The organism is Actinoallomurus sp. NPDC052308 (assembly GCF_040679195.1).
Classification (GTDB): domain Bacteria; phylum Actinomycetota; class Actinomycetes; order Streptosporangiales; family Streptosporangiaceae; genus Actinoallomurus; species Actinoallomurus liliacearum.
In genome coordinates, this window is record NZ_JBFAUM010000018.1 from 112,952 (window position 1) to 168,989 (window position 56,038).

General features: G+C 72.4%; 52 protein-coding genes (1 of these 52 only partly in view). 37 read left to right on the forward strand and 15 right to left on the reverse strand.

The genetic code is table 11. From position 1 onward, the window contains the following. A partial coding sequence (locus AB0L00_RS32030) for a WD40 repeat domain-containing protein (protein WP_364440799.1) occupies nucleotides 1-3,386 on the reverse strand: 3,386 nt, incomplete at its 3' end. A 334-nt stretch (nucleotides 3,387-3,720) separates the two neighbouring features. Between AB0L00_RS32030 and tgmA the strand changes: the two genes are divergently transcribed. Both tgmA and AB0L00_RS32040 read left to right on the forward strand, forming a co-directional pair. Further along, nucleotides 3,721-3,960 carry a putative ATP-grasp-modified RiPP gene (tgmA, locus tag AB0L00_RS32035; RefSeq protein WP_364440800.1) on the forward strand — a complete coding sequence of 80 codons (240 nt, stop codon included), beginning with the start codon at nucleotides 3,721-3,723 and terminating at the stop codon, nucleotides 3,958-3,960. Nucleotides 3,961-4,010: 50 nt separating this feature from the next. Next, nucleotides 4,011-5,021 (forward strand): MvdC/MvdD family ATP grasp protein, encoded by a 1,011-nt coding sequence (locus AB0L00_RS32040; RefSeq protein WP_364440801.1) that lies wholly within the window; start codon nucleotides 4,011-4,013, stop codon nucleotides 5,019-5,021. 123 nt (nucleotides 5,022-5,144) lie between these two features. On the opposite strand, the gene AB0L00_RS32045 is transcribed toward AB0L00_RS32040, so the two are convergent. Beyond that, on the reverse strand, nucleotides 5,145-5,843 hold the full coding sequence (locus AB0L00_RS32045) for a WHG domain-containing protein (RefSeq protein ID WP_364440802.1): 699 nt from the start codon (nucleotides 5,841-5,843) through the stop codon (nucleotides 5,145-5,147). Between the two features lie 76 nt (nucleotides 5,844-5,919). Here AB0L00_RS32045 and AB0L00_RS32050 point away from each other — a divergent pair, with 76 nt between their 5' ends. From AB0L00_RS32050 to AB0L00_RS32065, 4 genes are all read left to right on the forward strand, one after another. Then, nucleotides 5,920-7,365 (forward strand): carotenoid oxygenase family protein, encoded by a 1,446-nt coding sequence (locus AB0L00_RS32050; protein ID WP_364440803.1) that lies wholly within the window; start codon nucleotides 5,920-5,922, stop codon nucleotides 7,363-7,365. A gap of 143 nt (nucleotides 7,366-7,508) precedes the next feature. Next, nucleotides 7,509-7,766: a hypothetical protein gene (locus tag AB0L00_RS32055; RefSeq protein WP_364440804.1), complete on the forward strand. Its 258-nt coding sequence runs from the start codon at nucleotides 7,509-7,511 to the stop codon at nucleotides 7,764-7,766. A 140-nt stretch (nucleotides 7,767-7,906) separates the two neighbouring features. Next, the gene (locus AB0L00_RS32060; RefSeq protein ID WP_364440805.1) at nucleotides 7,907-8,428 is read left to right on the forward strand and encodes a PH domain-containing protein; all 522 of its coding nucleotides are present in this window, start codon (nucleotides 7,907-7,909) and stop codon (nucleotides 8,426-8,428) included. Between the two features lie 327 nt (nucleotides 8,429-8,755). Continuing rightward, nucleotides 8,756-10,501, forward strand: coding sequence for a glycosyl hydrolase family 18 protein (locus AB0L00_RS32065; protein ID WP_364440806.1), 1,746 nt, complete (start codon nucleotides 8,756-8,758; stop codon nucleotides 10,499-10,501). A gap of 144 nt (nucleotides 10,502-10,645) precedes the next feature. Here the strand turns inward: AB0L00_RS32065 and AB0L00_RS32070 are convergent, their stop codons facing one another. Next, the gene (locus tag AB0L00_RS32070) at nucleotides 10,646-11,089 is read right to left on the reverse strand and encodes a pyridoxamine 5'-phosphate oxidase family protein (RefSeq protein WP_364440807.1); all 444 of its coding nucleotides are present in this window, start codon (nucleotides 11,087-11,089) and stop codon (nucleotides 10,646-10,648) included. A gap of 92 nt (nucleotides 11,090-11,181) precedes the next feature. Beyond that, the gene (locus AB0L00_RS32075) at nucleotides 11,182-12,102 is read right to left on the reverse strand and encodes a ferritin family protein (protein ID WP_364440808.1); all 921 of its coding nucleotides are present in this window, start codon (nucleotides 12,100-12,102) and stop codon (nucleotides 11,182-11,184) included. A 463-nt stretch (nucleotides 12,103-12,565) separates the two neighbouring features. Here AB0L00_RS32075 and AB0L00_RS32080 point away from each other — a divergent pair, with 463 nt between their 5' ends. The 11 genes from AB0L00_RS32080 to AB0L00_RS32130 all read left to right on the forward strand — a co-directional run bounded on the left by AB0L00_RS32080 (nucleotide 12,566) and on the right by AB0L00_RS32130 (nucleotide 25,029). Next, a complete protein-coding gene (locus AB0L00_RS32080) occupies nucleotides 12,566-13,582 on the forward strand; it encodes an AsnC family transcriptional regulator (RefSeq protein ID WP_364440809.1) in 1,017 nt (338 codons plus the stop codon). After that, nucleotides 13,579-14,505, forward strand: coding sequence for a polysaccharide deacetylase (locus AB0L00_RS32085; protein ID WP_364440810.1), 927 nt, complete (start codon nucleotides 13,579-13,581; stop codon nucleotides 14,503-14,505). The genes AB0L00_RS32080 and AB0L00_RS32085 overlap by 4 nt, the downstream gene beginning before the upstream one ends. Then, nucleotides 14,502-15,830: an MFS transporter gene (locus AB0L00_RS32090; protein ID WP_364440811.1), complete on the forward strand. Its 1,329-nt coding sequence runs from the start codon at nucleotides 14,502-14,504 to the stop codon at nucleotides 15,828-15,830. Before AB0L00_RS32085 ends, AB0L00_RS32090 begins: the two co-directional genes overlap by 4 nt. Further along, complete coding sequence (locus AB0L00_RS32095; protein WP_364440812.1) at nucleotides 15,827-16,636, forward strand: SDR family oxidoreductase; 810 nt, start codon at nucleotides 15,827-15,829, stop codon at nucleotides 16,634-16,636. The genes AB0L00_RS32090 and AB0L00_RS32095 overlap by 4 nt, the downstream gene beginning before the upstream one ends. Further along, nucleotides 16,633-17,661, forward strand: coding sequence for a 2-dehydropantoate 2-reductase (locus AB0L00_RS32100; RefSeq protein ID WP_364440813.1), 1,029 nt, complete (start codon nucleotides 16,633-16,635; stop codon nucleotides 17,659-17,661). Before AB0L00_RS32095 ends, AB0L00_RS32100 begins: the two co-directional genes overlap by 4 nt. Continuing rightward, a complete protein-coding gene (locus tag AB0L00_RS32105) occupies nucleotides 17,658-18,854 on the forward strand; it encodes a M20 family metallopeptidase (RefSeq protein WP_364440814.1) in 1,197 nt (398 codons plus the stop codon). Before AB0L00_RS32100 ends, AB0L00_RS32105 begins: the two co-directional genes overlap by 4 nt. A 155-nt stretch (nucleotides 18,855-19,009) precedes the next feature. Beyond that, nucleotides 19,010-19,954, forward strand: a complete 945-nt coding sequence (locus AB0L00_RS32110; protein WP_364440815.1) for an alpha/beta hydrolase — start codon at nucleotides 19,010-19,012, stop codon at nucleotides 19,952-19,954. A gap of 238 nt (nucleotides 19,955-20,192) precedes the next feature. Further along, on the forward strand, nucleotides 20,193-22,499 hold the full coding sequence (bglX, locus tag AB0L00_RS32115; RefSeq protein WP_364440816.1) for a beta-glucosidase BglX: 2,307 nt from the start codon (nucleotides 20,193-20,195) through the stop codon (nucleotides 22,497-22,499). A gap of 197 nt (nucleotides 22,500-22,696) precedes the next feature. After that, nucleotides 22,697-23,740 (forward strand): class I mannose-6-phosphate isomerase, encoded by a 1,044-nt coding sequence (locus tag AB0L00_RS32120; RefSeq protein ID WP_364440817.1) that lies wholly within the window; start codon nucleotides 22,697-22,699, stop codon nucleotides 23,738-23,740. Nucleotides 23,741-23,773: 33 nt separating this feature from the next. Next, the gene (locus AB0L00_RS32125; RefSeq protein ID WP_364440818.1) at nucleotides 23,774-24,484 is read left to right on the forward strand and encodes a polysaccharide deacetylase family protein; all 711 of its coding nucleotides are present in this window, start codon (nucleotides 23,774-23,776) and stop codon (nucleotides 24,482-24,484) included. A gap of 41 nt (nucleotides 24,485-24,525) precedes the next feature. Continuing rightward, nucleotides 24,526-25,029 (forward strand): MarR family transcriptional regulator, encoded by a 504-nt coding sequence (locus AB0L00_RS32130; protein WP_364440819.1) that lies wholly within the window; start codon nucleotides 24,526-24,528, stop codon nucleotides 25,027-25,029. A 71-nt stretch (nucleotides 25,030-25,100) separates the two neighbouring features. Here the strand turns inward: AB0L00_RS32130 and AB0L00_RS32135 are convergent, their stop codons facing one another. Then, nucleotides 25,101-26,849 carry a glycoside hydrolase family 15 protein gene (locus AB0L00_RS32135; RefSeq protein ID WP_364440820.1) on the reverse strand — a complete coding sequence of 583 codons (1,749 nt, stop codon included), beginning with the start codon at nucleotides 26,847-26,849 and terminating at the stop codon, nucleotides 25,101-25,103. Nucleotides 26,850-27,137: 288 nt separating this feature from the next. On the opposite strand from AB0L00_RS32135, the gene AB0L00_RS32140 reads away from it, so the two are divergent. Together AB0L00_RS32140 and AB0L00_RS32145 are read left to right on the forward strand one after the other, a co-directional pair. Next, complete coding sequence (locus tag AB0L00_RS32140) at nucleotides 27,138-29,000, forward strand: 5'-nucleotidase C-terminal domain-containing protein (protein WP_364440821.1); 1,863 nt, start codon at nucleotides 27,138-27,140, stop codon at nucleotides 28,998-29,000. A gap of 79 nt (nucleotides 29,001-29,079) precedes the next feature. Further along, nucleotides 29,080-30,558, forward strand: a complete 1,479-nt coding sequence (locus AB0L00_RS32145) for an FGGY-family carbohydrate kinase (protein ID WP_364440822.1) — start codon at nucleotides 29,080-29,082, stop codon at nucleotides 30,556-30,558. A 39-nt stretch (nucleotides 30,559-30,597) separates the two neighbouring features. Here AB0L00_RS32145 and AB0L00_RS32150 read toward each other — a convergent pair whose 3' ends face one another. Further along, nucleotides 30,598-30,942: a helix-turn-helix domain-containing protein gene (locus AB0L00_RS32150; RefSeq protein WP_364440823.1), complete on the reverse strand. Its 345-nt coding sequence runs from the start codon at nucleotides 30,940-30,942 to the stop codon at nucleotides 30,598-30,600. 68 nt (nucleotides 30,943-31,010) lie between these two features. Between AB0L00_RS32150 and AB0L00_RS32155 the strand changes: the two genes are divergently transcribed. Together AB0L00_RS32155 and AB0L00_RS32160 are read left to right on the forward strand one after the other, a co-directional pair. Continuing rightward, nucleotides 31,011-31,619: an NAD(P)H-binding protein gene (locus tag AB0L00_RS32155; RefSeq protein ID WP_364440824.1), complete on the forward strand. Its 609-nt coding sequence runs from the start codon at nucleotides 31,011-31,013 to the stop codon at nucleotides 31,617-31,619. 336 nt (nucleotides 31,620-31,955) lie between these two features. Then, nucleotides 31,956-32,159: a hypothetical protein gene (locus AB0L00_RS32160; protein WP_364440825.1), complete on the forward strand. Its 204-nt coding sequence runs from the start codon at nucleotides 31,956-31,958 to the stop codon at nucleotides 32,157-32,159. 6 nt (nucleotides 32,160-32,165) lie between these two features. On the opposite strand, the gene AB0L00_RS32165 is transcribed toward AB0L00_RS32160, so the two are convergent. Continuing rightward, a complete protein-coding gene (locus AB0L00_RS32165) occupies nucleotides 32,166-33,392 on the reverse strand; it encodes a saccharopine dehydrogenase C-terminal domain-containing protein (protein ID WP_364440826.1) in 1,227 nt (408 codons plus the stop codon). Between the two features lie 110 nt (nucleotides 33,393-33,502). On the opposite strand from AB0L00_RS32165, the gene AB0L00_RS32170 reads away from it, so the two are divergent. Both AB0L00_RS32170 and AB0L00_RS32175 read left to right on the forward strand, forming a co-directional pair. Then, the gene (locus AB0L00_RS32170; RefSeq protein ID WP_364440827.1) at nucleotides 33,503-34,267 is read left to right on the forward strand and encodes a TetR/AcrR family transcriptional regulator; all 765 of its coding nucleotides are present in this window, start codon (nucleotides 33,503-33,505) and stop codon (nucleotides 34,265-34,267) included. Between the two features lie 54 nt (nucleotides 34,268-34,321). Beyond that, nucleotides 34,322-35,830, forward strand: coding sequence for a serine/threonine-protein kinase (locus AB0L00_RS32175; RefSeq protein ID WP_364440828.1), 1,509 nt, complete (start codon nucleotides 34,322-34,324; stop codon nucleotides 35,828-35,830). 7 nt (nucleotides 35,831-35,837) lie between these two features. Here the strand turns inward: AB0L00_RS32175 and AB0L00_RS32180 are convergent, their stop codons facing one another. Next, nucleotides 35,838-36,668 carry a hypothetical protein gene (locus AB0L00_RS32180; RefSeq protein WP_364440829.1) on the reverse strand — a complete coding sequence of 277 codons (831 nt, stop codon included), beginning with the start codon at nucleotides 36,666-36,668 and terminating at the stop codon, nucleotides 35,838-35,840. Nucleotides 36,669-37,009: 341 nt separating this feature from the next. On the opposite strand from AB0L00_RS32180, the gene AB0L00_RS32185 reads away from it, so the two are divergent. The 3 genes from AB0L00_RS32185 (at nucleotide 37,010) to AB0L00_RS32195 (ending at nucleotide 39,393) form a co-directional block, all read left to right on the forward strand. Then, a complete protein-coding gene (locus AB0L00_RS32185; protein ID WP_364440830.1) occupies nucleotides 37,010-37,762 on the forward strand; it encodes a glucosamine-6-phosphate deaminase in 753 nt (250 codons plus the stop codon). After that, complete coding sequence (locus AB0L00_RS32190) at nucleotides 37,759-38,880, forward strand: amidohydrolase family protein (RefSeq protein ID WP_364440831.1); 1,122 nt, start codon at nucleotides 37,759-37,761, stop codon at nucleotides 38,878-38,880. Before AB0L00_RS32185 ends, AB0L00_RS32190 begins: the two co-directional genes overlap by 4 nt. Nucleotides 38,881-38,967: 87 nt before the next feature. Continuing rightward, nucleotides 38,968-39,393: a CBS domain-containing protein gene (locus AB0L00_RS32195; protein ID WP_364440832.1), complete on the forward strand. Its 426-nt coding sequence runs from the start codon at nucleotides 38,968-38,970 to the stop codon at nucleotides 39,391-39,393. A 34-nt stretch (nucleotides 39,394-39,427) separates the two neighbouring features. On the opposite strand, the gene AB0L00_RS32200 is transcribed toward AB0L00_RS32195, so the two are convergent. Further along, the gene (locus tag AB0L00_RS32200) at nucleotides 39,428-39,823 is read right to left on the reverse strand and encodes a helix-turn-helix domain-containing protein (protein WP_364440833.1); all 396 of its coding nucleotides are present in this window, start codon (nucleotides 39,821-39,823) and stop codon (nucleotides 39,428-39,430) included. Between the two features lie 136 nt (nucleotides 39,824-39,959). On the opposite strand from AB0L00_RS32200, the gene AB0L00_RS32205 reads away from it, so the two are divergent. Then, on the forward strand, nucleotides 39,960-40,496 hold the full coding sequence (locus AB0L00_RS32205) for an SRPBCC domain-containing protein (RefSeq protein ID WP_364440835.1): 537 nt from the start codon (nucleotides 39,960-39,962) through the stop codon (nucleotides 40,494-40,496). Nucleotides 40,497-40,504: 8 nt separating this feature from the next. On the opposite strand, the gene AB0L00_RS32210 is transcribed toward AB0L00_RS32205, so the two are convergent. The 4 genes from AB0L00_RS32210 to AB0L00_RS32225 all read right to left on the reverse strand — a co-directional run bounded on the left by AB0L00_RS32210 (nucleotide 40,505) and on the right by AB0L00_RS32225 (nucleotide 43,871). Continuing rightward, nucleotides 40,505-41,431: an RNA polymerase sigma-70 factor gene (locus AB0L00_RS32210; RefSeq protein WP_364440836.1), complete on the reverse strand. Its 927-nt coding sequence runs from the start codon at nucleotides 41,429-41,431 to the stop codon at nucleotides 40,505-40,507. Nucleotides 41,432-41,437: 6 nt separating this feature from the next. Then, a complete protein-coding gene (locus tag AB0L00_RS32215) occupies nucleotides 41,438-42,382 on the reverse strand; it encodes an NAD(P)-dependent oxidoreductase (RefSeq protein WP_364440837.1) in 945 nt (314 codons plus the stop codon). 114 nt (nucleotides 42,383-42,496) lie between these two features. Further along, nucleotides 42,497-43,000, reverse strand: a complete 504-nt coding sequence (locus tag AB0L00_RS32220) for a VOC family protein (protein WP_364440838.1) — start codon at nucleotides 42,998-43,000, stop codon at nucleotides 42,497-42,499. A 103-nt stretch (nucleotides 43,001-43,103) separates the two neighbouring features. Then, nucleotides 43,104-43,871, reverse strand: coding sequence for a pirin family protein (locus AB0L00_RS32225; RefSeq protein WP_345359198.1), 768 nt, complete (start codon nucleotides 43,869-43,871; stop codon nucleotides 43,104-43,106). 124 nt (nucleotides 43,872-43,995) lie between these two features. Between AB0L00_RS32225 and AB0L00_RS32230 the strand changes: the two genes are divergently transcribed. Beyond that, nucleotides 43,996-44,460 carry a MarR family transcriptional regulator gene (locus AB0L00_RS32230; RefSeq protein ID WP_364440839.1) on the forward strand — a complete coding sequence of 155 codons (465 nt, stop codon included), beginning with the start codon at nucleotides 43,996-43,998 and terminating at the stop codon, nucleotides 44,458-44,460. Nucleotides 44,461-44,553: 93 nt separating this feature from the next. Further along, a complete protein-coding gene (locus AB0L00_RS32235) occupies nucleotides 44,554-44,787 on the forward strand; it encodes an EF-hand domain-containing protein (RefSeq protein WP_345359204.1) in 234 nt (77 codons plus the stop codon). Between the two features lie 123 nt (nucleotides 44,788-44,910). Here the strand turns inward: AB0L00_RS32235 and AB0L00_RS32240 are convergent, their stop codons facing one another. Together AB0L00_RS32240 and AB0L00_RS32245 are read right to left on the reverse strand one after the other, a co-directional pair. Continuing rightward, nucleotides 44,911-45,708, reverse strand: a complete 798-nt coding sequence (locus tag AB0L00_RS32240; protein ID WP_364440840.1) for an RDD family protein — start codon at nucleotides 45,706-45,708, stop codon at nucleotides 44,911-44,913. A 157-nt stretch (nucleotides 45,709-45,865) separates the two neighbouring features. Next, entirely contained in the window at nucleotides 45,866-46,594 is a 729-nt protein-coding gene (locus AB0L00_RS32245) for a chitinase (protein WP_364440841.1), read from the reverse strand. A 356-nt stretch (nucleotides 46,595-46,950) separates the two neighbouring features. On the opposite strand from AB0L00_RS32245, the gene AB0L00_RS32250 reads away from it, so the two are divergent. The 8 genes from AB0L00_RS32250 to AB0L00_RS32285 form a co-directional block, all read left to right on the forward strand. Further along, a complete protein-coding gene (locus AB0L00_RS32250) occupies nucleotides 46,951-48,303 on the forward strand; it encodes an NtaA/DmoA family FMN-dependent monooxygenase (RefSeq protein WP_364440842.1) in 1,353 nt (450 codons plus the stop codon). Beyond that, on the forward strand, nucleotides 48,300-49,496 hold the full coding sequence (locus tag AB0L00_RS32255) for an LLM class flavin-dependent oxidoreductase (RefSeq protein ID WP_364440843.1): 1,197 nt from the start codon (nucleotides 48,300-48,302) through the stop codon (nucleotides 49,494-49,496). Before AB0L00_RS32250 ends, AB0L00_RS32255 begins: the two co-directional genes overlap by 4 nt. A gap of 64 nt (nucleotides 49,497-49,560) precedes the next feature. Then, entirely contained in the window at nucleotides 49,561-50,679 is a 1,119-nt protein-coding gene (locus AB0L00_RS32260) for an LLM class flavin-dependent oxidoreductase (protein ID WP_364440844.1), read from the forward strand. 34 nt (nucleotides 50,680-50,713) lie between these two features. After that, nucleotides 50,714-51,193 carry a flavin reductase family protein gene (locus AB0L00_RS32265; RefSeq protein WP_364440845.1) on the forward strand — a complete coding sequence of 160 codons (480 nt, stop codon included), beginning with the start codon at nucleotides 50,714-50,716 and terminating at the stop codon, nucleotides 51,191-51,193. Nucleotides 51,194-51,207: 14 nt separating this feature from the next. Further along, nucleotides 51,208-52,809, forward strand: coding sequence for an ABC transporter substrate-binding protein (locus AB0L00_RS32270; RefSeq protein ID WP_364440846.1), 1,602 nt, complete (start codon nucleotides 51,208-51,210; stop codon nucleotides 52,807-52,809). A 15-nt stretch (nucleotides 52,810-52,824) separates the two neighbouring features. After that, complete coding sequence (locus AB0L00_RS32275) at nucleotides 52,825-53,772, forward strand: ABC transporter permease (RefSeq protein WP_364440848.1); 948 nt, start codon at nucleotides 52,825-52,827, stop codon at nucleotides 53,770-53,772. Beyond that, complete coding sequence (locus AB0L00_RS32280) at nucleotides 53,769-54,692, forward strand: ABC transporter permease (protein ID WP_364440850.1); 924 nt, start codon at nucleotides 53,769-53,771, stop codon at nucleotides 54,690-54,692. The genes AB0L00_RS32275 and AB0L00_RS32280 overlap by 4 nt, the downstream gene beginning before the upstream one ends. Beyond that, a protein-coding gene (locus AB0L00_RS32285; protein WP_364440852.1) for an ABC transporter ATP-binding protein crosses the window boundary here: on the forward strand, nucleotides 54,689-56,038 show its 5' portion. Its footprint extends 387 nt past the window's final position; the window shows 1,350 of its 1,737 coding nt (coding positions 1-1,350); it begins with the start codon at nucleotides 54,689-54,691; its stop codon lies off the right edge, out of view. Before AB0L00_RS32280 ends, AB0L00_RS32285 begins: the two co-directional genes overlap by 4 nt.

The following is a 56,038-nucleotide window of genomic DNA, read 5'->3' on the forward strand; positions in this document are numbered from 1 at the left end:
CGGGTGTCGGTGACGTTCCACAGTCGCGCGGTGCCGTCGCTGCCGCCGGTGGCGAGCGTATGGCCGTCCGGGCCGAACGCGACGGCGTTCACTCCGGCGGTGTGCCCGGTGATCACGGTGCGCGCGATCGGGTGGAGCCGGTCGGTCACGTCCCAGAGTCGCGCGGTGCGGTCGCTGCTGCCGGTGGCGAGGGTGTGTCCGTCGGGGCTGAAGGCGACGGTGGTGATGCTGTCCCCGTGCCCCGTGAGGGTGGCCAGCGCGGCCGGACGGCCTGGGGCGGAGAGGTCCCACAGCCGCGCGTCGGTGCTCTCCCCGGCCAGGGCGAGGGTGCGGCCGTCCGGGCTGATGGTGCCGGCGAGGATGTTCCCGGCTCCCACGGCCCGGGTGGCGAGCAGGGCGGGACCGCCGGGGGCGGCCAGGTTCCAGAGCCGCAGGGTGCCGTCGAGGCCGGAGGTGACGAGCGTGCGCCGGTCTGGGGTGAACGCCGTGACGAGAACGCCGTCGGTGTGGCCGTCCAGCACGGCGAGGGACACGGGCCGGTCCGGGGTGGTGACGTCGTCCAGTTCGGCGGCCCGGTAGCTGCCGGTGGCGAGCGTGCGGCCATCCGGGCTGAAGGCCAGGGTGTCCACCGCCCCGGGATGGTCGGCCAGGATCGGTGAGCGCAGGTCCCAGACCCGGGACGTCTCATCGCCGCCGCCGCTCGCCAGATAAGAGCCGTCGGGGCTGAACGCCACGGCGTAGACGGTCGCGGCGTGGCCGCGAAGCACCGCGGGGTTGTCCCCGTCGGCCGGGTCGGCCACGTTCCACAGGCGGATGGTCCGGTCATAGCTGCCGCTGGCGAGTTGCCGGCCGTCCGGGGAGAACGCCAGCGCGACGACGCCGTTGCCGTGGCCGGCGAGGACGTGGGTGGTGCGGACGTGCCGGGGGTCGGTGACGTCCCAGAGCCGGATCGTGCTGTCGAAGCTCCCGGTGGCGAGCGTACGGCCGTCGGGGCTGAACGCGGCCGACAGGACGCGGTCGGTGTGCCCGCTCAGCTGGGCGAGGGCGGCGGGATGGTGCGGACGGGACACGTCCCACAGCCGTACGGTGTTCTCGTACGCCGTGGTGGCGAGCGTCCGCCCGTCCGGCCCGAACGCCACCGCCGCCAGCCCCTGCCGATGACCTGTGAGGGTCGCCGCGGCGACCGGATGGTGCGGGTCGGTCACGTCCCACAGCCGTGCGGTGCGGTCGTAGGAGGCGGTCGCGACGGTCCGCCCGTCCGGGCTGAACGCCACCGACCGGATGCCGTCGGTGTGTCCGGTCAGGACGGCCAGCGCGGCGGGGCGGTGGGGGTCGGCGACGTCCCACAGCCTGGCGGTATGGTCCCCGCCGCCGGTGACGAGCAGGCGGCCGTCCGGGCTGAACGCCACGGACGTCACGCCGTCGGTGTGCCCGGTGAGGACGGCCAGCGCGGCGGGGCGGTGGGGGTCGGCGACGTCCCACAGCCGCGCGGTGTGGTCCAGCCCGGCTGTGGCCAGCGTGCGGCCGTCGGGGCTGAAGACCGCGGCGTAGACGGCCGCGGTGTGGGCGGTCAGGCGCGTGGCGTATGGCGAGGCGGTGGTGCTGAGCAGGCTGCCGCGTGCCTCCGGCGTGGGGGCGAGGCGGTAGGCGGCCAGCGCGAGTTGCGCGGCGAGCGCGGGGTTCGCCGCGCCGAGGGCGGTCGCCTCGTTCGCCACCTTGCCCGACAGAGCGGAGTTGCGTTCGTCGCGGATGACCTGTCCGTTGTGCACGGCCACCCCGAGCGCCGCGCTCGCCAGCACCAGCAGGGCCGCCAGCGCGGCGGCGAGCAGCCGCAGCCGTTTGCTCCGGCGTCGGGCTGCGAACTGTTCGCGGTACTCGCGGGCCGCCGAGGCTTCGAGGAACTCCCGGACGAGCGGGGTGAGAACGGCACGCGGCCCGGCTCCGGCCACCCACTCGCGGGCGGCCGCCAGCCGGGTGCCCGAGTACAGCGCTGCGGGGTCGTCGCCCTCGCGGCGCCACGCGGAGGCCGCTTCGGCGAGGCGCCGTCCGACCAGCAGCCCCGCCCGATCGGCGTTCAGCCAGTCGTGCAGCCGCGGCCACGCCGATAACACGGCGTCGTGAGCGATCGACACGGTGTCCGTGTCCGCAGTGATCAGGCGCTGCTGGACGAACAGCGCCAGGACCTCGTCGACGGCGGACGCCGGGTCGGCGGGAGAGGGGTCCTCGGGCGCGTGACCCTCGGGGGGAGGACCGTCCGGGCCGAGGCCGGCCAGGGGTGGGCACGCGTTGGCGCGGACCTCGGTCATGGTCAGGCGACGGCGGGTGTCGGCGGTGTCCTCGGCGACGTGCACCAGGCTGAGGAACAGCCGCCGGGCCGTCTCCCGCTCTGCGGCGGTCAGCGATCCGTAGACGGCCTCGGCGGTGGCCGCGACCGCGCCGTCGATGCCGCCGACCGCCCGGTAGTCGGCGATCGTCAGTCGCCGGTTCCGGCTGTGGTCCCACGTGCTGTAGAGGGCGTGCGAGAGCAGGGGGAGGGCGCCGGCCTCGTTCGCGGCCGAATCGGCGCGTCGGCGTGGGGCGACCTCCCGCAGCAGAAGCTCGACCAGGCCGTCCTCGATGTCCAGGCGCGCCTGCCGGGCCGGCGCGGTGATCACCTCCCGAAGTTCGGCCTCGCTCATCGGGCCCACGGTGAACTGTCCGCCTCGTACCGCGGCCTCCAGCAGCGGCCGGCGCAGCGCGTACCCGTAGAAGTCGGCCCGCAGCCCGACCACGACGACGGCGCCGGGCCGTTCGCGGGCGGCGGCGTCCAGCGCGGAGATGAACCGCTCCTGCTCCTCCTCGTCGGACCCGGCGGTGAACAGCTCCTCGAACTGGTCGACCACGATCAGGCGCCGGGTGCCCGGCCGGTCCGCCGCGGCCAGTGCGGCGACCGGCGCGGACCCCGGAGTCAGCAGGACCACGGGCCACTCCGCGGACTCCGGCAGCGCGCCGCCGCGCACCGCCGCGACCAAGCCGGCATGCAGCAGGGACGACTTTCCCGCCCCGGACGGCCCGACCACGACCCGGACGCCGTCGCCGTCCACCCCGCCTACGAATTCGAGCAGCCGGGCGAGAGCGGCGTCGCGGCCGAAGAACCATGCGGCGTCCTCGGCCGTGAAACCCTTCAGCCCCCGGTACGGCTCGGGGCCGCCCGGCCGTCTCCCGGGCTCCCGCCGGACCCTGACCCACGCCTCCAGCCACGCCTCGACCTGAACCGCGTCGTCCACCCCGCAGGTGCCCAGGACCTTGATCAACAGTTCCCGCGACGAGATGGAGGGCAGCCCCCGGCCGGCGAACCAGTCGCCGATCGTGCTGTGCGCGCGCCGTTCGCCGGTCCGCTGCGCCACCTGACGTACCGTCAGCCCGGCCGACTCCCGCAACCGAGTCAGCTCCCGGGCGAAATCCTCACGCGCGATGATCGCATTCGGATCAGCGTGTTCTCCCGATACCCCCACCCCGGAACCGCCCCTCAGAGTCTCCGAACGCGGCCGCAGGAGCCTCCTCTTGAAGGGACGGGGCTGTACGGCCCTGTACGGATAGTGCCAGACACCTTCGTCCCCGACGTCCGCACTCCGCAGAATCGGGTCACACCCCGGTGAGTCCACCGATTCCGGTAAACGCCGCAGCGGCGTCCGGGAACCGGTGGCGGTCGGTCCGGGGACCTCGGAGAAGGGACGACCCATGGACGGCAAGACGGCTGGAACCCTGGCGGCGCGACCGTTCGGAATGCGCTTCCTGCGCGCCTACGACGACGCGGCCGTGATCGACCTCACCGGCGCGGCGCCGGAGTACGACCCGCTGACCCAGATCAACTGGATCGGTACCGGGCAGGGGCGCGTCCCCGCACACCGCGACGTCCACATGGCCACGAGCACCCACACCCACGGGACCATGTCGGACTCCGACACGGACCACGACTAGCCGGACACGGTGCCACAGTCCGGTAGTCCGTGACCGACCAAGGAGGCGTCATGCGGCCGTTGGTCCTCGTCATCACCGAGCGCTGCGACCTGACCGCCGACCGGGTCATCGACCGGCTCCGGGCTCGTGGCATCGCCACGGCGCGCGTCGACTACGGCGACTTCCCCGCGCAGGCGGTGATGAGCGCTCGGCTCCATGAGGAGAGGTGGTGCGGAGAGCTCGTCGCCGACGGGCTCTCCCTCCGCATCGATGAGGTGACCGCCGCCTACTACCGGAAGCCGTCACGAGTCCGGCCGGCGGCCCCGCCCGGCAGAGCCGCGCGGGGCGAGGCCGTGCCGGGCGGGGGCGCGGCGGAGTACGCCGAGGAGTTCGCGGCGATCGAGACGCGGCATGGATTCGTCGGTGTCATCGAGGCCCTCGACTGTCGCTGGCTCAACCACCCCGCGGCCATCCGAGCCGCGGAATGGAAGCCGTCCCAGCTCCGCACGGCCGACCGTGCGGGTCTGGCGGTGCCCAGGACCCTGATAACCAACGATCCCGAAGAGGGGCGGCGGTTCGTCCGCTCGATCGGCGGCTTCGCCGTCTACAAGACCATGGCGGCGCACACCTACCAGGGGTCGGCCGACGGCCCGCAGACGGTGTACGCCACGGTCGTCTCCGCCGAGGACATCGACGACTCGGTCTCCGGGGCCGCTCACCTGTTCCAGGAGCCGGTGGTGAAGAGGTCCGAGGCGCGGATCACGGTCGTCGGGCACCAGGTGTTCGGCACGGAGATCATCGCCCGGTCGGAGGCCGCGAGGGCCGACTGGCGCAGCGACTACGGCCGGTTGGACTACCGGCCGATCGAGGTACCCTCGTCCGTCCGGAGCGGCCTGCTGAGGACGACGGCGTCCTACGGTCTGTCGTTCTGCTCGGCGGACTTCGCCCTGACCGAAGCGGGCGAGTGGGTCTTCCTGGATCTCAATCCCAATGGTCAGTGGGCATGGCTGGAAGCGGTCTCGCCGGACGACGGCTGCGGGCCGGTCACGGCGGCCATCGCGGACCTCCTGGCCGGATGCTGAACGGCGTGCGCAATGCTCGGTAACCGCGCCGCCGAAGAGAACAGATGCGTACAGACCGGCGTCGTGGATGCGGCTTTACCGAGTGATGAGTACGGTCCCGCCGGCAACAGGCGGACCTCGATTTCAGGCCTCGGTGCCCGATTCCGCCCGGGGCCGGGCGGCGGCGATCAGGCGGACGCAACGGGCCGTGTGCTCGGGGGTCGCGCCGATTCCGACGACCAGCTTGGTCCCGAGAGGCACCAGGTACCGCTCGACGGGATCGCCGTCGCCGTCGAAGAATCCGGCGATCTCCAGCAGCACGTAGCCGTGGATCGCGCTCCAGAACTGGGCCGCCGCCGAGTGCGGCTCCTCCTCACGAGTGTCGGCCGCCTCCATGACGCGTGTCACGGCGGTGACCAGCCGGGCGAACGCGGCCTGCCCCTCGGGAAGGTCGTTGCCGACGCCGGCCACGGTGAGGTCCTTGCCGCCCTGGCGGCCGCCCGGTGAGACCACCCCGAACATCAGCCGGTAGAGCTGGGGGTTGTCCAGCGCGTGGTCGCGGTACGCCAGGCCCAGCGCGAGCAGATCGACGACCGGATCGTCGCCGGGCGGGATCTCCTCCATGCGCCGGCCCAGCCGGATGAAGCCCTCCCGCACGATCTCCGTGATCAGCCCGCCCATTCCGCCGAAGTGCGTGTAGACCGCCATCGTCGACATGCCGACCTCGGTGGCCAGGCGGCGGGCCTGGAGGGCTTCGGGGCCGTCGGCGGCGAGGATCCGGATCGCCGCCTCCAGCAGGCGGCTGCGCGGATGCGCCTTGGCGGTGGATTCTCGTGGACTCACTCTTGCCATCCTCTCATAACGATGTTATGCCGGAAATAACGTTGTTATGTGCCAGCGGCAAGGAGAGACACGGATCATGGACAACCCCTTCCTCCAGGGCGGTTTCGCGCCGATCAGGCAAGAGGTCACGGTCACCGACCTGCCCGTCACCGGGACGATCCCCGGCCATCTCGACGGCAGGTACCTCCGTAACGGGCCGAACCCCGTCGGCGAGGTGGACCCCGACACCTACAACTGGTTCACCGGCGACGGGATGGTGCACGGCGTCCGGATCCGCGACGGACGGGCCGAGTGGTACCGCAACCGCTGGGTCCGTACGCCCCGGGTCGCCGCCGCGCTCGGCGAGGCGTTCTCCGCGCGCCCGAGCAGCGCCCCGCTGCACGGGATGGGCGCCAACACGAACGTGATCGGTCACGCCGGCCGTACGCTCGCGCTGGTCGAGGCGGGGCTTGCCATCCAGGAGCTCACCGACGAACTCGACACCGTCGGCGGCTGCGACTTCGACGGCACCATGCCCGGCGGCTACACCGCTCACCCGAAGCGCGACCCCGAGACCGGGGAACTGCACGCGGTCTCGTACTTCTTCGGCCGCGGCAACGAGGTGCGGTACTCGGTGATCGACGCTGCCGGGCACGCGCACCGTACCGTGGACGTCCGCGTCACCGGCAGCCCGATGATGCACGACTTCTCGCTCACCGAGTCCCACGTCGTGTTCTACGACCTGCCCGTGACCTTCGACGCGCGGCAGGCCGTGGAGGTCGGGGTACCGCGGTTCCTGCGCGCCCCCACCAGGCTGGTGATGTCCGCGCTCGTCGGGCGCGTACGGATCCCCGACCCGATCATCGCGGCGGCGGGACGGCGCGGCGGCTCGAGCGACCGGATGCCCTACCGCTGGAACCCGAGATATCCGGCGCGGATCGGCGTCATGCCGCGCTCCGGGGGCGCCGCCGACGTCCGGTGGTTCGAGGTGGAGCCGTGCTACGTCTTCCATCCGCTGAACGCCTACGACGACGGCGACACGATCGTGCTCGAGGTCGTCCGCCACACCAGGGTCTTCGACCGGGACCTGCGGGGACCGAGCGAAGGCGTGCCCACCCTGGCCCGCTGGACGGTCGACCTCGGCGCCGGCAAGGTCCGGGAGGAGCAGGTGGACGACCGGGCACAGGAGTTCCCCCGGGTGGACGAACGGCTCGTCGGCCGGCGGCACCGCTACGGCTACGCGCTCGCGCTGGACCGGGGCATCACGGCGTCGGACACGATCCTCAAGCACGACCTCGTGCGCGGTACGACCATGCGGCGTTCCTTCGGCGCGGGTCGCGAGGCGGGGGAGTTCGTCTTCGAACCGAACTCCCCCGACGCCGCGGAGGACGACGGCGTGCTGATGGGCTTCGTCTACGACCCGGCCACCGACCGTACGGACCTCATGGTGCTCGACGCGGGCAGCCTGGAGACCGTCGCCGCCGTCCATCTCCCCACGCGAGTGCCGGCCGGCTTCCACGGGAACTGGGTGCCGACCCGGTGATCCGGCTAGTCCGGCGGCGGAACGGGCTCAGCCGGTGTGGTCGACCGGGATCCAGACGCGCATCGGGCCCGGGTCCCGGTTGCCCCACAGGAGGTAAACGCGGCATCCCGAACGCCTGGCTGGCCGCGGGGCAGAGCGTCGCGGTGCGCAACCTGACCTCGTCGTACGACGCGGGCACCGGGGCGCGCAGCACGTACGGGGTGTCGATCGCGGTCACGAACCCGGGCGCCCGGGTGATCACCGTGACCGTCACCGGGACCCCGCCTGCCGGGCCCGCCTACATCTCGCTGCCGGTCTTCTACAGCTCCTCGGTCACCTCGGTGACCGGCGGGAGCTACAACGCCGGCACCCACACGGTGACGGCCACCGGCAGGACGGTCACCATCAACCTCGGCAACTGAAGGCACGTGCCCGACGGCCGGCCGCTGCGACGGCCGGCTGGACGGCCGATCGCCGGGCCGCCTGCGGCGGTACGGAGATCGCGGTGGTGTGAGTGTGACATGGGCGACATCCCGGGTCCCTGACAAGTAGAGTCCCGCTCGTGCGACTCCCCAGTTTCCTGATGGTGCGCAACGTGGACCCGCACCATCTGCAGCGGTACCTGCTGCCCCAAGAGGAGGATGCGGTCGTCATCCGACGTCACCCTGCCATGCTGCTCCGGCACATCGCGGAGGCGGTCCTCGGGCTGATCCTCGCCGGGGTGCTGAGCGGCCTCATCGCGCAGAGCACCGTGCTCACGGTGATCTGGGCCGTGTGGTTCCTGCTGCTCGGACGGCTGGCCTTCAAGGTGTACGAGTGGTCCGACGAGTTCTTCGCGGTGACCGGTGTCCGGGTGATGCTCGTGCACGGGCTGGTCACCCGCAGGGTCGACATGATGCCGTTGTCCAAGATCACCGACCTCACGGTCGACCGGTCGGTCTTCGGCCGGATGCTGGGATACGGCACCGTCGTCCTGGAGTCCGCCGGCCAGGACCAGGCGCTGTCCAAGGTGCGGTTCGTCCCCGAGCCCGAGGGGATCTACCTGCAGATCTCCGCCGTGGCCTTCGGGCACGGGGACGACTGAGCGGCCGCGTCACGCGATTAGGCCCGGGGGCCCGCGGAGCGATCATGTGTCCGAAAACCGGTTCCGGGAAACGCGTGCCGCTGCTGGTCTAGGCCGGTTACTGCGGCGATCCGTACGGTCGGCGGCGGGCGCCGGGCACGGCGTGCCCGGTGACGGAGAGACCGTCGATGACCCAATTGTTAAGAATATTGACAGATAACTGGGCCGGTCAGACCATGGTGCGCACGCGGATCCGTGCTGTACCCCGTCACCCGACGCATTCCATGTCCGTCCGCTCCGCCCGTCCCAGAGGCGGAGCGGCGGCTCCTCCCGCCATCTGGAGCCTTCATGCGACCATGCACGCCCCCGCGCGCGGTCCTCACCGCCCTCGCCATGATCCTCGCCGCGTTCGGCCTCGTCGCCGCCGGACCGACCCCGGCCCACGCCGCCACCCTCCCCGCCCACGTGTTCGCGCTCTACTTCGAGGCCTGGACCGGTGACGACCCGGCGACCCTCGCCCAGCAGTCGGGGAACAAGTACCTGACCATGGCATTCATCCAGGCCGCCACCAAGGGCTCGTGCACGGCGTACTGGAACGGCGACACGAGCATGCCGATCGCCGCGTCGACCTTCGGCTCCTCGATCTCCTCGATCCAGTCCGGCGGCGGCGACGTCATCCCCTCGTTCGGCGGCTACACCGCCGACGACACCGGCACCGAGATCGCCGACAGCTGCACGAGCGTCGACCAGATCGCGGCCGTGTACGAGAAGGTGGTCACCACCTACAACGTCACCCGCATCGACCTGGACATCGAGGACAACTCGCTGACCAACAGCGCCGGGATCGACCGGCGGAACAAGGCGATCAAACAGGTCGAGGACTGGGCCGCGAGCACCGGGCGCACGGTGCAGTTCTCCTACACGCTGCCCACCACCACGAGCGGCCTGGCCGACAGCGGCCTGGCCGTGCTCCGCAACGCCGTCTCCGACGGCGCCCGCGTCGACGTGGTCAACATCATGACGTTCGACTACTACGACGGCGCGACCCACGAGATGGCCAACGACACCAAGAGCGCGGCCACCGGACTGCACGGCCAGCTCGCCGGCCTGTATTCGGGCAAGAGCTCGGCCGAGCTGTGGAACATGATCGGCGTCACCGAGATGATCGGCATCGACGACTACGGGCCCGCGGAGACGTTCACCACGGGCGACGCCGCCACGGTGGAGAGCTGGGCGCAGAGCACGGGCATCAACACGCTGTCGTTCTGGGCGCTCCAGCGCGACAACGGCGGCTGCCCGGGCACGCAGGGGTCGGACAGCTGCTCCGGCGTCTCCCAGAGCACCTGGTTCTTCAGCCACGCGTTCGAACCGTTCAGCGGTGGCGGCGGGGGAACGCCCGCCAACGACTTCTCCCTGTCGCTGTCGCCCGCGTCGGCCGCCGTCAATCCGGGCGCTTCGACGTCGGCGACGGTGAAGACGGCCGTGACCTCCGGCTCCGCCGAGACCGTCGCGCTGAGCGTCACCGGCGCGCCCTCGGGGGTGACCGCGTCCGTCAGCCCGACCTCGGTGACCGCGGGCGGGTCCGCGACGCTGAACATCAGCACCACCTCGGCCGCCGCGGCCGGCAGTTACACCCTCACCGTCGCCGGGACCGCCGCGTCGGCGAGCCACAGCACCTCCTTCACCCTCACCGTCAACGGGTCGGGCGGCGGAACCGGCCTGGTCAACCCCGGCTTCGAGACCGGCTCCCTAACTCCGTGGAGCTGCCGGTCCGGCGGCGCGGTGGTCGCCTCACCGGCGCACTCCGGCGGGCACGCCCTCCAGGTGACGCCCACTTCCGACCAGACCGGGCAGTGCGAGCAGGCGGTGACGCTCCAGCCGAACCACTCCTACACCCTGACGGCCTGGGTACAGGGCTCCTACGCCTACGTCGGGGTCTCCGGCGGCGCCACCGCGAGCACCTGGACGACGTCCAGCGGCTGGACCAAGCTGACCGTCCCGTTCACCACCGGCTCGACCGGGAACGTGACGGTCTACGTCCACGGCTGGTACGCCCAGGGCAACGTCTACGCGGACGACTTCGCCCTGTCCTGACGGCCCCTGCCCAGCGGTTCCGGCCCCAACGGGCAAATCCCGATGGGGCCGGGCGCGCTCCGGGCTCGCATACCCCATGGGGTAGTACCGAAATGGATGACACGCCCTGCACATCTACCTGCTGCACGCCCCCGACTTCCTCGCCTATCCGGACGCCGGCCGGTCGGCGCGCCGGATGCGGCGGCCGGTGATGCGGCTCGGGACGACGCGGAGGAACAGCTCCCGCTCTCCGCCGGGCCACGGCTCGACGCCCGCGCGGCTCAGCGACGCGCGCTCCGCCTCGTCGTCCACGTGATGCGCGGACCCCTGGATGAGGACGCTCCAGCCCTCCCGGGCCGCCATATCGATCTCGTCGATCTCGAAGGCCACCTGATACTCGGCGTCGGAGATGCCCGTACGCAGGTCCTCGTCCATCGGACTGCCCGGCGCCGTGCGGAAGACGATCGATCCCTCGAAGAGCTTGTAGTTGACCGGAAGCACCGCCGGCCCGTACCTGCCGCTGTAGGCGATCCGGCCGACGCCGCCTGCTGAGATCAGCCGCAGACACTCGGCCTCGTCGAGCTGCTCGGTCACCCTCTGCTCAGCCATGGGCGACCCCGTGCGCGGTCGTCGCGGGCGAGGTACGGATCACGATCGGATCCTCCCCGTGACCGCGCGGAGGTAACCGTCGGCCGGACGGGTCAGGAACCCGACAGCCGCTCGCGGGCCTGCTCGAAGGAACGAGCGTGCCCGGCCTCGTCGTCGGCGTTGTGCGAGAAGGCCCGGGCCGCCTCGGCGTCGCCCGCCGCCTTGGCGCGCTCGGCGAAGGTCGGGTACATCGTCTCGGACTCGTAGCGCTCACCGGTGATCGCCTTGGTCAGGTTCTCGTGCGTCGTGCCGACGAGCCCGGCCAGGTTCGCGGACTCGGAGAGGTGCTCGTGCAACTCGACCTCGCCAGTGCCCCGGAACAGCCGTCCCACGGCCGGGTCCTGGGCGTGCTCCCCGTACAGGCGGTACTTGGCGTACGCCAGCGCCTCGCCGTGGATCGCTTTGTCGAGGTTCTCCTTCGTCCGCTGTGCCTGGACGTTGGGCGCACCGGCCGTGACCGTCACCGGGTGGACCTCCGGCGCCGTGGGGACGCTCCCGCGCCCGCTCTCGGCGACACCGAGGGCCGTGCCGAAGGCGCGGGCGTGTTTCGCCTCGTCGCCGGCGATCTCCGTGAAGCGATCCGCCGCGGCGGTGTCGCCGGCGCTCTCGGCCTCCCGGGCGAAGCCGGGGTACATCTGACGAGACTCGTGGTGCTCGCCGGCGATCGCGTCGCGCAGGTTGGCCGCGTCGTCCTTCACCTGGCCGCTCAGCGCGGCCCCCGACGCGAAGTGCTCGTTCAGTTCGACGTCGGCGGTGCGATCGAAGAGACGCGCCACGGCCGGCAGCCCCTCCCGCCGGGCCTGTTCGGCGTACAACCGGTAGGAGGCGTTGGCGTACGCCTCACCGCGCATCGATTGTTCGAGGTGGGCCCGCGTCTGCGGCGCCGGCGGGCCGACCGCCGTGCGGACCGACGGTGCGGAGGAGACGGCCGAGGCGGCGAACGCGCCGCTCGCCGAGGTTCCCAGTGTGATCACGAACGCACCGACGAACAGCGCACGCGTCGAAAAGGGTTCATGGAAGGACCTCCTCGCCGGACGGAAGACGTTCAGCGGCCTTGAAGAAGTGGCTACCCAGCGAGGCGCTCCATATCGGGCATCTATCCGAAAACGGTCACCTGGCCTGCGGCATGCTTTGCCGTTCGTGCGGACGCTCTCCGCCGCCATGCCTCGTACGGGGGTGTCCCCATTGATCCCGTTTGCCGGGGCTTGGGGATGCTCCCGCTGCCCGGTGTGTCCCGGCGCAGGGCGAGAACGGTCCGGCCGGGCACGCGACGGCGCCGGTGGCCGCGGCGCCATCCGGCCGGACCTGCGGCAGGCGGAGCCGCGTACCGCCGCGTGTGCGGTAGGGGTGATGGAAAACCGCAAAGATAATGCTTGATTGCGGGATTCCCTCAAAGTAGGGCTTGCCTTGCTGGAATCTGTCGGCCACGATGGGGCGATGGTCGATGAAGAGCCGCTCGGCGAGGTGGACCGCCTCCTGATGGCGGCGTTGCAACTGGACGGCCGCGCCCCCTGGCACGTCGTGGCGCGCGCCGCCGGCGTGAGCGAGTCGACGGCGCAGCGGCGCTTCGCCGCGCTGCGAGAGCGCGGTGCGGCCCGCGTCATCGGCGTCGTCGACGTGCTCCGCTGCGGGCTCGGGGTTCCGGTCCTGACCCGGGTGTCGTGCCGGCCGGGGACCGCCGAGAGCGTCGCCGCCTGCCTGGCGGCACGGCCGGAGGCGCGTTTCGTGGCGGTCGTGACCGGCGCCGCCGACGCGGTCGCCGAGTTCGTGGTGCCGACCCACCGTCACCTGACCCAGCTGCTGGCGCGGGACATGCCGGCACAGGATCAGCTCACCGAGAGCGAGACGTTCACCGTGATGCGGACGTTCACCGCCGCGCACGACTGGGATCCGGGCCTGCTCGACCCGGACGCCGCCGCGCTGCTCCGCCCCGAGCCGGTGCGTCCCTTCGAGGACCAGGTGTGGGAGCGGCCGCCGGACCGGCTCGACGATCTGGAGCTGGCCATCGCGGCCGAGCTCGGTGAGGACGGCCGGCTGCCCGTCAAGGAGCTGGCCGGCCGGGTCGGCGTCAGCGAGTCGACCGTGGCGCGCCGCATCGACTCGATGGTCGAGCGCGGCTGCCTGCGATTCCGCACGTTGGTCGAGCCGGTGCTCCTCGGCTTCGCCGTCGAGTTCATGCTCTGGCTCGACATCGAGCCGGCCTTCCTCGCGGCCGCCGGGCGTGAGCTGGCCTCCCGGCCCGGCGTCAAGTACCTGTCGGCGACCGCCGGCCGGTTCAACCTCTGCGGGCAGGTGTCCCTGCGGCACTTCGCCGACCTCTACGGCTTCATGACCGACGTCGTCGGCGCCCTGCCGGGTGTGCGGCGCGCCGACACGACTCTGCAGCTCGAAACGCTCAAGCGCGCCTGGGTGCCGACCGCGCCCGAGCCCCGGAAAGAAAGGAGTGGCCGTTGAACGCAACGATCGAACCCTGGCAGTGGGATGAGGCGACCTGGCGCGGCCATGTGAACCGGGTGCGGGCCGGCCGCCGGCTCGCACCGCCGTGGCCCGGCGGGGCGACGGTCGCGGTGGCGCTGTCGTTCGACTCCGACCACGAGACCATCCCCCTGCGGGAGAAAGAGACCCGGCCCGGCAAGCTCTCCCAGGGCGAGTACGGCTCGCGGGTCGCCGCGCCGCGGATCCTGGCCGCCCTCGAGAAGCACGGGGTGCCGGCCACCTTCTTCATGCCGGCGGTGTCCGCGCTGCTGCATCCGGAGGAGGCCCGCGACTACGTCGCGGCCGGCCATGAGATCGCCGCGCACGGCTGGATCCATGAGCGGAACATGCTGCTGTCGCCGGAGGACGAGCGCACCCTCGCCGTCCGCGCCCTGGACACCCTCGAGGAGGTCACCGGCGTACGCCCGGTCGGGGTGCGCACCCCCTCGTGGGACTTCTCCGACAGCACCCTGGCGATCATCCGTGAGACCGGGCTCGTCTACGACTCGTCCCTGATGGCCGATGACGAGTGCTACGAGCTCCTCGCGGACGGCGAGCCGACCGGAATCGTCGAGCTCCCGGTCGAGTGGATCCGCGACGACGCCCCGTACTTCATGATGGAGCGGTACGGCTCACTGCGCCCGTACACGCCGCCACGCGAGGTGCTGCGGCTGTGGTGCGACGAGTTCGACGCCGCCCGTGTCGAGGGCGGCCTGTTCCAGCTCACGATGCACCCGCACATCATCGGGCACCGCTCGCGGATGGTGGTGCTCACCGAGCTGCTGTCCTACGTCGGCGGTTTCGGCGACGTCTGGTTCGCCACCCACGCCCAGATCGTCGAACACGTCCGCACCGCGCTCACGGCTCCGCCGGACACCGAGCGGCAGGAGCCGGGCGCATGAGCCTCACACATTGGCGCGAAGGGACGACCGCCGCGGCGGCGGGCGGGCGGACGGTGCGGATGACCGCCAAGCAGCGCCGGGCGGTCGTCGCCGGGGCCGTCGGCAACACCGTCGAGTGGGTCGACTGGGCGGTGTACTCGGCGTTCGCGCCGATCTTCGCGACGCAGTTCTTCCCCAAGGGCGACAAGACGGCGGACCTGCTGGCGACCCTGGCGGTCTTCGCCGTCGGATTCGGGATGCGGCCGATCGGCGCGGCGGTGCTGGGGGGTTTCGCCGACCGGCGGGGCCGCAAGGCGGGTATGACGCTGACGATCTCGATGATGGCCGTCGCGGCCCTCGTGGTCGCGGTCTGCCCGCCGTACAGCGCCATCGGCATCGCCGCTCCGGCGGTGCTCGTCATCGCCCGCCTGGTGCAGGGCTTCTCGGCCGGCGGCGAGTTCGGCACCTCCTCCGCCTTCCTCATCGAGTCGGCGGCGCCGGGCCGGCGGGCGTTCGTCGGATCGTGGCAGCAGGTGTCCGTCGGCGCCGGCACGCTGATCGCCTCCCTGCTCGGCACCCTCCTCACCAGCACACTGAGCGACGGGGCGTTGACGACGTGGGGCTGGCGCGCCGCGTTCGCCGTCGGCGGCCTGCTCGGGCTCGTCGGCCTGTGGCTCCGGACGGCCGTCGAGGAGACCGACGCGTTCGCCGAGGTCGCCCGGAACCGTGAAGGCGACGCCCGGCCGAGGCCGCTCCGGGACATGGTGAAGAAGCATCCGCGAGCCGCGTGGCGCGTCGTGGCCATCACCATCGCGGGCACGCTGCTCTACTACATCTGGGTCAGCTACATGCCCGGCTACGCGCACGCCGCCGAGGACGTGCCGCTCAGCCGCGCCTTCCTGGCCAACACGCTGGCGATCATCGTCTTCCTCGTGATGCTGCCGTTCGGCGGGATGCTGTCGGACCGGTTCGGCCGCAAGCCGACGATGACCGTCTTCGCCGCCGGCTTCCTGCTGCTGTCGTGGCCGTCGTTCCAGCTCGTCGGGGGCGGCTTCTGGTCGCTGCTGGTCGTCGAACTGGCCGGGATGTTCTTCCTCGTCGGGTACTCGGCCAACTGCGCGGTCGTGATGGCCGAGCAGTTCCCGGCCGAGGTGCGCACCACCGGGATCGGCCTGCCCTACGCCCTGGCCGTCGCCCTCTTCGGCGGCACGGCGCCCTACGTCACGACGTGGCTGGCCACGCATGGGCACCGCGACCGGGTCTGGATCTACACCGCGATCGCGGCGGCCATCGGCGTCGTCGTCTACGCCACGATGCCCGAGACCAAGGGAAAGGAGCTCGAATGAGCCCGCACGTCCTCGTAACCGGCGCGGCGAGTGGCATCGGCGCCGCCGTCGCGGCCTCGTTCGCGGCGGACGGCTGGACGGTCACCGGGGTGGACCTGCGGGAGGCTCCGCTCCGCGCGTCCCTGTCGGGCCTCGCCGCGACGCCCATCGTCGCGGACCTGGCCGAGCCGGAGGCGCCGGAGGACGTCGTACGGCGGGCATGGGAGTCCGGCGGGCCCCTGGACGCGCTCGTCAACGCCGCCGGCATCTACCCGGCCCGTCCCTTCCTCGACCTGGACGCGGAGCTGTGGGACCGCGTCCAGGCGGTGAACGTGCGGGCGCCCATGCTGGCCACCCGCGCGTACGCCGAACTGGCCGTCGCGGCGGCCCGGCCCGGCAGCGTCGTCAACATCAGCTCCGGGGCCGCCCTGCGCGCCCGGCCCGGCGCGGCCCACTACAGCACGTCGAAGGCGGCGCTGGAGATGCTGACGAAGGCCGCGGCCGTCGAGCTCGGCGGCTCCGGCATCCGGGTGAACGCGGTCAGCCCGGGGTTCGTCACGGTCGACAGCGCGGCCAACCCGGTGACCGAGGAGTACGCCGCCGCGGTCTCGGTCAACCCGCTCGGGCGGCGCGGGCGGCCGGACGACATCGCCGCGGCGGTCCGCTGGCTGGTCTCGCCGGCCGCCGAATGGGTCACCGGCTCGATCCTGCGGGTCGACGGCGGCGCGTCCGCGGGGACGACCACTCTGCCCGCGCACTGGCCCGGGCTCACCGACGTCCAGGCGCCGGGAACCGGAATCGACGACAACGAAGGAGTGAAGGCGTGAGTTCTCGGGAGTACACCGTCGTGGGCGCGGGCGCGATCGGCGGCACCCTCGCCTGGCACCTGGCCGGGGCGGGACATCCGGTGACCGTCGTGGACGCCGACCCGGATCACGTGGCGGCGATCGCCCGGGACGGGATCATCCTCGAACGTGACGGCGTGCGGACCCCGCAGCCGGTCGCCGCGGCGTACACCCTCGAGCAGGTGACCGCGCCGCTCGGCCGGGTGCTGCTCGCGGTCAAGGCCCAGGCCACCCGGACCGCCGCCGAGTGGCTCGCCGGCCGGCTCGCCGCGGACGGCTACGTCGCCAGCCTGCAGAACGGCCTGAACGAGGAGCTGATCGCGGAGTACGTCGGCGCCGAACGCACGGTCGGCGCCTTCGTCGACCTGTTCGCCGACGTCGTCGCCCCAGGCGTGATCAACGACGGCGGCGCGGGCGCCATCGCGATCGGGGAGATGGACGGGGCTCCCTCCGCGCGGGTGCGCGACCTGGCGGCCGACCTGGGCGCGTGGGGGCCGGTCACGGTCACCGGCAACGTCGCCGGGTATCTCTGGGCCAAGCTGGGCTTCGGCGCCATGCTGACCGCGACCGCGCTGGCCGACGACACGATGGGCGACCTGCTGGACCGGCACCGGCCGGCCGCGCACGAACTGGCCCGAGAGGTCCTCGCCGTCGCGGCCGCCGAGGGCATCACCCTGGAGCCGTTCGACGCGTTCGAGCCCTCGGCGTACACCGACGGGGCGGACCCGGAGAAGGCCGCCGCCGCGACCGACCGCCTGGTGGCGTGGCTGCGCACGCAGACCAAGACCAGGAGCGGTATCTGGCGCGACATCGTGGTGCGTCGCCGCGCGACCGAGATACCGACCCAGTACGCGCCCGTGCTCGCCGCCGCCGACCGGCACCGGATCGACGTGCCCGTCCTGCGGGTCCTGCTCGGCCAGCTCGCCGAGGTCGAGGCCGACGTCTCCACCATGTCCGAGAAGCGCGTCGAACTACTCGACGCCGTCGCCGAGAGGGAGGTCCGATGAGCGCTCCGACGACCTCGACGGCGCTGGTGGAGTGGGTCCGCGACGGCGTCGGCGACATGCTCCGGGACCTGGAGGAGTACGTCCGGCTGGAGACGCCCAGCGACGACCCCGTCGCCCTCGCGGCCGGCCGGGACTGGGTGGTCTCCTGGATCGAGCGTCGCCTGGGCGCGCCGGCGTCCGCGCGCACCGAGCCCGGCGCTCCCCATGGTGACACGGTCGTCCTGGACTACCCGGGAACCGGCGCCGGGACCGGTGCGGGGACGGTGCTGATCCTCGCGCACTACGACACGGTGTGGCCGGTCGGCACTCTCGCCGAACTGCCGTTCGGCGTGGACGGTGAGGTGATCCGCGGTCCGGGCGTGTTCGACATGAAGGCCGGCCTCGTCCAGGCGGTCTGGGCGCTGCGCGCCATCCACGCGGGCGGGCTGGCCTGCCCGCCCGTGCGGTTCGTCCTGAACGGCGACGAGGAGATCGGCAGCCCGGCGTCCCGCCCGGTGATCGAGGAGTGCTGCCGCGACGCCGCCGCCGTGCTCGTGTTCGAGGCGAGCGCCGACGGCGCCGTCAAGACCGCGCGGAAGGGCGTGGGCCTGTTCGACGTGACGCTGACCGGGATCGAGGCGCACGCGGGCCTGGATCCCACGGCCGGTGCCAGCGCGGTGACGGCGCTCGCGGAGTTCGTCACCGCGGCGACCGCGCTGACGGACGTCGCGGCGGGCACGACCGTGAACGTCGGCGTGATCGCCGGGGGCACCCGCCCCAATGTGACGGCGGGGTCGGCCCGCGCCCACCTCGACGTGCGCGTCGCCGACGAGGCCGAGGCCGCGCGGGTCGAGCGGGCGCTGACCGCGTGGCGGCCGGCCGACCCGCGGGTGACGGTACGGCTGGACGGCGGCTGGAACCGCCCGGTCATGACCCGGACGCCCGCCGTGGCCGGCCTGTACGAGCGGGCCCGGGCACTGGCCGCGACGCTCGGGTTGGACCTGCGGGAGACCGCGGTCGGCGGTGCCAGCGACGGCAACTTCGCGGCCGCGCTCGGCGTCCCGGTGCTCGACGGGTTCGGCGCCGTCGGCGGGGGCGCCCACGCCCGGCACGAGCACGCCACCGTTCCCGGCATGATCGAGCGCTCCGCCCTGGCGGCCGCCGTGCTCACCTCGCTCGCCGACGGCGGCGCGGACCTGCCCGCGGCCGGGTGACCCGGCCTCCGGCGGGCCGCGCGACAGGAGCCCCGGGCCGACCGGCCGCCATGCCCGGCGGCCGGCCCGAAGGGAGACGGCGGATCCGCCGGGCGGCGGAGTGATCGCATCGGGCCGAAGGTCCGTCCGCCGGTCCATTACGGGACGATGGCCGCATGCTGGTCACCACAGGAACGGACGTCGCGGCGGAGACCCGCGCGTTCAACGACAGGCTCGCCGCCTTGTACGCCGCCGGTCCGCAACTGCACGAGGTCGACGATCCGCCGGCGACCCGGGCGGCCCGCGCTCGCGGAGAAGGACCGTTCGCCGCGCCCGAGCGGCTCGCCGAGGGCAGCGCCCGCACGATTTCCGGGCGCGCCGGTGAGATCCCGGTCCGGGTGTTCACGCCCGCGGAGGTGCGGGGCGTCTACCTGCACTTCCACGGCGGCGGCTGGACCCTCGGCACGGCCGACTCCCAGGATCCCACGCTCTGGCGGCTCGCCACCGAGGCCGGCGTCGCGGTGGTCAGCGTCGACTACCGGCTCGCTCCCGAGCACCCCTATCCGAGCGGCCCGGACGACTGCGAGGACGCCGCGCGCTGGCTCATCGCCGCCGCCGGCCGGGAGTTCGGCGCCGAGCGGCTGGTCATCGGCGGCGAGTCGGCCGGAGCGCATCTCGCCGCCGTCACGCTGCTGCGGCTGGGCGACGCGGCGCGCGCCTTCCGCGCGGCTCAGCTGACCTTCGGCGCCTACGACCTGTCGATGACGCCGAGCCAGCGCAGTTGGGGCGAGCGGAACCTGGCCTTGTCGACGCCGGTCCTCCAGTGGTTCACCGGCAAGTTCCTGCCCGGGATGAGTCTCGAAGAGCGCCGCTCCCCGGACGTCTCCCCTTTGTACGCCGACCTTTCCGGGCTGCCGCCGGCCCGATTCGTCGTCGGAACCCAGGATCCGCTGCTGGACGACACTCTGTTCATGGAGGCGCGCTGGCGGGCCGCCGGCAACGAGACGGAACTCGAGGTCGTCGCGGAGGCGCCGCACGGTTTCGTCGGCTTCCCGCTGACGGTCGCCGAGCGAGAACTGGCCCGCCAGCGCGAGTACGTCGCCCGCGCCATCGGCTCCTGACACGGCCGGGCTCCGCCGCGGCCGGCTCCTGACGTGCCGGGCTCCTGCCGCAGCCGGGCTCGGGAAGTGCCGGATTCCTGGCGCGGCCGGGCTCCGGTTCGCTGAAGGCGGTGCTCGCGCGGCCACCTGTGGCCACGCGAGCACGCCTTGACATGGCGTTGTTACGGACGGTCCTTAACCGATCCTTGACTGCGGCATATCGTGGGGATTTGATACCGGCGATCGCCGGGAGAGACGAATGCGACGAAGGACGACGGCGCTGCTCGCGGCGCTGGCGATGCTGACCCCGCTCGCCGGAGGCGCGGTGTCCGCCACCCCACAGTCCAGCGACGAGGCCGCGATGCGGCCGACGCGCACCGCCCCGAACGCGACCGTCGAGGCCCGGGTGAACGCCCTGCTGGCGCGGATGACGCTCGACGAGAAGCTGCAGCAGCTCCAGTTGCTCTCCGACGGCCAGGTGACCGACGAGGACGCCAAGAAGGGCGTCGGCGGAGTGTTCAGCCTCACCGACCCGCAGAAGATCGACCACCTGCAGCACGTCGCCGTCGAGCAGTCGCGGCTGCACATCCCGATCCTGTTCGCCTACGACACGATCCACGGGTACCGCACCATCTTCCCGGCCCCGCTCGGCGCGGCGAGCAGCTTCGACCCGGGTGTCGTCACCGCCGACGACACGTACGCCGCGCGCGAGACCGCCGCGGTGGGCATCAAACAGATCTACGGCCCGATGGTCGACGTCTCCCACGAGCCGCGCTGGGGACGCATCGCCGAAGGCGCGGGGGAGGACCCGTACCTCGGCTCGGTGCTCGCGGCGGCCCGCGTCAAGGCGGCGCAGGGCGGCGACTACGGCGCCCCCGACAAGGTCGTCACGAGTCCCAAGCACTTCGCGGCGTACGGCCAGCCGGAGGGCGGCCGTGACTACAACACGACCGACCTGTCCGAGCAGCGGCTGCGCAACATGTACCTGCCGCCGTTCAAGGCGGCGATCGACGCCGGCGCGGACACGGTGATGTGCTCGTTCAACGCCATCAACGGCTCGCCGGGCTGCGGCGACGGCCACACCGAGACCGACATCCTCAAACGCGAGTGGGGCTTCGACGGCTTCATCGAGAGCGACTACACCGCGGTCGCGGAGATGCGCGCCTGCCCGCCGAAGACGCCGGACAGCGGACCGTGCGGCCACGGCGTCGCCGCCGACGGTCCCGGCGCCGCCGCCCTCGCGCTCAACTCCGGCACCGACTCGGAGATGGTCAGCACCAACATCCGCGACTACGGCAAGGAGCTGCTCGCCCGGCACCGGATCTCGATGGCCCGCGTCGACGACGCCGTACGGCGGATCCTGCGCGTGAAGTTCCGCGCGGGCCTGTTCGACCATCCGTACGTCGACCCGGGCAAGGCCGAGGCGGCGCAGCTCCGGCCCGACGCCGTCGCCGCCGCGCGCCAGGCGGCCGGGCGGTCGATGGTGCTGCTGAAGAACGACGGCGGCACGCTGCCGCTCGACCCGTCGAAGTCGACGGCCGTGATCGGCCCGCTCGGCGACGACCGGCACGACATGCTCGGCCCGTGGTGGGGGCAGGGCCGCGACCAGGACGCCGTCTCGGTCTACGAGGGCATCAAGGCGCAGCACCCGAAGACCACCTTCACCCAGGCCTGCCAGATGATCGACAAGGATCCGCCGGACGTCACGCCCGCCGACGAGTGCGGGTCCGACGCGGACTTCCCGAAGGCGGTCGCGGCGGCCGAGGCCGCCGACCAGGTCGTGCTCGCCCTCGGCGAGACGCGGGGGCAGAGCGGCGAGGCGGCGTCCCGCAGCGACCTCGACCTGCCCGGCAGGCAGCAGGAGCTGATCGATCGGATCAAGGCGACCGGCAAGCCGTTCGTCGTCGTGCTGTTCAACGGCCGGCCGCTGACGCTGTCGAAGGTCGCCGCGAGCGCCCCGGCGATCCTGGAGGCGTGGTTCCCCGGCGTCCAGGCCGGCAACGCGGTCGCCGACGTGCTGTTCGGCAAGGTGAACCCCGGAGGCAAGCTGCCGGTCACCTTCCCCCGCGTGATCGGGCAGGTGCCGATCTACTACGACCACGACCCGACCGGCCGCCCCTGCGACCCGAACACCAAGTACGGCTCGCGGTACCGCGACCTGCCGAGCTGCGACCCGCTCTACCCGTTCGGGTACGGCCTCAGCTACACGACGTTCGCGGTCTCCGGCCTCAGGCTGAGCTCGGCGACGATGGCGCCGAACGGCACCGTCACCGCCTCGGTCCGGGTGCGGAACACGGGAGGGCGCGCGGGTGACGAGGTCGTGCAGCTATACCTCCACGACCCGGTCGCGAGCGTCGAACAGCCCGTCCGCCGGCTGCGCGGGTTCGAGCGCGTCACGCTCCGGCCCGGCGAGAGCAGGACCGTGACGTTCACCCTCGGCCGGAACGACGTCGGCTACTACGACAACGGCGGCCGGTTCGTCGTCGAGCCCGGCACCATCGACGTGTACGCGGGAACGAGCTCCACCGGCGGCCTGCACGCCTCGTTCGAGGTCACCGCGCGATGAGGGCGCCCGCCGCCCGCTCGGCCTGGCCGATCCCGGAACGCGCCGTCGGCCCGGTCACCGGGGTCGACCACTTCCGCGCCGGCCGCTGACCGGGCCGTCGGGCGCCGCCGATCGCGCACGTGGCAGGCTGACGGGTGAGCGCCTTCACCGGCCGCGGGCCGACCCCGGACCCCGCGGCCCGACCGTAGGAGAGACCCGTGCGACCCGTCGTGCTCCCGCCGAACATGCCGCGTTCGTTCTACCGGGGCGCCGGGCGTATCGGCCGGTTCCGCGGCACGCCGACGCCCGCCGACGCGGATCCGTACTTCCCCGAGGACTGGGTCGGGTCGGTCACCGCGCGGCACGGCGCGGCGCCCGCCGGGCTCACGACGCTTCCCGACGGACGACCGCTGGCCACCGCCGTCGCCGAGGACCCGGAGGCGTGGCTCGGCCCCGCGCACCTCGCCCGGCACGGCGCCGACCCGGCCATCCTGGTCAAGCTCCTCGACGCCGGGGAGCGCCTCCCGGTCCACGTGCACCCGGACCGCGGGTTCGCCACCGCCCACCTGGCCTCGCCGTACGGCAAGACCGAGGCGTGGGTGATCGTCGACGCGGCTCCGGAGGCGGCCGTGCACCTGGGGTTCCGGCGGGACGTCGCCGCCGGCGAACTGCGCCGGTGGGTGGCCGAGCAGCGGACCGGGGAGATGCTGGCCGCCACCAACCGGATCCCCGTCCGTCCCGGCGACGCGATCGTCTGCCCGGCCGGCGTTCCGCACGCCATCGGCGCGGACATCCTGCTGGTGGAGGTCCAGGAGCCGACCGACTTCTCGGTGCTGCTGGAGTGGGAGGGCTACGACGTCGACGCCGAGACCGGTCACCTGGGTCTCGGCTACGAGGCGGCGCTCGGCTGCGTGGACCGTTCCGCGTGGGACGACCGCCGGATCGACGCGGTGCGCGGCGCGGACCGCGCCGGCCGCGGCATCCGGCCCGGGGTCGACCGGCTCTTCCCGGGGGCGGCCGACCCCTTCTTCGCCGCCGAGCGCGTCCGGCCGGACCCGGTCGGCGTGCTCGACCCGGCCTTCTCGGTGGTCGTCATCACGGAAGGGTCCGGCGAACTGGACCCCGAACACGGCGACCGGCTCGCGGTCCGCTCCGGCCAGACGCTGCTCGTCCCGTACGCCGCCGGGCACTGCACCCTCCGGGGCGACCTGCGGGCGATCCGCTGCCGTCCGCCGTACGACACGCCCAGCGACGGCGCCTGACCTCCCGCGCGGGAAGGATCTAGCCTTGGACCGATGGCACGGACCGCGCTGACGCTGGGCCTGGCCGGCCTGGCCCTGGTGCACGCCGCGCCGGCGGCGAGCTGGCTGCCGGTCGTGCGCCGCCGCCTGCCGCGCCTGGCGGGGGAGGGCCACGGCGACCACGTCGCGCTGACGTTCGACGACGGGCCCGACCCGGACTCGACGCCCCGTTTCCTCGACGAGCTGCGGAGGCTGGACTGCCGTGCCACCTTCTTCGTCGTCGGGGAGACCCTGACGCGCCACCCGGACGTGGGCCGCCGCATCGTGGCGGACGGCCACGAGATCGCCGTGCACGGCTGGCGGCACCGGTACGCGCTGCTGGCCCGTCCGGGCCGGGTCACCGCGGAGATCGGCCGGACCGCCGACCTCGTCGCCGCCGTCACCGGCGCCGAACCGGTCTGGTACCGGCCGCCGTACGGCGTGCTCAGCGCGGAGGCGCTGGCCGCGGCCCGCCGGCACCGGCTGCGGCCGGTGCTGTGGACGGCGTGGGGGAGGGACTGGACCCGCTCGGCGAGCCCGGCCTCGGTCCTGGCGACCCTGGCGCCGGGCGTCCGCGGCGGGGCGACGATCCTGCTGCACGACTGCGACCACACCTCGGCCCCGGGCGCGTGGCGCTCGGCCTTGGGCGCGCTGCCCGAGCTGGTGGCCCGGTGCCGCTCGGCCGGCCTGCGCGTCGGACCACTGCGGGATCACGGCCTGCGGTGAACCCCACGCTGGGAGACCGACATGCCGGGTAGAACAGACCCATGGCGGAACGCGCGATCGAGCCGGTGATCAACGGACCGGGGCCGGCGGACGACATCGACGCGGTGACCTCCGCGGTGCTCACCGCGTCGCGTCTGCTGGTGGGCATCTCGCTGCGGTCGCTGACGGCGGTGCGGGAACGGGTGACGCTGCCGCAGTTCCGCCTGCTCGTGGCGCTCGCGACGCATGAGGACACCAAGCTGGTGACCCTCGCCGACCACCTGGCGGTCAACCCGTCGACCGCGATGCGGATGGTGGAGCGGCTGGTGGCCGCGGGGCTGATCGACCGGCGGGTCAATCCGGCGAGCCGGCGTGAGGTCCTGCTGCGGCTGACCGAGGACGGCCGGCGACTCGTGGAAGAGGTCACCGCCCGCCGCCGGGAGGAGCTCGCGGCCATCGTCACCGCGATGCCCGCCGACCAGCGGGCCCGTCTGGTCGAAGCGCTCCGGGCCTTCACCGACGCCGGCGGCGAGCCGCCCGTGGGCGAGACCAGGGCCTGGGACTGACGGTACGACCACGGCGGCTCCGGCTGAACCGGCGCCGAGGCGCGCGGCGGTCCAGGTTGGGCGGACGCGATTCAGTCCGAGCAGACGCCGAGGCGCGCGGCGGTCTCCAGGAACAGGGCGTGCACGAACGCCTGGGGGAGATTGGCGCGGAGCTGGCGTTGCCGGATGTCGTACTCCTCGGTGAACAGGCCGGTGGTGCCGCAGCCGGACCGGATGCGCTCGAAGCGGCGTACGGCCTGGGCGGTGCGGCCCTGCTGCTGTTCGGCCAGCGCGAGGAAGAAACCGCACAGCATGAACGCCCCCTCGGCGGCGCCCAGCGGGCGATCGTCGATCTGATAGCGGTAGACGAATCCGTCGTCGACCAGTCGGTCACGGACGGCGTCGAGGGTGGCGACCGTGCGCGGGTCGTCGGCGGGCAGCGCGCCCCTGACGGGCGGGATCAGCAGGGATGCGTCGATCCGGTCGTCGTCGGGCGCGCGGCGCCAGTGGCCGGCGGGGCTGAGACTGGTACGGGTGGTGTCCGCGAGGATCGCCTCGGCCAGCGCGAGCCACTCGCGGAGCTCCGACGGCCCGGCGATGGCGGCCGCGGCCGCGCGCAGCCCCCCGACGCAGCTCAGTCGCGAGTGCGTCCAGCATCGATCGCCGGTCTCCCAGATCCCGGCGTCGGGCCGGCGCCAGTGCGCGGCGATGGCGGCCACGGCGATGCGGGCGGCGCGGCCCGCCTCCACCGGCAGGCGGTCCGCGCGGGCCGCGGCGGCGAACAACTGCAGCGCCTCGCCGAAGGCGTCGAGCTGGAACTGGCTCTGGACGCGGTTGCCGGTGACGAGCCGGGACCCGGGATAGCCCGGGAGGTCGTGGTGTTCTTCCGCCGGGACCGGGCCACCGGCGACCGTATAGGCGGGACGAAGGCGGTCGCCGTCGGCGAGGAGCCGCTCGGCCACGAACCGCACCGCCGTGTCGAGGAGACCGAGCCGGGCCCCGTGGACGGCGACCGCCTGCCCGGCATAGCACTGGTCGCGGATCCAGGCGTAGCGGTAGTCGTAGTTGCGGTCGTCTCCCATCCGTTCGGGCAGGGAGGTGGTCGCGGCGGCCACCATTCCGCCGCAGCGGCTCGTGAGCCCGGTGAGCACCGCGTACGCGAGCTTGGTGTCGCGTGGGGCGAGCGTGTCATCGCACCGGGGCACGTGCGTCTGCCAGTCGGCCTCGGTCGCCGCCCACAGATCTCCCGCATCGAGGGGCTCGTCGGACCGGCCGGCCGACAGCTCGAGCACCAGGTCATGGGTCTGTCCTTCGGCGAGCTCCAGCTCCAGCACCAGGCCGCCGCCGTTCTCGGCGGCCTGCGCCGCGCCGGTCCAGCGGAGGTGGACGGGGCCACTGCGGGTGCTCCAGACGCCGTCCTCGGCGCGCAGGCCGGTCACCTTGGCGGCCCCGAACCCGGCGTGCGGCTCCAGATGCGCCCGAAAGCGAGCCCGGCCGCGGACGGCCTTCAGCCGGCGGAGGAGGACGGCGCGGTCACGGCGTGCCGGGAGAGCCAGCGCCTGCCGGCACTCCATCACGCCGTCGCCCGTCACCCAGCGGCTGCGCCAGATCAGGCTGCCCTCCTCGTAGTAGCCGCCCCACACGCGCCACTCGTCGACCGGGTGGACGCTGTAGCGGCCCAGGGTGCCGACCAGGCCGCCGAAGATCGCCGGCGACTCCCACGACGGGAAGCACATCCACGCGACGTCCCCCTGCGGGCCGATCACCGCGCCGCGTTCCCCGTCGGCGATGAGGGAGTACTCGCGGAGCACGTGCGGCGATGTGACGTCCTGACCGGTCATGGGACCTCCTTCGTCGGTCTCATGACCAAGGTGCTGTGCTCGCCGATTCCCTCGCTTCGCTCGGTCATATCCGCTGCCTTTCCCGAACCCGGCCCCCTATGCGTCCCCCGGCGCCCCGCAGCGTCGGCCGGTGGACCGGGAGAGCGTGGGTCCCCGGTTGAAAGCGGCCGCAACTTCTGCCAAGGTTCAGCGCCTTGTATGGGAGGTTTTCGCCAATATGTGGCCAGGTGTCCGACCGCTAGGTTGGGCGTTCGTCTCAACTCCAGGAAGTAAGGAACGCCGTACGTGATGCAGAGTTCAGGGGGACGCTTCAGCCCGGTGCCGCGATGGTGCTCGTGCCGGGTCCCGGAGGAGACCGCGGAGGACACGGGTGTCAGCCGCCGGAAGGTGCTCGGCGGGCTGACCGCCGCGGGCGCGCTCGCCATGGCGGGCTGGCCGGGCTCGGCCGAGGCGGCGACGGCCGGCAAGGGCGGGGACCATTCGGTGACCATCACGGTCATGGGCACCTCCGACATCCACAGCCACGCCGTCGACTGGGACTACTACAACGACGCCGCGTACAGCGACAGCGCCCACAACGTGGTCGGCCTGGCGCGGGTGTCGAGTCTGGTGAAGCAGATCCGCGCCGACCGGGGGCGCGAGCGCACCCTGCTGTTCGACGCCGGGGACACCATCCAGGGCACCCCGCTCGGCTTCTACTACGCCACGGTCGAGCCGATCACCGAGACCGGCCAGGTCCACCCGATGGCGCTGCAGATGAACGCCATCGGCTACGACGCCGTGGCGCTCGGGAACCACGAGTTCAACTACGGCCTGCCGCTGCTGCGGAAGTGGATCGGCCAGATGCGCGCCCCGGTGCTGGCCGCCAACGCCGTGCACGCGGGCACCGACCGGCCGGCGTTCCGCCCGTACATCATCAAGACGATGCGCGTGCCGGGGCATCCGCCGATCCGGGTCGGCCTGCTCGGCCTGACCAACCCGGGCGTCGCCATCTGGGACAAGGCGAACGTCTCCGGCGAGCTGGACTTCCTGGACCTGGTCGAGACCGCCAAGAAGTGGGTGCCGATCATCCGCGCGCAGGGCGTCGACGTCGTGATCGTCAGCGCGCACGCCGGTGACAGCGGCCTGTCGTCCTACACCGGCGACATCCCAGTGGAGAACGCCTCGGCCATGGTGGCGCAGCAGGTCCCCGGGATCGACGCCATCCTCTTCGGCCACGCGCACAACGACGTACCGCAGCGGTTCGTCACCAACGAGACCACCGGCCGCACCGTCGTGATGAGCGAGCCGAAGTGCTGGGGCCAGCGCCTGTCGGTCTTCGATCTCACGCTGACCCGGGAGCGCGGCCGCTGGAAGGTCAACGGCAGCTCCGCGACGACGGTGAACACGAACACGGTCCAGGAGGACCCGGCGCTCGTGGCGGTCGTGAAGAAGCAGCACGACGCGGTGGTCGCCTACGTCAACCAGGAGGTCGCCACCTCCACCGAGGCGATGTCCGCCGCGGAGTCCTGCTGGAAGGACACCGCGATCCTCGACTACGTGAACCTCGTGCAGACCGAGACGGTCAAGAAGGCCGTCGCCGGCACCGCGTACGCGTCGCTGCCGGTCCTGTCCATCGCCGCGCCGTTCAGCCGTCTCGCCACCTTCCCCGCAGGCAAGGTGACGATCAGGGACATCGCCGGGCTCTACATCTACGACAACACGCTGCTGGCCAGTGTCCTGACCGGCGCCCAGATCAAGGACTACCTGGAGTACTCGGCGCAGTACTTCAAGCAGGTCGCCGCGAGCGCTCCGGTCGACCCGGCGTCGTGGACGAACGCCCACGACCGCCCCGACTACAACTACGACCAGTTCTCCGGCGTCACCTACGACATCGACCTCGCGCGGCCCGAGGGCTCCCGGATCCGCGACCTCGCCTACAACGGCACGGCCGTCGGCGGCGACCAGCAGTTCGTGGTCGCGGTGAACAACTACCGGCAGTCCGGTGGCGGCGGGTTCCCGCACATCGCCACCGCCCCGGTCGTCTACAACGCCCAGGTGGCGATCCGTGAGGCGATCGTCGCCTTCGCCTCCGCCGCCAAGACCATCGACCCGGCGACCTTCCACGTGGAGAACTGGAGACTCGTCCGCGACGGCGCGCCGGTCTTCTGATCAGGAGAGAATCGGCGGTTGACGCTGACAGCGGGGACGCGGCCGCAGGCGAGGTCCCCGGTGGGGAAGGGATGCCCGGATGAGCCTGCTGCTCGGAGTCGACATCGGCACCTCCAGCGCCAAGGGGGTGCTGACCACTCCGGATGGCGAGGTGGTCGCGACGGCGGTGCGCGAGCACGCGGTGTCGCGGCCGCGTCCGGGCTGGGCCGAGCACGACGCCCGCACGGTCTGGTGGGCCGGGTTCGCCGCCGTCACCCGCGAACTCATCGCGCGGGCCGACGCCCCGATCGCGGGCGTCGGCGTCAGCGGCATCGGGCCGTGCGCGCTGCCCGCCACCACCGCCGGTGAACCGCTGCGGCCGGCGATCCTCTACGGCGTCGACACGCGCGCGGTCGCCGAGATCGAGGAGCTGACCGCCCACTACGGCGCCGAGACGATCGTCGAACGCGGCGGCTCGCCGCTGACCACGCAGGCGGTCGGGCCCAAGCTCGCCTGGCTGCGCCGCCACGAACCGCGGGTGTGGGAGCGCACCCGGCGGTTGTTCATGGCGAGTTCCCACCTCGTGCACGAACTGACGGGCGAATACGTCCTCGACCACCACTCGGCCAGCCAGTGCTCGCCGCTGTACGACAGCCGCGAGCACGCCTGGATCGCCGACTGGGCGGCGGAGATCGCCCCGGGCCTGGACCTGCCGCCGCTCGCCTGGCCCGGCGAGGTCGCCGGCACGGTCACCGAGGTCGCGGCCGAGCGCACGGGTCTCGCCGCGGGCACCCCGGTCATCGCCGGCACCATCGACGCGTGGGCCGAGGCGGTGAGCGTCGGAGTGACCGAGCCCGGCGACGTCATGGTGATGTACGGCACGACCATGTTCCTCATCGAGGTCCTCGCGGAACGCCGCACCTGGCCGGGCCTGTGGGGCACGGTCGGCGTCACGCCCGGCACGTACGACCTGGCGGCGGGCATGGCGACCTCCGGCGCGGTCACCGACTGGCTCCGGCAGCTGACCGGGGCGGCGTACGAGGAGCTCACCGAGGAGGCGCGCGCGGCCGGACACGGAGCCGGCGGGCTGCTCATGCTGCCCTACTTCGCCGGCGAGCGGACACCGCTGTTCGACCCGGACGCGCGCGGCCTCGTCCTCGGCCTGACGCTCGACCACGGCCGCGGGCACCTGTACCGGGCGGCGCTGGAGGGTACTGCGTTCGGCGTCCGGCACAACCTGGAGGCCATGCGGGCGGCGGGCGGCGAGGCCGCCCGGCTGGTCGCCGTGGGCGGCGGCACCAAGGGCGGGCTGTGGACCCGGATCGTGTCGGACGTGCTCGGCCGGGCGCAGGAACTGCCCTCGGTCACGATCGGCGCCTGTTACGGCGACGCGCTGCTCGCCGCGCGCGCCACCGGCCTGTCGGACGGCGCGGGGTGGAATCCGCCGGCGGGCACGATCGAGCCCGACCCGGCCGCCGGACGGATCTACGACGGGTTGTACGAGCTGTACCGCGGTCTGTACCCGGCCACCCGCGACGCGGCCCACGCCCTGGCCGCGCTCTCCCGCGCCCCGGCCTGACCCCGGCCGCCCCGGCCTTGGCATGTGTCCGAGGCCCGTTCATGGGGCCAGCCCTGAACGCTCCAGGTCGAGCGCGACGGTACGCACCGCATCGACGATCGGCAGCAGTTTGCGACCGAACGGAGTGAGGTCGTACACCGTCGACTGCTTGCTCCTCGTCTCCGCGACCCGGCTGACGATGCCGGCATCCTCGAGCTTGCGCAGACGGTTGGTCAGGGTGACCGCATTGACCTTCGGGATGGCCCGCTGAAGTTCGTTGAAGCGCATCCCCGACTCCTGCAGCGTCATCACGATCGCCAGCGTCCACAGGTCGCCGATGACCGACAGGATCTGCATGCACCGCGCCGTCTGGAGGTCCTCCGCCTGATCCATGATGCCGTCCATTCTAAACCGCTGTACTATCTTCACTAGTAAAGAATCTTTAGTGGTTTTCGAGGAAGGCACCCCCCATCATGAGGATCACGATCTTCGGAGCGACTGGACGGATGGGGCAGCTGCTGGTGCAGCAGGCCCTTGACGCGGGGCACGAGGTCACGGCCTACGCCCGCACACCCGGCAAACTCCGCATCACGCACGCGAACCTGTCCGTAGTCGCAGGACAACTCGATGACGACGAGGCGATCTTCGAAGCGGTCCGCACCGCCGACGCCGTCATCGAGGGCGTCGGCTCCGAGAGCGCCGCGACCCGCAGGATCATCGCCGCCATGGACACCGCCGGCGTCAAACGGTTCGTGGTCGTGTCCACATGCAGCGTTCCAGACCCGGCCGATCGGCCGGACCTCAAGTTCAAAGCCCTCGTCCGATTCGTCAAGACCGTCGCGCCCCGGGCCTGGGCCGAGGTGCGCTCCGCGGCGGAGGCGGTACGCGCCAGCGACCTGGACTGGACGCTGGTCCGCGTGGCCAAGCTCAACGACAAGCCCGCCACCGGAGACATCAAGGTCGGACACTACGGCCACGGGGTAGTGAACCTCTCCATCAGCCGCGCCGACATGGCCGCCTTCCTGCTCAGCCAAGTGACCGATGAGACCTATCTGCGCAACGCCCCGGCGATCAGCAACTGATCGGCCCGGCCTGGGCCTGGCCGACTCGGCCGTCCGGCTCGGATGGGCCGGTGATCGTGAGACGCCGACGAGGATCGGGCGGCCCGCCTGGATCAGCGCCGGTCCGCCATGGCGGCCTCGATGCGCCGGGCCCTCGACTGGCTGTATGGCTAGGAGCGCCCGCCGAGTTGGATAGCCTGCGCAAGCTTCTCGAGCGCCGGCCGGGCCCCGGGCGCGGCGGCGGGCCAGGGGCGTAACGTCGGTAGGTGAGGGACACGACCTCACTTCACCTACCGACGTCGACCGGCTTTCCCGGCGGATGATGCCCGCACCCGATCAGAAATCGCAGGAACGGCGATGCCCACGCTGATCGCCGGACTCCTCCTCGGCCTGGTGGCCGGGCTGGTCGCCGGCCTGATCGCGGGCGTCGCGGTCGGGCTCGTCGTCTTCCTGACGACCGGCCTGGTGGCCGGGCTGGTCGCCGGCCTGCTCGTCGGCCTCATCCTCGGCCTGGCCATCGGACTGCTGCTGGGCGGCTTCCTGGCGCGTCTCCGCCGATGACCGCCGTCACTGCTCGCGCATGCCCCAGGGTGAGCCGTACTCGCCCAGCAGGTCGAGGAAGGGCCGCGCCGGGAACGCCTCGGGCCCGAGCACGCCGGCGCCGGTCCAGGCCCCGGTCGCGACCAGCTCGAGGGCGACGACCGGGTTGATGGCGGTCTGCCAGACCACGGCCTGGGAGCCGTACTCGCGCATCGACCACTCGTTGTCGACGACGTGGTAGAGGTACACCTCGCGCGGCCGGCCGTCCTTGGTGCCCTTCACCCAGGTGCCGGCGCAGGTCTTGCCGCGCATGCGGTCGCCGAGCGTGGCCGGGTCGGGCAGGGCGGCGGCGACCACGTCGCGCGGGGATACCCCCGCGGGCCCGCGGTCGGTGGGGACGGTGAGCGGGTCGGTACGGTCCAGGCCGAGCTCGTGCAGGGTCTTCAGCTTGGCGATGAAGTCGTCGCCGAGCCCGTACTTGAAGGTGACGCGCCCGGCGTCGACCCAGCGCGGGATCAGGAGCACCTCCTCGTGCTCGACGTTGACGCACTCGACCGGGCCGATGCCCTCGGGGAAGTCGAAGACCTCGGGCTCGCTGAAGGGCGCCGTGGTGAACCAGCCGCGCTCCTTCTCGTAGACCACGGGCGGGTTGAGACACTCCTCGATGGTGGTCCAGATGCTGAACGACGGCGCGAAGTCGTAGCCGTCGACGGTGAGGTTCGCGCCGTCGCGGACGCCGATCTCCTCGATCTCGTCGAAGAGCTCGTCCGCGGCGTGGCGGGCGAAGACGTCCGACAGGCCGGGCTCGACGCCCATCCCGACCAGGGCCAGCAGCCCGGACGCGCGGTACTCCTCGGCGCGGGCGAACTGGTCGTCGCCGAGCTTGACCCCGCACAGCTCGTACGGGCGCTCCGGGTGGGGGTGGGAGAGCGACATCGCCATGTCCAGGTAGTGCGCGCCGACGTCGTGAGCCGCGGCGAAGAGCGGCAGGACGAAACGGGGGTCGGTCGCGTTCAGCAGCACGTCGCAGCGGTGCTCGCGCAGCAGGTCGGCGACCGCGACCTGGTCGCCGGCGTCCACCTTGGCGGAGCCGAAGCGGCCCGCCGCGCCGACACCGGCCACGGCGGCCACCGCCGCCTCCGCGCGGCCGAGATCGTAGTCGGCGACGACCATGTGCTCGAAGTAGTCGCGGCGGGCGGCGATCCGTGTGATCGCGGACCCGACGCCTCCCGCACCTACCAGCAGGATTCGCACTGGGACGCATCCCCTCTCGCATTCACGCGCACAGCGCCGCTCGCTCGCGCTGGCACGATCCAACGACCCACCATCAATTAACGTCAACCCTGTTGGCATAAGCTCCGGGCATGGGGAAGAAGGCGGTGCGCGACGGGGAGCGCCGGCGGCGCCGGCGGACCAAGCAGGGGGAGGTGCTCAGCCACGCCCTGATCATCGAGACCGCGCTGCGGCTGCTCCGCGAACACGGTGCGCACGGCCTGACGGCGCGACGCCTCGGCATGTCGCTGGGCGCCGACCCCAGCACCGTCTACCGCTACTTCGACGGCATGGACGACCTCACCCTCGCCCTGGCGGACGAGCTGATGGGGCGGGCGCTCAGCGGCTGGAGCGCGATGGGCGACTGGCGATGCGACCTGCGCGAACTGGGGCTGCGGGTGCACGCCACCTACCTCGCCCACCCCCAGGCGGCCGTGCTCACGGCCGCCCGCGTCAGCGGACGGTCGCAGGAGATCGCCGCGGACGAGGCCATCCTGGGTCTCCTGCGCCGCGCGGGGTTCCCCGACCCGTCTGCGGTGCGGATCTACCACGCCTTCATCGACCAGGCCCTGGCCTTCGCCGCGCTGGACGCGGCCTCGGAGACCCTGCCGGAGCCCGCCCGCCACGCCGACCAGACGATCTGGCAGGCGACGTACGCGCGGCTGCCGGAACGGACGCACCCCAACATCACCGCGGTGGCGGACCTCCTGGCGGCGCGGATGAACTCCAGCGCCTACCCGGTCGCCCTCGACATGATGCTCGCGAGCGCCGCCGCGGAGCTCGCCTCCGTCGCGCATCGCGGCTCCGGCGATGGCCGGGGGAGGGCGGTAACGAAACCGTACAGTCCGCCTGACTGACAGTCCGGGGCCGGGAAGATGGACCGGTGTGCCCTGCCGAGCGGAGGAGACGCGATGGCGTCAGGTCGTACGAGGCTGGAGCCACTGGCCCGGCAGGACCCCCGGCGGATCGGCGGTTACACGCTGCTGGGGCGGCTCGGGAGCGGTGCGATGGGCCGGGTCTACCTCGGCAGGTCGGCCTCGGGACGGCTGGTAGCGGTCAAGACGATCAGGGGCGAGTTCGCCGGCGACGCCGACTTCCGCTCCCGCTTCGCCCGTGAGGTCGTGGCCGCGGGCCGGGTCAGCGGCGTGTTCACGGCGGCGGTGGTGGCCGCCGACCCGGAGGCCGAGATCCCGTGGCTTGCCACCGCGTACATCCCGGCGCCCTCCCTGGAGGAGCTCGTACGGACGTGCGGGCCGTTGCCGGTTCCGGCCCTGCGCTGGCTGGCCGCCGGGTGTGCCGAGGCGCTGGACTCGATTCACCAGGCAGGGCTGGTGCACCGGGACCTGAAACCGTCGAACGTGCTGGTGTCGATCGAGGGGCCACGGGTCATCGACTTCGGCGTGGCACGGGCGACCGAGCGCGCCACGGCCACCGCGACGCACCAGGCCGTCGGCACCCCCGCGTACATGGCGCCCGAGCAGGCGCGCGACAGCAGGCGGACGACGCCGGCGAGCGACGTCTTCGCCCTCGGCTCGACCCTGCTGTTCGCCGCCACCGGACACCCGCCGTACTCGGGGAAGTCGGTGACCGACGTCCTGCTCCGCCTGGCGAGCGATCCACCGGACCTCACCGGTGTACCGGATGAGGCCGCCGACCTGCTGCTGGACTGCCTCCGGCGCGACCCGGCGGACCGTCCCACGGCGGACGCCCTGCTGGCCCGCCTGGCGGCCGAACTCGACGGCAGCGGCGCTGCGCCGCTGCCCGACGAGGCCCTCACCCTGCTCGAGGAGTACCGGCGGGAGCCACGGCCGGTGGAACCGCCACGGGCGGATGACCGCGCCGCCGGCGAGGACACCCTGGACTCGCCCACCTCGATCAGAGCGCCGGAGCGATCGCCGGCGGCTCCGCGCCCGGACCCGGACGCCCCGGACCAGCGGCGTACGGTCCCGCCTCGGCGGAGCGGCCGGGGCGGGCGGGTCCTTATGGTGCTGCTCGGAGCGGTGGCCGTCCTTTCGGCCGGGTTCGCGCTGGGCCGGATGGGCGACGACCGGCCACGGCGGCCGCTCGGCCCGCCACCGCCCGGCGCCGTACCCGCCGGAGCACCCGGCGTCGCCCGGACGGCACGGCCGTCGGGACCTCCGGGGATCACGCTGAACCAGGACTACGGCGACGGGCGCACCGGGTTCGTCGTCCACGGCACCGGCCTGACACCCGGCCGGACGGTCACGGTCCGGCTCGACCGGACCAGGGTGTCGGTGGTGACGCCGGTCGTCGACTTCGCCGGCACGTTCAACTACGTGATCAACCAGAGCCACGAGTTCTTCTCCGGCAAGCTCCCGCCCGGCCGTCATCGCCTCACCGTGACCGTGCCCGGCGTCGGCGCCCCGCTGGAGGCGGCGTTCACCGTGAACGACCTGTAGCCCCCGGCTACCGCGAACGGTCCCACCACAGGTCCTCCTGCCGCGAGCACCAGGACGGGTCGGCGAGGCGGTCCAGATCGGCCGGGGTGACGATGGCGTGCTCGATCAGCACCCCGACGACCACCTCGTCGGAGAGCCGGGTCCCGGCCCGCGCGAGGCCGCGCAGGTTGATCTTGCGACGGAGCACCTTGAGATGCTCGCCGACGCGCGCGGCGAGCCGGTCACGGAAGACCGGGTCGTGGTCGAACTGCTCGATCTCGTAATAGGCGTCCGTCACCTCCAACGCCGCGCGGGCGATCTCCGGCGTCCGGGGCAGCGGAGTCGTACGGGTCGGGTCCAGCAGCCACGGCCGGCACAGGAGGAGCGCCACCAGGAAGAGCTTGGTGTGCGGATCCAGGTACAGCGGGAGCAGCGTCGAGTCGTCGTCCGGCCGGGCGACGGGCGGGCTCCCGAGGGCGTCGGTCGCGGTGGACACGACCGTCACGCGGACGGCCTGACCCGCGTCGAGCATGCCCCGCGAACCCACCAGCGCCGTCCCCGTCCGGATGAACCAGCCGGCGGACGGCTCACCGCCCGCCTCCAGCGGTGGCAGCCGGATCTGGTATCCGTCGCTCTCGGTGTACAGCGCGTGGGTCCGGCTGAGGTTGGCCACCCACGCGCCGCCGCACAGTGCGCTGATCACGCCCGCCCGGCGGGAGAGACCACGGTCGGCGGAGATCACCAGGTCCGCGTCCGGTCCCCGGCCGAAGACCAGGCGCTCGTGGTCGGGAAGCTCCCGGACCAGCCCGGACGGCGCCGTGACGCGCGTGACGGCGGGAGCCGCGGCGCGCGGTGTCATCGGGGCACCCCGCCAGTACTCATGTCCGCCGAGTGTAGGACCCGCGCCTCCGGCCCGCCCATCCCCGAATCCGGGGGTAGCCGGAGTCGCTCCCCGGGGCTTTGCTGTGAAGGCCTCGCAAGTGTCAGAACCCAGGCAGGGGACGCCTGGTCCATCATCGCCGGCTCAGCACCGGACGCGCGGGGGCGGTTCGGTAGGGGCGGCACCGTCCGGGGTGATCCGGAGCATTCTGGAGGGGTGCTCCGGATCCACCCTGACGGTCCTCACGATGGATCCCGAGCCGGATCTGCAACGCATTCCCACGCGCCGGCCAAAGAGGCCGGGGAGTAGCGTTGCCGGCGATGACAGATCGAGAGCGGTCGAGTGCCGCGACGTACACCCCCGTCCTCCGCCGGTTCCCCGACCCCGAGGCGCTGGGCCGCGCCGCCGCGCGCGACATCGCGGCGGCGATCACCAGGAGGCTGGAGACCCGGCCCGAAGTCCGGATGATCTTCGCTGCGGCGCCGAGCCAGGAGGCGGCGCTGCGCGCGCTGGCCGCGCAGCCGGGCATCGACTGGACGCGGGTGACCGCGTTCCACATGGACGAGTACCTCGGCCTGGACGACGGTGCCCCGCAGCGGTTCGGCACCTGGCTGCGGCGGACGTTCTTCGACCGGGTGCCGCTCGGGGCGGTGCACCTGATCGACCCGGACGCGCCCCCCGAGGCGTACGCCCGTCCGCTGGCGGCCGCGCCGATCGACATCACCTGCCTGGGGATCGGGGTCAACGGGCACCTGGCGTTCAACGACCCGCCCGCCGACCTGGACGACCCCGCGTCCGTCAAGGTCGTCGAACTGGACGAGGTCTGCCGCCGGCAGCAGGTCGACGACGGCTGCTTCGCGACCCTGGCCGAGGTGCCTGAGCGGGCGATCACCCTCACCGTGCCGGCGCTGCTGTCGGCCGAGGAGGTCTTCTGCATGGTGCCCGGCGCGCGCAAACGGGACGCGGTGACCGCCGCGCTGCGCGGCCCGATCGGAGGACATCTGCCGGCGAGCGCGCTGCGCACCCACCCGCGCTGTGTGGTCTACGTCGACGAGGAGTCCGCGCCCCGATGAGGATCACCGGCCGGGATCCGGCGAGCGGCCGCACGCTGTGCGTGAGCGTCGAGGACGGGCGGATCGGCGCGATCACCGAGGCGGACGGCCCCACGGAGCTGTGGCTCGCGCCCGGCCTGGTCGACCTGCAGGTCAACGGGTTCGCCGGGCACGACGTGAACGCCGCCGACGTCGATGAGGCCACGGTGACCGCGCTGGTGAGCGCCCTGCGCCGCGTGGGGACGACCACGGTGGTCCCGACGATCGTGACCGCGCCCGAGGAGCGCATCCGCGCGGCGCTGTCCGCGATCGCGCGGGCGCGCGGGGCGGACCCGCTCGTCGCGCGCGCGATCCCGTACGTCCACGTGGAGGGGCCGTTCCTGTCGGCGGAGGACGGCCCGCGCGGCGTGCACGACGCGCGGTACCTGCGGCCCGCCGACCTCGAGGAGCTGCGCCGCTGGGGCGACCTCGTCCGCATGGTCACCATCTCGCCGCACGACGAGGCGGCGATCGACTTCATCGCCCACGCCACCCGCAGGGGCGTGCGCTGCGCGATCGGGCACACCCATGCCACGCCCGAGCAGATCACCCGGGCGATCGACGCCGGCGCCGAACTCGCCACGCACCTGGGCAACGCCACCTACACCATGCTGCCCCGGCACCCGAACCACCTGTGGACCCAGCTCGCCGACGACCGCCTGCACGCCGGGTTCATCGCGGACGGGCACCACCTGCCCGCCGACACCTTCCGCGTCATGCTGCGCGCCAAGGGCGTCGAGCGCTCCCACCTGGTGTCCGACGCCACGGCGCTGGCGGGCATGCCACCGGGGCGCTACCGCACCCCGGTGGGCGGGGACGTGGAGCTGTCGGCGGACGGCCGGCTCTCCTACGTCGGCACGCCCCTGCTGGCCGGCGCCTCCCGGTCCCTCGCCGACGGGGTGGCGACGGCGATCACGATGGCCGGCCTGCCCCTCGCCACCGGGCTGCGCCTGGCCACGGCGAACCCCGGGCGCTTCGTCGGCGGCCGTGGCCTGCTACGGCCCGGCCGGCCCGCGGACCTGATCGCCTTCGCCTGGCGGCCGGGGGACACCACGCTCGACATCCGCGAGGTCCTCGTCGCCGGGCGGCCGGTGACCTGACCGGCGGCGTGGGACTTTCGCCCTCTGGCGTCCGGGGCTCGCCGCGAGGGACGATTCGAACAAGGGGCTGAAAGGGGGAGATCGATCATGACGACCGCACGTGAGGTCATGCACCGCGGCTGTGAGTGTCTGTCGATCAACGAGAATCTCACCACGGCGGCCCGCCGCATGGCGGAGATGGACGTGGGCGCGCTGCCGGTCTGTGGAGAGGACGGCAGGCTGAAGGGGATCATCACCGATCGCGACATCGTCGTGAAGGCCATCGCGCAGGGCAGGAACCCCTCCGACTGCAGGGCCGGAGAGCTCGTCGGCGAAGGCGAGGTGTGGTACGTCGACGCCGGGTCGGACATCGAGAGCGTCCTGCATGAGATGGCCGAGCACCGGATCCGCCGCCTGCCCGTGCTGGAGGAGAACGAACTCGTCGGGATCATCAGCCAGGCCGATCTCGCGGCCAAGTTGCCCGATGAGATGGTCGGCGAACTCGTGACGGCCATCTCCGTCACGTCGCACTGACCGCGCTCCCGGCTCGGGCGGACCGGGCGGCCGGTCACCTGCCGCCGTCGAAGTCCTCGCGGTTGCGGGCGATGTCGGTCCGGTGGGTCCGCACCCAGAGGACGAGGTGGTCGACGGCCGCGGCGAGGGAGCGGCCGAGAGGGGTGAGCGCGTACTCCACACGCGGGGGCACCTCGGCGTAGGGGGTCCGGGTGATCAGGCCGTCGCGCTGCAGGGCGCGCAGCGTGTGACTGAGCATGCGCTGGGAGATGCCGGCGATCCGCTCGTGCAGGGCGGTGAAGCGCATCGGGCCGGGTTCCAGCGTCGTGACGACCAGGACGGTCCACTTGTCGCCGACCCGGGTGAGGACGTCGCGGACGAGCTCGATCGTCTCCGCGCAGTCTGGCGTCATCCCTCGCGCGACCAGATCGGCGCGCAGCACGGCGTCCATGGCGATTCCGCCTTCCGGGTGCGTTGCTTACGGGAAAGTGCGTATTGGCGAGGCGGATTAACACGGGCCGATCCGCGATTCCTCCCGATGGTAACCATCGACGACCGCCACGGCGGTCAACGAACGGAGGATGCGGATGAGCGCACGGCAGGCCGAGGTGCGGCCGGAGGACGGGCCCGGCGTCCGGCACGAGACCTTCACGATCGTCCGGCGTCTGGACGCGGCGCCGGCCGTCGTCTTCGCCGCCTTCGCGGACTCCGGCGTCCGGCGTCGCTGGTTCCGGCTTCCCGGGTCGGGGGCCGTGTACGACCACGAGTTCCGGGTGGGCGGCGGCGAGACGGCGCACAGCACCTTCTCCGTTCTGGACTCGGTCCCGGAGCGGCTGGAGTACCGGTCCCGCTACCTCGACATCGTGCCGGAACGCAGGATCGTCTTCGGGTACGAGTCCATCGTCGACGACCTGCTGCGCTGGACCTCCCTGGTCACGGTCCTGCTGGCCGACGACGCCGGATCGACCCTGCTGACGTGGACCGAGCAGGTCGCCTTCCTGGTCGCCACCGGCGACGGCAGCGCCGACCTGCCCCACCTGCGCGGCGGCACGACGCTCCGCCTGAACGGCCTGGCGGCGGCGCTCGCCCCGGACCCCGGCCCGCGACGGCGGGGCCCGGCGTGACCGGCGGTTCAGCCGTCGCCGTCGGCTCGGCGGTCCGCGCGCACCAGGGCGCTGAAGTCGCCGACCCGGTCGAAGTGCTGCAATTTGTCGGGGTTGACGATGGAGTGAATCGTCTGGATCTGACCGTCGGCGATATCCAGCCCCATCACCCCGACCAGCAGATCCCGCGTGTCGAACACCAGGGCGCCCGGCTCGCCGTTGACCTCGGTGACGTGGAAACGCACGCCACCGGCCCGCGCCAGCATGGGCGCCACCGCCGCCAGAACACGCGCCACCCGCCGGCGTCCGTTGACCGGCCGCCCCAGCGCCGGCACCTTGCCGCCGCCGTCACCGTGCATCGCCACATCCTGCGCCAGTAGTTCTTCGAGCGACCGCAGGTCGCCCTGTTCGACGGCGGCGAAGAAACGCCGAGCCAGCTGTTGTCGCTGGCGCCGAGAGGCGTGGTAGCGCGGCCGGCGCTCCTGGAGGTGTTTGCGAGCCCGCGCGACCAGGTGCCGCGTACTGTCCACATCGGTGCCGACGATCTCGGCGACCTGTGGGTACGGATACTCGAACACCTCGCGCAGCAGGAACGCGGCCCGCTGCCGTGGCGACAGGCTCTCCAGCAACACCAGGACGGCCAACGACAGCGAGTCGGCGGTCTCCGCGTGCTCGCCTGGTGACGGATCGGTGGCCAGCGGTTCCGGGAGCCACTCGCCGACGTACCGCTCCCGGCGCGCGCGTGCCGAGCGCAACTGGTCGATGGCCAGGCGAGTGACCAAGGTGGCGATGTACGCCCGCGGGGAGGCGATCGTTTCGCCTCCCCGCTGGGTCTGGTGCAGCCGCAGGAACGCCTCCTGCAGCAGGTCCTCGGCTTCGCTGACGCTACCGAGCATCTGGTAGGCGATGGCGAAGGCCCGCGGCCGCAGATCGTCATACAGGTCCGAGGTGGACATGCCGAGTCAGCTCAATCCGTCGGTGAAACCCGTGCGCCAGCTCGGGTACTGCGGTTTCCAGTCCAGTTCGCGCTTGGTCCTGTCGGTGGAGATCCCGCGGGCTCGCGTCATCATGTCCACCGCGCCCTTGCCGGCCAGCGGGCGGGCGAGCCAGGCCGGTACGCGGCGCGGCGGTCCGGCGCCGAGTGTCCGGGCAAGGTAGGGCAGCCAGTCACGCACCGGTGCCGGGTCGTCATCGGCGACATGGTAGATCCCGGGCCTGCCGCGTTCGATGGCCGCGACTGTGGCCGAGGCGGCGTCGGTGATGTGCACCAGCGACCACACCCCGCGGCCGCCGCCGACGATCGGGAACCTTCGCTTGCGGATCTGCTCGGTCATGACCGCGTCCGGCGCGGCGCTGAGGGCGGTCCCGGGGCCATAGAAGGAACCGTAGCGAAGCACGATGCCATCGGCCCAGGTGATGCCGGTCACCGCGTCCTCCACGTGGCGCAACGCGGCCACCGCCGCCTCGGCGTCCGCGGGCGGGTTCGGTTCGATCCGGCCGTCCTCGTCGGCGACCGGCCCACCGCTGCGTTCCATCCACAAAGAGTTGCTCTGTGCCACGAACCTGCGGACGCCGACCGCACGCGCGGCGGCCAGCAGGTGGTCGGTGCCCTCGGTGCGCAGCCGGTTGGTGGCGGCCGCCATCCGCTTCACCTGCCGCATGGTCGACGGTCCGCTCAGCGCGGTGAGCTGATGGACGATCACCTCGGGCTCGGCCTTGGCCACCGCATCGGCCACCGAGTCCGGATCGAGCGCATCCACGATGACCGGCTCGGCGCCCAGCGTCCGCAGCGAGCCGGTCTTGGCCGCCGAGCGGGTCGTACCGACGACCTCATGGCCGCGCGCCACGAGCTGGGTGACGAGATGGCCGCCGATCGTGCCGGACGCTCCGGCGATGAGGATTCTCATGACGTCTCCGTTCGTTGCGTCACCAACAAGAGACGAGAAGCCCTCTCACTTCATGACCGGCAGTGACCCGGTTCACAGGCGATGGACGTCGGCCGCCGGCGTGACCGGCGATGGTCACAGCACCTGGTTGCCGTACATCTCGCCGAGCGGGTCGGAGATGAGCTCGATGCGGGCGCCGTCGGGGTCGCGGAAGTAGACCGACACCTCGCTGTGGACGACGTGCTCGACGCCGGCCTCGTCCAGGCGGCGCACGATCTCGTCCCAGCGCGCGGGCTCCACGGAGATCGCGCAGTGGTGGAGGCCGCCGAGAACCTCGGCGTACGGGCCGAGGGCGAGCCCGGGGAAGTCGAAGAAGGCGAGCAGGTTGCCGTTGCCGATGTCGAAGAAGAAGTGCGAGGAGCCGGGATAGTCCCGGTTCTCGATCAGCTCGGTGAGGGGGAAGCCCAGCACGTCCTGGTAGAAGCGGACGGTACGCTCCACGTCGCCGCTGATCAGCGCGGTGTGATGCAGTCCGCGCGCCGTGGACCGGGGACGCTCGGCCGCGGGGCGGAGATGGGCGTCCCGGATGCGCTGCCGCTCGGCCTCGATCGTGCCGAGATCGGTCGGGGTGTCGGTCATGGTTCCTCCAATGCGGGGTCGTGACGGGTTCCGGCCGGTGGCCGGGTGGTGGGTCCCCTGCCCATGAGCGGACCCACCTCACCCGGCGCTTCCGGCCGGGCGGTCAGGCGGCGACGGTGGCGTGCATCTCCCATACCAGGATCTCCGCGGGCTCGGTCGCGGTCACCCGCTGTCCGCCGACCGCGGTGAAGCGCACGGCGTCACCGGTGCCGAGCGGACCGGCGCCTTCGAGGTTCACGGCGCCGCGTGCGACGAATAGGTGCAGGAACGGCGCGTCGGGCAGCTCGACGCTCTGGCCGGGCGTCAGGCGGGCGGCGTAGAGCGCGGCGTACCGGTTCTTGATCCGGATCGCGGCCTCGCCGTCGTGCCGCTCCAGCCCGGAGGCGACGGGGACGAGCGCGCCGGAGGACAGCAGTTTCTCGTCGATCTCCAGCTGCTCGTAGCCGGGGGTGATGCCGGCCTCGTCGGGCACCACCCACATCTGCACGAAGTGCACCGGCTCGTCGTGCCGCTCGCCCTGCAGGTGCCAGGAGTCGTTCTTCTCGGAGTGCAGGATGCCGGTGCCGGCGCTCATCCGCTGGGCGAGCCCCGGGTAGATCACCCCGTTGTGGCCGGTGGAGTCCTGGTGGACCAGCGACCCGCGCAGAACCCAGGTGACGATCTCCATGTCGCGGTGCGGATGGGTCTCGAAGCCCATGCCGGGCGTGACCACGTCGTCGTTGTTGACGAGCAGCAGCCCGTGGTGGGTGTTGCGAGGGTCGTGGTGGTGGCCGAACGAGAACGAGTGCTTCGAGTCGAGCCAGCCGATCTCGGTCTTGAAGCGTTCGTCCGCGCGGCGGATGTCGATCTGCGGGCTCATCTGGGTGCGCATGGGACGGCTCCTCATTCCGGCGTCTAGGTAGATGATGAATCATCTACGCGGCTCACAACCTACATGATGCGTCATATATTTCCCAGCTGGATGACGTGTCATTGATCACGTTAGGGTGGAGGTCATGAGCGGCACACGATGGCTCGATGACGAGGAGCAGCGCGCCTGGCGTGCGTTCATCCGCATGCACGGGCAACTGACCGCACGGCTCAGCCGGCAGTTGCAGGCCGACTCCGGCCTCTCGCTGGCCGACTACGAGGTGCTCGTCCAGCTCACCGACGCCCCGGACGGGCGGCTACGGCCGTTCGAGCTGCAGCGCGGCCTGCAGTGGGAGCAGAGTCGCCTGTCGCACCACCTCACCCGGATGGAGCGCCGCGGCCTGGTAGCGCGAGAGGAGTGCGACGAGGACGGCCGCGGCGCCGTGGTCGCGTTGACCGACGCGGGCCGGCGCGCCATCGTCGCCGCCGCCCCCGGGCACGTCGACACCGTACGACGCCTGTTCTTCGACGGGCTCACCCGCGACCAGGTCGCCCTGCTCCACCAGGTGTCCGACCACGTGCTCGGCCGGCTCGACGCCACGGCCGGCTGAGCCCCCGGCGCGAATTCGCCGCACCTGGGGGCCATGGTCCGCTCCGGGAATCGTTACGATCGGGGACCACGGTCGCTCTGGTGGAAGGGAATCATGTCCGATCAGTACGAGGCGGTGTTCGCTCGGTACGACACCGATGGGGATGGGCGGCTCACCGCCGACGAGGTGACCGCGGCGATCGCGGGGATGTTCCCGGCGGCCGAGGTGAACGATCTGTCGGGGATCGTCAGGGCGTTGTTCGTCCAGTACGACACCAACGGTGACGGGCTGCTGTCGGCGGCCGAGTTCGTGCCGCTGGCCGAGAACCTCCCCGAGCTCGGTTCCTGAGGCCGGCCGCCGCCGACGACGCGTCCGAACCCCCTGGCGACGAGCGGAGTCCCGTCGCCAGGGGCCTTCTCGAGGATCGGGCGGCTCGTGCGGGTGCGCCACCCGCCGGAACCGTCCGGTGAATCACCGCGGCGGGGTCTTGACCACGACCGTCCGGGCGACCTTGTCGTGCAGGCACTGGCGGTAGGGCTTGTCCCAGAGCAGCCAGAGGACGTTCAGCAGACCGAAGATGCCGCCGACGGTGGGGACCTGCGGCGCGAGCGCGTAGAGCGCGGCCCGCTTGGCGGCGGTGCCCCCGGTGATCGGCGCGCGGTCCGACAGCGCGACCACCTTGATGTTCATGACCCGCTTGCCCACGGTCCGGCCCCACCGGGAGAGCGCGAACGCCTCATAGCCGAAGGCGATCACCGCGCTCACCAGCCCGACCAGCAGGCTGTACCCCATCAGCCTCAGCTCGGTGTGCAGCACCTCGCCGACCGGCGGCGTCGGGGCGTCCGGATCCGACGGGAGGATGTCCTTGATCCGGTGGAGGTACCAGAGGAAGTACCAGACCAGCAGGGGCGCCGTGACCACCGAGAGGAGGAGGCCGTCGATGATCCGGGCGACGAGACGCTGCCACCACTCGGCGAGGGTCGGGTCCATCGCCGTCGGCGGACCGTAGGCCGGGTACGGCCCACCGGGCGGATAGGACGGATACGGCGGTGCCGGAGGCGGACCGCCGTAGTGCCCCGGACCTGAAGGCCCGTACGGTCCGGGCGGCGGACCGCCGTACGCTCCCGGCACGGAGTCGACATAGGGCTGTCCGGGAGGGAGTCCGTACGGCCGGGGGTGCGGGCCCGGCTGGTCCGGCTGAGAGCCGTCCGACGGCGGCTCCGCCTCCGGGGCCTGCGCCGCCTCGTCTTCGGGTGGATCCGTCGCCATCTTTCGCACCATCCCCGTCGGTTCCGGCCGGCAGGCGGAGACCTGACGGCGCACGCGCGAGGATAGGGCAGATCCCTCCGAACACGGGGATTTTCGGAGGGATCGGCAGAAACCGGGACGCGGGCTCCGGGCGGGGAGACCGGTCCGAACCGGGGGATCAGCAGGACAGGTTGCCGCCGGCGCCGACGCCGAGGATGCCGGCGAACCTCTGGTAGAGGTTGATGCGGTCCTGGCGCTGGTCCGGGTTCTTACCGTCGCATTCCAGGTCGCCGTTGATGCTGCGGATCGTCGCGCCGAAGCCCTTGTCGCTCACCATCGCCTCGTGCGAGGTCATGGCGCCGGCGCCCTTCTGAGTGTTCCAGAACCACAGGCCGGTCTGCCACGAGACGGCGGCGTCCCTCTCCACTCTGTACGGGTCGTGCAGCAGGTCGAGGTGCAGGGCGTCCCCGGCGGCCTTGTAGTTGAAGTTCCAGCTCAACTGCAGCGGGCCGCGCCCGTAGTAGGCGTTCGCGCCCGCGGGACAGCCGTAGGGCCGGGTTCTGTCGCAGTAGTGGCCGTAGTCGGCCTTGTTCTGCTCGACGACGTATCTCAGGCCGCCCGTCTCGTGGCCGACGTTGGCGAGGAAGGCCGCCGCCTCGCGCCTTCTCGTGACCTCGCCGCCCGTCCGCGCGAAGCCCGGGTAGGCGCGCAGCGCGTCGGTCAGGCCCTTGTAGGTGTAGAAGGGATTGCGGCCCGGGAACATCGCGTCGAACTGTGCCTGGCCGACCACGAAGGCGACGCCCCCGGCCGGACCGCCGCCGGTCGCCGCGGCGGCCGGGGCGCTCAGGGCCAGCATGCCCGTCAGGGTGACCGAGGTCATGGCGGCCGGCACGCGACGTACGGACATCTCTCGCTCCTCGCGCAGCGTGGCCGGGCCGCCGAGCGACCGGTCCTCCGGTGTCCGCGGCCCGGACGACGGAGGACCCGTCGCGACTACTATCTGTAGCAGAGATCTCGCCGATCGTGACGTTCTGAGCGTCGTGTCACGTCGTCTCGGCGTCGTCGGCCCCGTCGACGGGCGTCCATGGGTCGGGCGGGTTCGGCGTCGCCCCACTCATCCCTCATGTCGTCCATCGCAACATTCCTCCCTATCTTGACCGGATTAGTAGGTTTTTTCTACAGTGGCATGGGTTCGCTGATCTCGCCTGCTCGGTCAGGCGAGCCGCGAGTTCGCGCCCGACCCCTCGACAGGGAGAGGTTCCGATGACACGCAGACAGGTGCACCTCGCCGCGCACTTCCCCGGCGTGAACAACACCACCGTCTGGGCCGACCCCCGGTCCAAGAGCCAGATCGACTTCGACTCCTTCGTTCACCTCGCCCGTACGGCCGAGCGCGGCCGATTCGACTTCTTCTTCCTCGCCGAGGGGCTCCGGCTGCGCGAGCTCAAGGGCCGGATCCACGACCTGGACGTCGTCGGGCGGCCCGAGTCGCTGACCGTCCTGTCCGCCCTCGCGGCCGTCACCTCACATCTGGGTCTGGCCGCGACCGTCAACTCGACCTTCAACGAGCCGTACGAAGTGGCCAGGCGGCTGGCGACGCTCGACCATCTGAGCGGTGGCCGGGCGGCTTGGAACGTTGTAACGAGCTACGACGCGTTCACCGGGGAGAACTTCCGGCGCGGCGGCTACCTGGATGAGGCGGACCGGTACACCCGCGCCGCCGAGTTCCTCCGGACCGCGCGAGAGCTGTGGGACTCCTGGCGGCCCGACACCGTGGTGGCCGACGCGGGACGCGGCGAGTTCGTCCGGTCCGACGGCATCGAGACCTTCCGTCACCAGGGACGGCACATCGCCATCGAGGGAAGGTTCAACGTGCCGCGCGGGCCCCAGGGCCACCCGGTCATCATCCAGGCGGGGGACTCCGAGGAGGGCCGGGAGTTCGCCGCCTCCGACGCCGACGTCATCTTCAGCCGGCACAGCAGGCTGGAGGAGGGCCGCGCGTTCTACAAGGACGTCAAGGCCCGGCTCGCCAAGTACGGCCGCCGGCCCGATGACCTGAAGATCCTCCCCGCCGTGACCTACGTCCTCGGCGACACTGAGGAGGAGGCGGCCGAGCGCGCGGCGGAGATCCGGCGGGCGCAGGTGAGCCCGCAGACCGCGATCGCCTTCCTCGAGGGGATCTGGGGCCGGGACCTGTCCGACGTCGATCCGGACGGGCCGCTGCCCGACATCGAACCCGACTTCTCCGAGGGGGTCTCGAAGGGCCGCGCCCAGTTCCGGGGCGACCGCAGGGCGACGGCCGAGCAGTGGCGGGAGGTCGCCCGGCAGAAACGGCTGACCGTACGTGAGCTGGTCATCGAGGTCACCGGCCGGCAGACGTTCGTCGGCACCGCGCGGACCGTCGCCGACCAGATCGACGAGTTCGTCCAGACGGAGGCCGCGGACGGCTTCATCTTCGTGCCGCACCTCACGCCCGGCGGTCTGGACGACCTGGTCGACAAGGTCGTGCCGCTCCTACAGGAGAAGGGCGTCTTCCGCGCCGACTACACCGGCCCCACGCTCCGCGACCACCTCGGCCTCGCCGCCGTCCCGCACCGTCAGGAGGCCACCCTGTGACCCACCTCCACCTCGCCGTCGCGCTGGACGGCGCCGGCTGGCACCCGGCCGCCTGGCGGGCGCCGGACGCGCGGCCGAACGACCTGTTCACCGCCGGGTACTGGGCCGACCTGGTCGCCGAGGCCGAACGCGCCCGCATCGACTTCGTGACCATCGAGGACTCGCTGGGCCCGCAGTCCTCGGCCTTCGACGGCCCGGACGACCGCACCGACCAGGTGCGGGGCCGGCTCGACGCCGTGCTGCTGGCCGCCCGGCTCGCCCCGCTCACCTCCCGCATCGGGCTGGTGCCGACGACGAGCACCACCCACACCGAGCCGTTTCACGTCGCGATCGGCATCGCCACCCTCGACCACGTCAGCCGGGGCCGGGCGGGGTGGCGCCCGCAGATCTCCGGCCGGGCGAGCGACGCCCGCCACTTCGGCCGCCGCGAGTTCCCCGAGCTCCGCCCCGGTGCGTGGAACGACCCGGAGTTCGCCGGGCACGTACGCGCGCTGTTCGCCGAGGCCGCCGACGCGGTCGAGGTCGTCCGGCGGCTGTGGGACAGCTGGGAGGACGACGCCGAGATCCGCGATGTGCCGACCGGCCGGTTCATCGACCGCGACAAGCTGCACTACATCGACTTCGAAGGCCCGTACTTCAGCGTCAAGGGACCCTCGATCACGCCACGCCCGCCGCAGGGTCAGCCGCTCGTCACGGCGCTCGCCCACGACGTCGTGCCCTACGAGTTCGCGGCCGGGGGAGCGGACGTCGTGTACGTGACCCCGCACTCCCGGGACCAGGTCACCACGATCACCGGACAGGTGCGCGCCGCCGAGGAGCACGCGGGCCGGGCCGGTGAGCCGCTGAAGATCTTCGCCGACCTGATCGTCCTCCTCGACGGTGACACTTCCACGGCCGAGGCCCGCAAGGACCGGCTCGACGAACTGGACGGCGCTCCCTACTCCTCGGACGCCCTCGTCTTCACCGGGACCCCCGGTGACCTGGCCGACCTGCTCCAAGACTGGCGAGCCGCCGGGCTCGACGGCTTCCGGCTGCGGCCGGCCGCCCTCCCGCACGACCTGACCGGCATCACTCAGGGGCTGGTGCCGGAGCTGCGGCGGCGCGGCGCGTTCCGCGACGAGTACGAGGCCGACACCCTGCGCGGCCTGCTCGGCCTCGCCCGGCCGGCCAACCGGTACGCGAGGGCGTCGTGACGGCCCCCGTCCGCCGAAAGATCCTCAGCAGGCCGTCCCCCGCGGCCCCGGCCGGAAGGTGACCATGCCCGTACCCCTGTCCATCCTGGACCTCGCGCCGGTCACCTCCGGTGGCACGGCCCGCGACGCGCTGCGCGACACGATCGACCTGGCCCGGCGGGCGGAGGAGGCCGGCTACCACCGGTACTGGCTCGCCGAGCACCATCTCGCGCCCGGCGTCGCCAGCTCGGCGCCCGCGGTGCTCATCGGCCTGGTCGCGGCCGCCACCCGCCGAATCCGGGTCGGTTCGGGCGCCGTCCAGCTCGGCCACCAGACGCCGCTGGCGGTCGTCGAGCAGTTCGGCACCATCGACGCCCTGTACCCCGGCCGGATCGACCTCGGCCTGGGCCGTTCCGGACAGCGCGGCGCCGAGCTCGCCCGGGCCGCGACCGCACCACCGCCTGAGCGTCCGGCGACCGTCGTCGACGGTCTGCTCATCCCGTCCCCGTTCTCCTTTGCCTCGCTGACGAAGTCCCCGCTGTTCGCCCTGTCCCGCGCGTTGCTGCAGCAGCCGGGCGCCCAGTCACCGGACTTCGCCGACCAGGTCGATGAGATCATCGCGCTCCTGACCGGGACCTACCGGTCGCCGGACGGCCATGAGGCGCACGCGGTCCCCGGCGAGGGCGCCGAGCCGCAGCTGTGGATCCTGGGCAGCAGCGGCGGGCAGAGCGCCCAGGTCGCCGCCGAGCGCGGATTGCCGTTCGCCGCGAACTACCACGTCAGCCCGGCCACGGTGCTGGAGGCGGTGAACGCCTACCGGGAGGCTTTCAAACCGTCCGAGGGTCGCACCGAGCCGTACGTCCTGGTCTCGGCCGACGTCGTCGTCGCGCCGGACGACGACACCGCCCGCCGGCTCGCCTCTCCCTACGGGCTGTGGGTCCGGAGCATCCGCAAGGAGCTGCGGGCCATTCCCTTCCCCACGCCGGAGGAGGCCGCCGCCCACGAGTGGACGGCGGAGGACCGGGCGCTGGTCGCCGACCGGATCGACACCCAGTTCGTCGGCTCGCCGGCGACGGTCGCCGAACGCCTCCGGGTGCTCCAGCGGGTGACCGGCGCCGATGAGCTCCTCGTCACCACCATCACCCACGACCACACCGACCGGGTCCGCTCGTTCGAGCTGCTGGCCGAAGAGTGGAACGCGTGAGCCGGGCCCGGCACCGGAGAGAAGGAGTCTCGGCATGACCGCGGTGCGACTGGAGCTGCGTCGCGTGTACGGCGCGTATCCGACGGGTGTGACGGTGGTGGCGGCGTTGGCCGGTGGGCGGCCGGTGGGGATCGCGGCGAGCTCGTTCGTTCCGGTGTCGCTGGATCCGCCGCTGGTGTCGGTGTGCGTGGCGCACACCTCGACGACGTGGCCGTTGCTGCGGGGGCTGCCGCGGATCGGGATCAGTGTGCTGGGCGCGCATCAGGAGGAGGTGGGGCGGCGGCTGGGCGCGCGCGGTGGTGACCGGTTCGCGGGTGTGGACTGGCGGGCGACCGTGGACGGGTGCGTGCTGATCGAGGGCGTGGCGGCGTGGTTCGAGTGCACGATCGAACAGCAGGTGCGTTCGGGTGACCACGACATCGTGGTGTTCCGGGTGCGGGATCTGGACGCCCGCCCCGAGGTAGCGCCGCTGGTCTTCCACGCCAGCGGCTTCCGGCGGCTGAGCCAGGCATGAGGAGGAGTCCTTCCGTGAGTCGAAGCACGTGGGTGTCCGCCGCCGTACTGGTCGTCGCCATCGGGACGACGGCCGCGTGCGGTTCCGGCGGCGATACCGGTGGCGGTGGCACCGCCGGTCCCAGGACCGGCGGCACGCTCACCTTCGCGGTGGGGTCGGACGCCGGCTGCGTGGATCCGCAGCAGGTCGGCAGCAACGACACGATCTACTCCGTACGCCAGCTCGTGGACTCGCTGACCGACCAGGACCCGTCGTCGGGCGAGATCGTTCCCTGGCTCGCGCAGAGCTGGCAGGTCAGCCCGGACGCGCGGACGTTCACCTTCCACCTGCGGCCCGGCGTGACCTTCAGCGACGGCACACCGCTGACCGCCCAGGTCGTCAAGGCCAACTTCGACGCCGTCCCCGGGCTGGGGGCGCTCGGGATCCTGGCGGAGGGCTACCTCAGCGGGTACACCGGCACCACCGTCGTCGACGACCGGACGGCGAAGGTGACGTTCAGGCAGCCGAACGCCCAGTTCCTCCAGGCCACGGCCACGCACTCACTCGGGATCGTCGCCGAGTCGAGCACCCGGAAGTCGCCGCAGCAGCGGTGCTCCCAAGGCGTCGTGGGGTCCGGTCCGTTCGTGCTGGCCAAGTACGCGCCGAACCAGGAGATCACGCTCGCCAGGCGCCGGGGGTACGCCTGGGGGTCCTCGCTGTGGCGGAAACAGGGCGAGGCCTACCTGGACCGGCTCGTGTTCAAGGTGCTGCCCGAGTCGGGCGTACGGACCGGCGCGCTGCAGTCCGGGCAGGTCGGGGCCATCGGCAGCGTCGGGCGCTCCGACGAGGCCGCGCTCAGGGCGTCCGGCGTCCATCTGCAGGCCCGGGCCAATCCCGGGGTCGTCTTCGGGCTCAGCCCGAACAACGCCCGGTCCCCGCTGAACGACGAGAAGGTACGGCAGGCGATCTCACTCGCGATCGACCGCCGGCAGATCGCCGAGACCGTCTTCCCGGCCGGCACCCGGCCCGCCACCAGCGTCCTGGCCCACACCACCCCCGGCTACACCGACCTCGGAACGCTCCTCGCCTACGACCGCGCCAAGGCGGCGTCGCTCCTCGACGAGGACGGATGGACGGCCGGGAGCGACGGCGTCCGGCAGAAGAACGGCACGGCACTGCGGCTGACCGCCACCTGGTTCTCGAACGCGGCCACCAACCAGCCGACGCTCGAGCTGGTCCAGCAGCAGCTCAAGGCCGTCGGCGTCCGGCTCGAGCTCAAGGAACTGCCGATCGCCCAGCTCGTCCAGGTCCAGCAGAGCGGCCGGTTCGACCTGGTGTGGGGCAACGTCACCCGCGCCGATCCGGACATCCTGCGCAGCTCCTACTCCACTCACCTCGCGAACTTCTACAAGCTGCCCAAGACCGGGCTCGACACGCTCCTGGACGGGCAGGCCGCCGCGGCCGACCCGGCGAAGCGGCGCCCGCTGGTGGCACAGGCACAGCAGGAGATCGCCCGGCACGCCTACGTCATCCCGGTGGTCGAGTTGCAGACCGAGTTGGGAGTGGCGAAGAAGGTCCACGACCTGCGATTCGACGCGTCGAGCCGGATCCAGCTGCACGACACCTGGATCGGCTAGCCGATGCGCCGCTACGTGCTGAGACGTCTCGCGCAGGCGGTCGGGGTGCTGTGGGCCGCCTACACGGTGTCGTTCCTGGTGCTCGACTACCTGCCCGGCGACCCGGTGTCGGCGATGGCCGGCCAGGGGGCCGACCAGGGGACCGTCGACCACGCGCAGCTCGCCCGGCTGAAGGCGCAGTACGGATTCGACAAGCCGGTACCGGTCCAGTACGCCGACTACCTCGGGAAGGCGGTGCGCGGCGACTTCGGCGACTCGGTCGCCACCGGCCGGTCCGTCACCTCCACCATCGCCGAGGCGCTTCCGCAGACGCTGGAGCTGACCGGCACCGCGCTGGTGCTCGCGCTGATCTTCGGAGGCGGGCTGGCGCTGCTGGCGACCTACGCCCCGCTGCGCCGGCTGCGGCAGGCACTGCTGGCGCTGCCGCCGCTGGGAGTGTCCGTCCCGACGTTCTGGGTGGGGCTGATGCTGGTGGAGCTGTTCTCGTTCCGGGTGCACCTGTTCCCGGCCTTCGGCAACGATGGGGTGCGCGGACTGGTCCTGCCGGCCGTGACCCTGTCGATCCTCAGCGGCGCGATGATCGCCCAGGTGCTGTCCAAGAGCCTGTTCACCGCCCTGGGCGAGCCGTACGTGCAGACGGCGCGCGCGAAGGGCGCCGGGTGGGTACGGGTCCACCTCGGGCACGCGCTCCGCAACGCGTCCCTGCCCGCCCTGACGGTCGTCGGGGTGCTGGCCGGGCAGCTCATGGCCAACTCCGTGGTGGTCGAGACCGTGTTCTCCCGCAACGGCCTCGGACGGGTCACCGCGAGCGCGGTCGCCACGCAGGACCTCCCGGTGGTCCAGGGCGTCATCGTCTTCGGGTCGCTGGTCTTCGTGCTCGTCAACCTGGCCGTCGACCTGATCTATCCCCTGCTCGACCCGCGGATCGTCGTGGTCGGCCACAGCCGTTGGAGACTCACATGAACCGGACACCGGACGAGGACCTCGTGGCCGAGGCCGCCCTCGGCGGCCCGGTCGGGCACGGTACGGGGAGCGGGACCGCGTACCGCCGGTTCGACGTCGCGCGTACGGGCCGGTTCCTGCTGCGCCGCCCGGGGCTTCTCCTGTCGATCCTCCTGGTCGCCGCGGTCTGCGCGGCCTCCTTCGGACCCGGCCTGTTCACCGCGCGCGATCCCCTCACCGGGACGCCGTCACAGGCGTTCCGGCCGCCGAGCGCGGCGCACTGGTTCGGCACCGACGAGCTCGGTCGCGACCTGTACGCCCGGGTCGTGCACGGCGCCGCCCTCTCGCTGAAGGCGACGCTCATCGCGGTGGCGGTCGCCTTCGTCCTCGGCGGACTGCTCGGCCTGCTCGCCGGGTTCGTCGGCCGCTGGGTCGAGGACGTGCTGATGCGGTTCGTCGACGTGCTGCTGTCCATCCCCGCGCTGTTCCTGTCGCTGGCCATCGTCACCGCGCTCGGCTACGGGACGGTCAAGGTCGCGATCGCCGTCGGCGTGGCGAGCGTGGCCACGTTCGCCCGCGTGATGCGGGCCGAGGTGCTGCGGGTGCGCCAGGCCGTCTTCGTCGAGGCGGCCCGTTCCTGCGGAGTGCGCTGGTCCGGCGTGCTGGCCCGCCACGTGCTGCCCAATGCGATCGGCCCGGTCCTGGTGCTGGCCACGCTGGACTTCGGGACGGCGATCCTCGCGGTGTCCGCGCTGAGCTTCCTCGGCTATGGCGCGGCGCCACCGGCGCCCGAGTGGGGCACCCTGATCTCCGAGGGGCGCAACTACCTCGCGAACGCCTGGTGGATGACCGCGCTGCCCGGGCTGACCATCGCGACGACCGTGCTCGCCACCAACCGGATCGCCCGCGCGCTGGACGGCGAGTTCGCGAGGGCCACATGAGCGAGGTACCACTGCTGGAGATCCGGGGACTGACCGTCTCCTACCGCACCAGGACCGGCCGGCTCACGGCCGTACGCGGCGTCGACCTCGACGTACACCCCGGTGAGATCGTCGCGCTCGTGGGCGAGTCGGGGTCCGGCAAGAGCACGACCGCCCACGCCGTTCCCCGGCTGCTCGCCGACAACGCCGTCATCGACGCCGGGCGGATCCGGTTCGCCGGCCAGGACCTCACCCGGCTGCCCGAACGCGCGCTCCGCGCCGTACGCGGAGTGCGGATCGGCCTGGTGCCGCAGGATCCGACCGTGTCACTGAACCCGGTGAAACGGGTCGGCGAGCAGGTCGCGGAGGTGCTGCGCCTGCACGGCCTGGCCACCCGCCGCTCGGCGTCGGCGGCCGCGGTCCAGGTGCTGGAACGCGCCGGCCTGCCCGACCCGGAGGTACGCGCCCGGCAGTACCCGCACGAACTGTCCGGCGGCATGCGGCAGCGCGCGCTGATCGCGATCGCCGTCGCCGCCTCGCCGGAGCTCATCGTCGCGGACGAGCCGACCAGCGCGCTGGACGTCACGGTGCAGCGCCGGATCCTCGACCATCTCGAGCACCTGACCGGCGAACTCGGCAGCGCGGTCCTCCTCGTCACCCACGACCTCGGCGTGGCCGCGGACCGGGCACAGCGCATCGTCGTCATGTCCCAGGGACGTGTGGTCGAGGCCGGTCCCACCCGAAGGATCCTCGACGACCCGCAGGACGCGTACACCCGCCGGCTGCTGCGAAGCGCGCCGAGCATCACCGCCGTCCGGCCACGCGTCCGGCCGGCGAGCGCCTCCTCGTCCGGCGCCTCTTCGTCCGGTACAGCCTCGTCCGGCACAGGCTCGAACGGCACGGCGCCGCTGGTCGTCGCCGAGCATCTCGTGAAGGAGTTCCCGCTGCCGCAGGGGCGGGGCGCCGCGCGTACGGTGCGGGCCGTCGACGACGTCGGCCTCACCGTCCATCGCGGCCGGACGCTGGCCCTGGTCGGTGAGTCGGGCTCCGGCAAGTCGACCACGGCGCGTCTGGTGCTGCGCCTCGCCGAGCCGTCCTCGGGGCGGATCGTCTTCGACGGCGAGGACGTCACCGCCGTCGGCGGCGCGGCGCTGCGGCGGCTGCGGCGCCGCGCCCAGCTCGTCTACCAGAACCCGTACGCCTCACTGGACCCGCGGTTCTCGATCGGTGAAGTGATCACCGAGCCGCTGCGGGCCTTCCGGATCGGCGACCGGGCCTCCCGCACGGCCCGCGCGCGGGAGCTGCTCGACCGGGTGGCCCTCCCGGCCGCGACACTGGACCGCCGGCCGGCCGAGCTGTCCGGCGGG

Bases quoted from the DNA above. Each gene is read 5' to 3' on its own strand.
- AB0L00_RS32280 (WP_364440850.1), top strand. From the start codon at position 53,769: ATGAACCGGACACCGGACGAGGACCTCGTGGCCGAGGCCGCCCTCGGC.
- tgmA (WP_364440800.1), top strand. From the start codon at position 3,721: ATGGACGGCAAGACGGCTGGAACCCTGGCGGCGCGACCGTTCGGAATG.
- AB0L00_RS32180 (WP_364440829.1), bottom strand. From the start codon at position 36,668: ATGACACCGCGCGCCGCGGCTCCCGCCGTCACGCGCGTCACGGCGCCG.
- AB0L00_RS32080 (WP_364440809.1), top strand. From the start codon at position 12,566: ATGGTCGATGAAGAGCCGCTCGGCGAGGTGGACCGCCTCCTGATGGCG.
- AB0L00_RS32205 (WP_364440835.1), top strand. From the start codon at position 39,960: ATGAGCGCACGGCAGGCCGAGGTGCGGCCGGAGGACGGGCCCGGCGTC.
- AB0L00_RS32160 (WP_364440825.1), top strand. From the start codon at position 31,956: ATGCCCACGCTGATCGCCGGACTCCTCCTCGGCCTGGTGGCCGGGCTG.
- AB0L00_RS32065 (WP_364440806.1), top strand. From the start codon at position 8,756: ATGCGACCATGCACGCCCCCGCGCGCGGTCCTCACCGCCCTCGCCATG.
- AB0L00_RS32260 (WP_364440844.1), top strand. From the start codon at position 49,561: ATGCCCGTACCCCTGTCCATCCTGGACCTCGCGCCGGTCACCTCCGGT.
- AB0L00_RS32265 (WP_364440845.1), top strand. From the start codon at position 50,714: ATGACCGCGGTGCGACTGGAGCTGCGTCGCGTGTACGGCGCGTATCCG.
- AB0L00_RS32110 (WP_364440815.1), top strand. From the start codon at position 19,010: ATGCTGGTCACCACAGGAACGGACGTCGCGGCGGAGACCCGCGCGTTC.
- AB0L00_RS32225 (WP_345359198.1), bottom strand. From the start codon at position 43,871: ATGCGCACCCAGATGAGCCCGCAGATCGACATCCGCCGCGCGGACGAA.
- AB0L00_RS32125 (WP_364440818.1), top strand. From the start codon at position 23,774: ATGGCACGGACCGCGCTGACGCTGGGCCTGGCCGGCCTGGCCCTGGTG.
- AB0L00_RS32070 (WP_364440807.1), bottom strand. From the start codon at position 11,089: ATGGCTGAGCAGAGGGTGACCGAGCAGCTCGACGAGGCCGAGTGTCTG.
- bglX (WP_364440816.1), top strand. From the start codon at position 20,193: ATGCGACGAAGGACGACGGCGCTGCTCGCGGCGCTGGCGATGCTGACC.
- AB0L00_RS32235 (WP_345359204.1), top strand. From the start codon at position 44,554: ATGTCCGATCAGTACGAGGCGGTGTTCGCTCGGTACGACACCGATGGG.
- AB0L00_RS32140 (WP_364440821.1), top strand. From the start codon at position 27,138: ATGCAGAGTTCAGGGGGACGCTTCAGCCCGGTGCCGCGATGGTGCTCG.
- AB0L00_RS32090 (WP_364440811.1), top strand. From the start codon at position 14,502: ATGAGCCTCACACATTGGCGCGAAGGGACGACCGCCGCGGCGGCGGGC.
- AB0L00_RS32215 (WP_364440837.1), bottom strand. From the start codon at position 42,382: ATGAGAATCCTCATCGCCGGAGCGTCCGGCACGATCGGCGGCCATCTC.
- AB0L00_RS32105 (WP_364440814.1), top strand. From the start codon at position 17,658: ATGAGCGCTCCGACGACCTCGACGGCGCTGGTGGAGTGGGTCCGCGAC.
- AB0L00_RS32135 (WP_364440820.1), bottom strand. From the start codon at position 26,849: ATGACCGGTCAGGACGTCACATCGCCGCACGTGCTCCGCGAGTACTCC.
- AB0L00_RS32095 (WP_364440812.1), top strand. From the start codon at position 15,827: ATGAGCCCGCACGTCCTCGTAACCGGCGCGGCGAGTGGCATCGGCGCC.
- AB0L00_RS32220 (WP_364440838.1), bottom strand. From the start codon at position 43,000: ATGACCGACACCCCGACCGATCTCGGCACGATCGAGGCCGAGCGGCAG.
- AB0L00_RS32130 (WP_364440819.1), top strand. From the start codon at position 24,526: ATGGCGGAACGCGCGATCGAGCCGGTGATCAACGGACCGGGGCCGGCG.
- AB0L00_RS32250 (WP_364440842.1), top strand. From the start codon at position 46,951: ATGACACGCAGACAGGTGCACCTCGCCGCGCACTTCCCCGGCGTGAAC.
- AB0L00_RS32155 (WP_364440824.1), top strand. From the start codon at position 31,011: ATGAGGATCACGATCTTCGGAGCGACTGGACGGATGGGGCAGCTGCTG.
- AB0L00_RS32245 (WP_364440841.1), bottom strand. From the start codon at position 46,594: ATGTCCGTACGTCGCGTGCCGGCCGCCATGACCTCGGTCACCCTGACG.
- AB0L00_RS32050 (WP_364440803.1), top strand. From the start codon at position 5,920: ATGGACAACCCCTTCCTCCAGGGCGGTTTCGCGCCGATCAGGCAAGAG.
- AB0L00_RS32145 (WP_364440822.1), top strand. From the start codon at position 29,080: ATGAGCCTGCTGCTCGGAGTCGACATCGGCACCTCCAGCGCCAAGGGG.
- AB0L00_RS32200 (WP_364440833.1), bottom strand. From the start codon at position 39,823: ATGGACGCCGTGCTGCGCGCCGATCTGGTCGCGCGAGGGATGACGCCA.
- AB0L00_RS32240 (WP_364440840.1), bottom strand. From the start codon at position 45,708: ATGGCGACGGATCCACCCGAAGACGAGGCGGCGCAGGCCCCGGAGGCG.
- AB0L00_RS32150 (WP_364440823.1), bottom strand. From the start codon at position 30,942: ATGGACGGCATCATGGATCAGGCGGAGGACCTCCAGACGGCGCGGTGC.
- AB0L00_RS32185 (WP_364440830.1), top strand. From the start codon at position 37,010: ATGACAGATCGAGAGCGGTCGAGTGCCGCGACGTACACCCCCGTCCTC.
- AB0L00_RS32040 (WP_364440801.1), top strand. From the start codon at position 4,011: ATGCGGCCGTTGGTCCTCGTCATCACCGAGCGCTGCGACCTGACCGCC.
- AB0L00_RS32175 (WP_364440828.1), top strand. From the start codon at position 34,322: ATGGCGTCAGGTCGTACGAGGCTGGAGCCACTGGCCCGGCAGGACCCC.
- AB0L00_RS32210 (WP_364440836.1), bottom strand. From the start codon at position 41,431: ATGTCCACCTCGGACCTGTATGACGATCTGCGGCCGCGGGCCTTCGCC.
- AB0L00_RS32190 (WP_364440831.1), top strand. From the start codon at position 37,759: ATGAGGATCACCGGCCGGGATCCGGCGAGCGGCCGCACGCTGTGCGTG.
- AB0L00_RS32230 (WP_364440839.1), top strand. From the start codon at position 43,996: ATGAGCGGCACACGATGGCTCGATGACGAGGAGCAGCGCGCCTGGCGT.
- AB0L00_RS32170 (WP_364440827.1), top strand. From the start codon at position 33,503: ATGGGGAAGAAGGCGGTGCGCGACGGGGAGCGCCGGCGGCGCCGGCGG.
- AB0L00_RS32195 (WP_364440832.1), top strand. From the start codon at position 38,968: ATGACGACCGCACGTGAGGTCATGCACCGCGGCTGTGAGTGTCTGTCG.